We start from the raw sequence: 57,671 nt of genomic DNA, 5'->3' as shown, positions 1-57,671 counted from the left end.
CCGGCAGATGATAGCTAAGAGAATAACTTGCATAAGTTGGACTTGGTAAAAGTTTCGTCTGAATTCCGTGAACTTGCAGCGCATTGAGCGCTTCTCGCAACATCTGAATCAATTCGGGTGCTGAAAATTTACGGATTCGAGAAATTTTTTCCTGAGTTTTGTTAAATTCCTTGAGCCACACTAATTGAAACGCTGCAAACGGATCTATCGGCGTACTATTGACATCTAAATCAAATTCAGTTGATCCATCAAACCCTTCAATTTTTGCTTCTTGAAATAGCTGCCGACCTAACATTAAAACATAGCGTGGGCGAGTTTTTCCCCCAGGAAATTTATCTTCTAAATGTTGACGATTTAACGGATAAATTGACGAAGAAAGTAGAGAATTTGCTTGCCGATGTAGTGAATACAGCCGACTCGCCCATAACGTTTCCGCTTGATCTAAAGTAATTGGTTGCAAGCGAATTGGTAAATCAATTCGAGCTTGATCTGCTTGTTGAATCCGTTTAGAATTTTGCTTCCATGTATTTGTAACAATACTAATAATTACTAAAAAATTTTTTAACTTCTGATTGTGAATAATTGAATTCACATTAAACAAAGCTTGTAAATTAATAAATCCATCTAACGCCCGATCAATATTATCTAAATTATCAAAACATAGGACAATGGGCTGAGTTGCTGCAGAAATTTTTCCAAAATTACCCAAAATTTTCAGCGCGATTTCTTCAGTTTCAATTGCACGTTTTACTTTTAAAGCCTTGAGCGTTTCTTCATCCAAATCGTCGCCTTTCAACCACTCACAGGCTAAAGGATACATTTCGGGATTTGTTAAATCATAAAGCACACCAAAAAATTCATTGGCATTGTAAATACCGCTGGGAAAAACTCCCTTTAAATTATGGATAAACAGGTTTCTTTCACCGAGTAGCTGCTTCATTAAACCTTCGTCTCTAAAAGCAGATAAACTCTTCAACCAAAGTAATAGCTGAGATTCTTGCCGGCCCTCTGGTACATACATCAAACTATCAACTGTATTTCTGAGGGTATGACGCCAGATAAAATCACTGTCTGGCCAAGGCCCAATATAGGCAAAAAAAGCTTTTGAGTTGAGTAACTTTTTCAGCCGGCCTAATAGATAACTTTTCCCAGAACCCGAATCGCCGGCAAGCAAAATCGTGCGCGTCCGGTGATCTTGCGCCACTTTATCAAGAAGTTCTTCAATATCACTTACAACTTCTTGATGAATCGAATCAACCGTTAATGCAGGATCTTGTTCCTCCTGCCAAAAATTACCGGGTCTAAAAGTCGTTGAGTCAAAAGGATTCACAGCTTGCCGAATGATTTGATGAATAAATGCCACACCCATACCTCTCGATAGTGAAGAATTTCTCGTTACTAAGCTTTAGTTTAATAACGTCTGGAGAAAGGCTTTGCTTCTCCTTCTTCTTTCCCAATTGCCGCCTTCCTATCTGATTTTCTTCAATCTAGTGGAATCGAGATTTTTTCTCACTCATCTGTTCTGGCCGCATAAACTAATTGATCTTCTAACTTGGCTTGCGGATCAAGAATTTTCACCTTATGATTTTCCTCACACAAATGTTCAATCAAAAGATTAACTTGAACTTCATTAACCTGAACAAACTGATTGAGTGTTTCTTGAATCAGGCGCTGTCGTGCTAAACATTGCTGGTTGAGTACCCGATTCAGCAGAAAATCCTCAACCGGCTGCCACTCCGCCTTATTTTCCTCGCTAATAACGAGAGGCGGAACAATTTCTAAATCTTGCAAAAGGGAACACTGATGTAAAATCTTAGATTCACGAATTAATCCTTCTAATTCTTGCAGATCGGGAGTTTGTTCACCCACCACTAAATCCCCAGAATAAGCATCATTCACCAAACTGTGATACGTTGCAAGATACTGCACTGAAAACAAATCTGGCATAAAGTGATTGTGGTGAGACTCTGTGAAAAGTTGCGTGTAAAGTTTATATCCTAAATTACTGGGAGTCCCAACGCCTTCAAACCGAATGAGGTGCAAGGATTGACACAGCTTCTCATCCACAGCTTCTTGACAAATTTTGATCAAGTTACAAAATTTAGTCATATTTTGGTCTTCACTCCAAACCACCCCAATTCGTTCAGAATGACCGGGAAGTTGATAGCTAAGAGAATAGCTGGCATAGGTTCGACTCGGCAAAAGTCGTGGTTGAATTTCTTCAACCTGCAACGCCGCTAAGGCTTCTGCCAACATTTGAATTAATTCGGGTGAAGAGAATTGACGAATTCGAGAAATTCGCTGCTGAGTTTGATTTAATTTCCGCAACCATACTAATTTAAATGCCGCTAAGGAATCAAAAGACTCCTCAACAACCGGCTGCACTTGAACGGGAGGCGCTACAGTTTCAGGAACTTGAGAATGTGAATTTTCAGGAGGAACAATTGGCGAAACAATTGGCGGATTGTCATAACGAACCAATCCAACTTTACAATCTTGAAATAACTGCCGGCCTAAAATTAGCACATTTCTTGGTCTCGTTTTCCCCCCAGGAAATTTCTCTTCTAGCACTTGCCTGGTTAAGGGATAAATCGCAGACGGAGGCGGGGGAGACGCTTGCCGGTGTAAAATATGCAGCCGGCTTTTCCAAAGTGCTTCCGATTGATCTAAGGTAATTTGTTTGAGTTTAATCACCGCATCAACCCGATCTTTATCTGTCGGTTGAACGCGATGAGAATTTTGCCGCCAAGTATCAGTAATAATGCTGATCATGACGAGAAAATTTTTCAGCTTTTGATTGTGAATCACCGAATTCACGCTAAACAATGTTTGCAGATCGATGCCTCCATCTGGCAAACGCGCAATATTATCTAACTGATCAAAACACAACACAATTGGCTGAGTTTCCGCCGCAATTCTGCCAAAGTTGGCTAAAATTTTCTGTGCGGCATCTTCTGTTTCAATCGAATGTTGTACCCGCAGCAATTTTAAACTATCCTCATCTAAATCATCGCCCCGTAACCACTCACAGGCGAGGCTAGATAATTTAGGATTCGTTAAGTCATATAAAACCCCAAAAAACTCAGCAGCATTGTAGATGCCGGCAGGATAAGCTTCTCTCAGATTGCGAATGAAAATTTGCCGATCACCCCGGATGAGGTCGATAATGCTGCGTTGTTTAAACTCCGATAGCCCTTTCAGCCAAATCAATAATTGAGAGTCTTCTTGCCCTTCAGGAACCTCCAACAAACTATCAACCGTGTAGCGCAGAATATGCCGCCAAATATAATCGCTGGCGGTAAATGGCTCAATATAGACAAAAAAGGCTTTCGGATTCAAAATGCGTTTGATCCGGCCTAATAAATAAGTTTTACCGGAGCCGGTTTCGCCTTCTAACATCATCGTGCGCGTGCGATTATCTCCCGCAACTTGAGCCAAAAGTTGTTCAATTTCAGCAACCGCATCTTGATGAATTGACTCCACCGTGAGGGCGGGATCTTGTTGTTCTTGCCAAAAGTTACCCGACCAAAATGTTTCAGCGTCAAAGGGGTTAGGTTCTCTTTGAATAATCAGATCGATAGATGCCATAGGAGTTGTTAAGAGTAAAGAGTGAAGATTTAGGTTTCTGTCTTTTATTTTTGGCAGTTTATCCTAGATAAAAGACCTCAGATTACTTTAAAGCACGATAATGAAAAACAGTGGCCCTCCCACATCTTGGGGAATACCGGCTTCAATTTGTTCGGGTGTGTAGGCAATCGCTTCTTGCAACGAACTTAATTCTATTTTGTCATTGCGTTGTAACCGATAAAGCATCTGATTTAACTCATTTCCAGACATCTGCGATTGTAACTTTTGCCGCAGTTGAAAAATTGGCAAATAATTTTCTGTAGCAAGTTCCCTATCTAAATCGCGAATCATTTGTAAAATATCCGCATCACTTAACGGGTTTACCACTGCCGGCGGTGCTTCTCTTTTTTCCTCAACTAAAGGGTGGGAACCTGCCTCTTTTTTTAACGGGAGGTGAGGAGGAAGTTCTTGCTCATTTTGTGGCAATGCTGTCGGCTTCTCTCGCAAGGATTTCCGCAAAAAGCGCAAGTAATGAGTGAGCAAATCCAAACTAATCACAGGTGTGGTTCCGCTGGGGTTGCACTCGTCTTGCAGATACTCCAAACCTCGCTGTGTCAGCCAAACTTCATTAATTTGCGTTTTCTCTGCCTTAATTAAACCCCGTTCTGCTAAACCGTGGATGATTGCCTGCCGGCTATCCGCGCTAAGCCCAGTTTGCGCCGGCGTGATGCTAGACTCGGCGCAAGCCTTAAGCACCTGAACTTCTGCCTCGGCGATCGGCAGCCGTGTGGTGTCTAATTTGAGCAGCGACTTCCCAGGCGGGGCGATTGACAGTTGCAGAACCTCACAGCTATAAGCCACTAACTCGCGATCGCACAGGTTGCGGCAGATGCTATCTCGTTCTGCGGCTTTCGTTTGAGGATTGGGCTTAATTTTGCTAATCGGTGCCCGGTAATCGGGAAAACCTAATAACTCTAACAGAAACTTCAGCTCAAGCACGTCCATCAAATCACCCTTGCCTGACTCACAACTACGCCCAAATCCTAGTTTAGATTGCAGCGATCTCCAATTGAGGCTAGTGAGCTTGTCGGCTTAAATAATAAATTTAATTAAATATTTATCAAGATTTCTTAATCAACTGCTATGCCATCTCAGGCAGGAGAAAAACGCTGCCGGTAGAATCCGCAACCAAGTTTGCAAGGCGAGTGCCGGCATCCACCCTCGCGCCTGCAGCTAATTAAAGGCATCTGTTGCAAATAAGTTGATGAATGCGATTCTCCCTAAGACACACTTCGCCAGAGTCACCGGCACATATCGGCAATAATATTTTAGATAAAATCACTATTTGTCTGCTTCGTATCCCCGGCTATTTTAACAAATCCGAAACATATAATATAAAATCCGGATGAATCAACCTCGTTGTAAATACGCTTGCATAAAGCTGAAAGTCTTGCTTTATATAGTTTTCAAGCCTTAAAATTCCAGCCAAAATCTAACAACGAAAATCAATATGACAGGAGTTCTCAACTTAAATATTACAGAAACCCGTGAACACCTTAAAACACTGCTCACCCAACAAAAAACCGCTCAAGGTAAAGAAAGAGTTCAAGCACTGTACCTCTTAAAAATTGGCCAAGTCAAAACGGTTCAAGACTTGGCAGTTGCCTTGGGTAGGAATCGAGTTACCCTGCAACGGTGGTTACAAAAGTACAGATCCGAAGGACTCGACGGCTTGCTAGAGGTAAAAAAAAGCCAAGGTAGAAAGCCGGCTATCCCGAAAGAGGTAATGGAACATCTGCAAAAACGACTACACGAATCCCCAGCATTTCACAGTTATGGAGAAGTCAAAATTTGGTTACAAGAACAATGTGGTGTCGAAGCTTCTTACAAAGTCGTGCATGAAGCCGTTCGTTACAGGCTCAAAGTGAACCTGAAACGCGCGAAACCCAGAAACCTTAGAAAAGCTGTTGGTAATCTGAAGGATTAAATGGGGATGGGGCATGGGGGATGGGGGATGGGGCATGGGGCAAGGCTTCGCCAACCTAAAGGTATGGGCATGGGGCATGGCTTCGCCAACCTAAAGGTAGGGGCATGGTGAATAAATAATAAAGAATGCTCATCCCTCCCCCATTCTCTAACTCTCCCACTCTCCCTCCCAGCGTTCCTCCCCGCCGGCATCGTCCCAAAGGTGGATGGGTGAGCAAGAGGCACAATGGAAAATAGAGGCAATCCTTGGCATTTCACATTACCTCTATGAGTTTTAGTCTATTTGACCTGTTTTGGGTGTTTATCGCCCTTGCCTCCTTACAGCCGGCATTCCAAAAACGTTCTCTAGAATCCCGTCGCGTCCAAGCACTCAGACAATTTGAGCAAGATCGCAACAGTCGCGTTATCTTCCTCATTCACCGGCAAGAATCGATCAGCCTTCTTGGTATTCCCCTGTCGCGCTACATCAGCATCGAAGACTCAGAGCAAGTCTTGCGTGCAATTCGCCTCACGCCGCCTGATGTCCCCATCGATCTGATTCTGCACACCCCAGGCGGCTTAGTCCTAGCCACCGAACAAATTGCAAGAGCTTTAATTCGCCACAAAGCCAAAGTCACTGTCTTTGTGCCCCACTATGCCATGAGCGGCGGCACTATGCTGGCACTTGCTGCCGATGAAATCATCATGGACGAAAACGCCGTTTTAGGGCCGGTTGATCCGCAACTCGGCAACTTCCCCGCCGCCAGTATTCTTAAAGTCGTTGAAGACAAACCCATCGGTGAAATTGACGACCAAACGCTGATCATGGCAGACTTGTCGCGCAAGGCAATTCGGCAAGTGCAGCGGTTCGTGCGGACTTTGCTCGAAGATAGTTTCCCCCAGCAGAAAACTGCCCCAGAAAACATCGACAACATCATCGAAAAACTAACCACCGGCCAAATCACTCACGACTGCCCAATTTCGGTTGAGGAAGCCACCGAACTGGGATTGCCCGTCACCGTTGGTTTACCCACCTCCATTTACTCACTCATGGATCTCTATCCCCAACCCCAAGGTGGCCGGCCAACCGTACAATACATTCCCATGCCTTATCAACCCCGTCCCGCCTTGCCCCAGCCACAAACTCAGCCGGCATCGTCGCTGAAGGGGAGTTCTTAGTCCTGAGTCCTGAGTGCTGAGTCCTGAGTGAGGGAGGAAGAGTGGGAGAGTGGGAGAGTGGGAGAGTATTCTCTACTATTTATTCACGATGCCCCATGCCCCTACCTTTAGGTTGGCGAAGCCTTGCCCCTACCTTTAGGTTGGCGAAGCCTTGACCCATTCCCCATGCCCCATTCCCCAATGAACATTCTGATGCTTTCCTCGACCTTCCCTTACCCGCCTAGCCGGGGAGGCACTGAACTGAGAACGTTTAACCTGCTCAAATACCTCAACCGGCACCATCATGTCACGCTGGTGACACAGCGCCACGCAGACGTTCAGGATGTGGAAGTTGAAGAACTGCGCCGATGGGTGAGCGATCTGGCGATCTTTCCCTTGCCGGCAGCATCCCAGCCGCAACCAGGACTGATCGGCATCTCTGGCAAGGTGGGACGCTTTCTCACTTCAATGGTTAAAGTGACACCGCCTAACGTCCTGTATCGCTACTCGCCGGCAATGCAGGCTTGGGTGGATAATTATCTGCAAACCGGCCACTGTGATGTGATTACTTGCGAGCATAGCGTGAATGAAATCTACATCAAGCCCCAGTTTCGCAACTCGGTTCGCACCGTCGTCAATATTCACAGTTCTGTCTCTGGCTGGATTCGCAGCCATCTGGAAATGGGAGCTTCTCCCAATCCTCTGCGGGATCGCCTTTATCTGAATTTGTTATTAGAACGCTACGAAAAACGCTATTGCTCTAAATTTACTCAAATAGTTGTTACTACAGAAGACGATAAAAGTCAAGTTAAAAAATTCTGCGCCGGCACTTCCATTGAAGTAATCCCCAACGGCGTAGATTTAGAGCTATTTCCCTATCGTTCTCACGATCCGGGTAATCATCGGCTGGTGTTTGTCGGGGCGATGGACGCCTCGCACAATATTGATGCGGCGCGATTCTTTGCGCTAGACGTGCTGCCGGTGTTGCAACAGCGCTATCCTGACGCCACCTTTAGCATCGTGGGGACAAGACCAACTCCGGAGGTTTTGGCACTCGCCAGCCGGCCTGGAGTGACCGTCACAGGGAGTGTCCCTTCCATCGCCGAACAATTGCATCAAGCCAGCATTTGCGTGATCCCCCTGCGAACCGGCTACGGGATCAAGAACAAAACCCTAGAAGCGATGGCAGCCGGAGTGCCGGTGGTGAGCGGAGATCGCGGCTTGGAAGGGTTAGATGTAAAGATGAATGAACCCGTCAAGGCATTGCGTGCAAACCGGGTAGAGGAGTATATTGCTGCCATCAGCCGGCTGTTTGAAGATGGCCGACTTAGAGAGCAGCTGTCTCGCAATGCGCGAGCACTGATCGAAACGGAATATACTTGGGAAGCTGTCGGTCAACGCTATGAAAAAGTTTTGAGTGTTGTTAAGTGCTAGTTGCTCAGTGCCGGTTGTGAATTGCCAGTCAATCACAAGCCCCTAGCTCCAGCGCCCAAATGCCCCTAGCCATTCGCCATTCGCCGATGAAGAACAACCTGCGCCACATGACTGCTAAGCTGCCACAGACATCAGAACTTCAAAAGCCCAGCAAAAAAGCGAGGCGAACTCGCAGCCAGCCGGTTTCTGTGAGAGGTTCCTTACCGGCACGCCTCGCCAAGCGTCGCAGATCGCCGGCAAAGCCGTGGAATTGGCCACCCGTGTTGGTGGCGCTAACCGCCTTTAGTAGTGGCATCAGCTTACTCGCTGGTGGGGCGTGGGTAAGCGTCCAGTTTATGATGAATCCCAATGCCTTTGCCGGCTTGAACGCCCAGTTGTTAGAGCCAACAGAATCCGCCCCGGCTGATGGCCAACCGATTGAAAGTTTAACGGCAATCCGGGCGCAACTTCAGCAAGAAGGCGTGCAGCCGGCACCCACCATTCCCCTCAAGGTTCCAGGTGCTGGGGCAAACGCACCGGCAGATTTGCTGATGCGACTCATGGTGGAAACTGCGCCGCCAAAGTCTTTAATTTGTCAGTCTCCTTGCCAGCAGCTATCAGAACTGAGAGTTTATCAGCCGGTGCCGGTTGCTGAGGCGAAAGATGCAAAAAACCGGCAAACCGAGCAATTTGTTCGCCTTGTTAGCCAAGTATCGTTAGAAGGGCCGGCAGAATCTTTTGTCATTGCTCCTCTTGTCCAATCTAAATCGAATCGGCAAGGTTCAAATCGCCCACAAGCACTGACTGCGTTAGAAGGGTTTAGGGGTGAACCGCCGGCAACCAAGGGGGTTTGGCTAAATTTAACGGGCTATCGGCGCGAAGGGGAAGCCACCATTGCTTACGGACAAGTTTTTCACTACAACCCAGAGCGCACCAACCTCAGCTTTATGGCGCAGTGGACTTCGACTGCCGGCAAACTTCCCGCTTGGCAAGAAGTCACCGGCGATGGCAACCCAGAATTGGTGGTGGATCAAAGCAATGGAATAGAACCGAAATTCGTGGTTTACCAGCTACAGTCACGAAATTTTCTGCCAAATCCCATTCAACTAGAAGAAATTTCCCTTAAAGAGGCGGTTTTAGATAAAAGCGAGCCGGCAGGTCTATCTTACAACCAAGCTCTACAGTTGGCGAGAATTGGCTTGTGGTCGCCGGCATTGAAGCAGATGGAAGCGGTGAAGCAGCGACGCATCCAGAGTAAACAAGAGTGGCCAGAAGCAGCGCAATCCCAGCTAGATGTTATTCAACTTCACGCCCAGATTGCCCAAACACAAGCAGACGCAGCCGAGACTGACCCTGCTCAAAAAGCATACAACGCCCTGTTAGATGGCCGATGGGAAGAAGCGCTCAAGATATTTGAGGCGGATTTAGATAACGCTAACTCGATTGCCATTGCCCTGAAAGCCGATAAAGGCCGGCTTTGGAAACGGGTGGAAGGGGCAATGAAAATCAATCCAGAAACAGCGGTGCGAGGTTGGGGGGCGCTGATTCTGGCGGCGCAACAAGGTAAACCGCAAGCCCAGGCATGGCTCAAACAGCAAACAGTGCCGGTTGGAGGCAGCCAAGACGCCTCTGGGGTACAAAGTGCTGAAATGTTGTTAGAACGCTTAGAGGTGGCGCTGTCTGAGTCAACGCTGATCAATCATCCCAGTCAAATTGTGGGTTCAGCAACACCCACGTTTGAGATTAATGGGGCAGATTGGCTGAAACCAAAACAGGACACCTCTCTGCAATTAAGTAAGGGTCAAGTTTGGTATCAGGTGCAAGTAGCCGGTTTTCATGACGGACAGCGCTGGTTGCGCGGGCTGTTTTCTAATTTACAAGTGCCTCGAATTGAGCCAGGGAGACGCTTGTGGCGGATTTTGGGGTTAAATTTAAATTCTCAAATCCAGGTTGCGGCTTGGATGCCAGATGGCACCCAAAAAACGGCGATGGCGACAGTGAAAGCGGTTTCCTTCAACAACGGGACGTTGCAGTTGTTGGCGGCAGGTGAGCCAATTCCGGGTGCGACACCGGCAGATAATTTAGGTGCCGGTGGGACGGTGCCTCGTCCTGTGGCTTTCACCGCCGACAAATTCCGCTGGTTAGAACCGGCCTCTATCACAATGACTGAGTTGAACCAGCAGCAGTCGAGTTGGGTGAGTGCTATTCTCAGCAACCTCTGGCGCGAATTACAGGCGGCAGGAAGCTTACCTGGAGGTTCGGTTCCCAGTTCTGAGGAAATGTTGCTAGAAAGTGGGAATTGGCAGGTGCAGTCAATCGATCTTAATGGCAATCAGGTGCCGGATGCTGTCCTAACGCTGCGCCCGGATCTTTATGCAAATTGGAACCAGTCAGGGGCATCAGTTGCCGGCAGCGACAATTCTTCTCGGACTCGGACGCTAATTTTTGATGACGCCGGCAAGCTGCTTTACAGTGAATTTACATCAGGTGCCGGTCAATCTCTCACCGGCTTCGCGGATCTCGAAGATGGAGGGCCGGTTGCTTTGGTGGTGGATGGCGCGAATGGTTACAGCTTGAAGCGTTGGGTGAGTGAAAAAAGCCGGTTTGAATAACATTTACCCTACTGCCGGCGACCCAACAATTGCTGTTGCCACACCCTTAAAAAGGCAAAAACTGGAAATTGATAATATTCAATAATCAGCCAGACAACACAAGTAAGATGGGTAAAAAAAGTTAACCCCGTCCAAAAAATGGGAAACCAAGAAAAGGGATCGTTGGGTAATGAGGGAAAATAGTAAGCAGCCAATCCGACTAATGTGGGCGGCAGTAGCACAAACGCAATCGCTGCTAACCCTGCACCCCAATCCAACTCAGCGCCGGCACGAGGCAAACCCTGCCAACGCTTGCCATTCCAATACCACGTCAACGGCAAGGAACTATCGGCCATTTTCAGCAACTGTTCTTCCAGGTTAGCGGTGAAAATGTGCCGGCAAAAGTTACAGGCAAAAGCATCCATTAACGCAATTTCTGATATCTCACCATGCCGGCATACAGGACAGCTATACACCCCTTGATAGCTGAGACTGCTTACTTCTGCAGAGGAACTGCCGGTATTTTTCTGATTGATTGGCTTGCTCATGACAACGTGCGCTACTATTCAAGAATTGGACAGGAAGTCAAGCATTCCCATCATTTCAGGATAGCTTAGGTTTTTGCTTCCTACTACCTCCCCAGAGAGAATTTGATTTTAAATTCTAGATTGGGAAAGGGAGAATAACTATAAATTGATAGCATTTCTATTTTTTTGTAGAGTTTAAATAGTATCTTTTAAATTAAGTGAAAATTTTAGAGTTACGCTAAATTATTTATGTAGCTTAAGAGAGCCGATGTTTATTAATCAGATAGGAGTGCTAAGCTGCTATTCATTTAATTTTTATGTCGAGATTGAGGGGGAGAGAGGGCTGTAGCAACGCAAGAGCGTGTGCGTCCTTTTCAACGGGCAGGAAGGGGTGGGATTTCGAGGCGATCCCCTAAAAGAGCGAATTAGATACGCGTTAGCTTATATTCAAGCCCTGAGAATTTATTAGACATCTCTAAAAATTAGTTATCAGCCCAGACAGGGTAAAGGTAGTGCGTTGCATCCGGACAAGCTGAAGCGCCGTTTTTTTAGATGCACAGGCACTTATGGCCCGTGCTGACAACTGGGTCGTTAGATAGCTTAAGTTTCCTGTGAAAACTTGATTGGAAGCCTGTCTGTGTTCCTCATCTCTAAGTGAGATAATATAGTTTTACAGCCAATGTATGGTTTAATATGAAGACAAAGGCTATACTATGCCAACTTAGCCACTGTACTGTTTTGTCCCAGTTTATGCGCTAAAAGAGTGTATATAGTACAGCCCAAATTGAACTTGTCCTACTTACAGAGCTTATAAAATGCTTGAAAATATTTCATTGAAGAACTTTAAAGCATTTAGTTCTTTAGAAGATTTAGACATTAAACCTATAACTATTTTGTCTGGCACAAATAGTTGTGGAAAAAGCTCTCTTTTGCAAAGCATTTTGCTGTTAAAACAAACTTTAGAAAGTCAAAGTTTAAACCAGACTCTCTTACTTAATGGGAGATTTGTGCGCTTGGGAACTTTTGAGAACATAATTTTTCAGAAGAAACCTGAGAACAAAGTAGAGTTGAAGTTCTCTTTTGCTATTCGTAGAGAAGATTTTCCTAAAAATTTAGGGAAGCGAATACTACCATTAACTATTTTTTTGAGAGAGCTATTTCCTTGGGAAAGTTCATCAAAAAATTCTCGTGATAAAGAAATTGAATATTTTATTTCCTACAAAGTAGTTCTAAAGACTATTAAAACTAAGTCTAAAAAATATAAATTAAAACCAGTTTTGATTGATGAAATTGAATTGATCACTAGGACGATAGGTAAAGAGAAAGAAGTGATGTCTGAGTCTTATATAAAAGCTAATCACAAAGATGGCGATTGTTATGATTTGTTTTGGGAAAATGTGAAAAAAAGATTTTATTATAGTAGAGCAAGTGAGGGTGATGCTGAAGAACTAGAAAATAAAGGCCAAAAAACAGTCGAAATTGAATTTTCAAATCTTTTTCCAACAGGCATTTCCTCTCAAGAAGCGGAAGAAGTTCGACCTAAATCATCTTCTTATAGAGACGCTTACATTGTGCTTCGGAGAGCAAATGATTTTTTACAGAGTTTGCTTAGCTCATACAGCTATATTGGACCTTTGAGAGAAGAGCCATCACGGAGATATATTTACGAAAATGAAATTATAGAAATTGGCAATAAAGGAGAAAATGCCGCATATATTTATTTATCAGAAAGTGAGCAATTAATTTCAGGACACTATTATTATAATTCTATAAATGACTCTTTTGAAAAGGAGGAGAAGAAGTTAAAACTTTCTGAAGCAGTTCAGAAGTGGTTAAATTTGATGAATATAAAGAAATTTAGCCCTGAACCACAACAAGAGATCATTTATTTGAATCTAAATGCAAGCCCACTAGATTCTACTCGTGTGAGTATTGCAGATGTTGGTTTTGGTGTTAGTCAAGTATTTCCTATTGTACTTGAAGGGCTACGGATGCCTAGAGGTAGTACCCTTTTACTTGAACAACCAGAAATTCATTTGCATCCAAATCTCCAAATGGATATGGCAGATTACTTCATTTCCCTAGCCCTTTCTGGGAAAAGGGTTATTGTTGAAACGCATAGTGATCACATAATTAATAGATTAGTAAGACGGATAGTTGAAGACGAAACTAGTCAGCTGAGCCAATTGATTAAAATTTATTTTGTTGGACTAACTGAGAATGGATCTTTATGCGAAGAGATATGTATTGATGAGACTCTTGGCATTGTGAACTGGCCTGACAGCTTTTTCGATCAAGTTGCAAAGGAGCAGCAGAAAATAATGCTTGCAGGTCTGAAGAAGAGAAAAGCTGCAAAGCATAAATAATACCTATGCAGATGAACACTATTCTTGAACCCTCCTTTCTATTTATATCAGAGGAGCAATGGAGGGATGTTGAAAAAAGAGATGCGTTTTTAGAGCATTTTCTAGGACATCTAGAGAAGATTAGTAATTACTCCATAACAAAGATTTATTGGACGGATGCTCTTGAAGAGCTTCTAATGAATCATGCATATTCCCCGCCTTGGGTTTCAGATGTTAAATGGCGTAATCAATTTTTTCCGATTCTCTATAACCAATTCAATCCGATTAAACTGATTGTAAGCTCAGAGCTTTCTTGGGATGCTTGTCAATGTAGCCCCGTTCTCTCATCTTTTCAGAGGAACACAGAAATTCTTGAGCGATTTCTGGAGTTAGTTCACATTCTTATTAATAAGAATGAAAAAGTCTATTTTTGCCTAGGTTTTGATAAGCAACGAACTAATTGTCTTAGCTACTGTTTCTCCTGCAAGTGTCATGAAAATCATTTAGAGCCAATCGTCATAGTTGCTCCAGACAGCTGGTTTGACCATATTGATATTGTATCAGTGTGTTGGCCCCAAAATAGTCAAGATGCCTTTAAACTGCAATTAGCACTAAAAATAATCTTAAAGAAAAAGCTTTTCAAGCAAATATCCGATCTTCGCTATAACTATGAAACTTCTGAATCTTTTATAAAAGATATTGCTAAAGAATCAATCTATAGAGAAAATATTTTATATAGTCTTGCAAAAAGATTAACTCTTACTCAAGGAGAAGCTGTCTCAGATGAGGGCTTAAGTGATGAACCTGTGAGAGGAAAGAAGGGAGAAAGACGGTTTAGAGTCTCAGGAGTTTGTAGAATCCACTACAAATACTCAGAAACAGGTGATTTATTGTTGCTGAACTATTATGGGGAAGGTAAGCACGATAAGGGTTTAAAGTAATACAATCTCAATGCATAAATGCTAGGAAAAAATGCTTTAAATAGATTTTTGCTAGGCAATTACCTATTATTGACTAAAGTGAAGAGTAATTGCAGTTGCCAGCCACCTAATACTGCGTTGCTGTGGACGGAACAAAGGTTATCGGTGAAAATTAAAAGCTGCCTGTCGGCACTCATCTTAGCCCCGGCCTACGGTACAAAAGCAGGGTTGTTTAGTTCGCTCTCTAAGCTTTCAATGTCACGCCGGCAAACAACCGAAACGGTCGGATTTAGTATTAATTAAAAAGCATAGCATTTCAAAGCAAAAATCTGCTGAGCACTCAAAAAAAATAGAGGCGCGGGGAATTGCGTCTCTATGAGGGATTTAAATTTTATTAAATTTGTTCACTCGCTCGGTTAACACCGGCATAGCCGGCCTGGTTGAGCAAAAACATCAACCGACAAGTCACTTGCTAGTGTGAAAATCCTTAAAGCTTCGGTAGTATTCATCCGGATCGTACAAGTGACATTGGTCAGTAATTTCTTTCATTAAAGACCAAGAAAACTGCTTTTCATTGAGATATTCTCCCCAATTTTCCTTAATGCTGCGATAAGCTAACCGCAAATTGTAAGAAGGAATTGCTGTAGAAATATGATGGGGGACGTGAACGTTAATATCGTGACAGAAAAACTCAACCCAACCTGGGTAATCGCAGTGAACTGTCCCGGAAAGCTGAGCTTGCGCTTCATTCCACTCTTCAGCGGCGGTAAACGGAATTTCTGGTGCTGTGTGGTGAACCAGCGTAAACGTACTCATCCAGAAGTGATAAACCAACCAGGGTAATAGCCAAAATTTAACAAATCCCCAGATGCCAGTCGTTGCGATCAGCACAGGAAACCCAATCGCTGCACCGGCAAGCACCACAAACACAGATAGCTTGACCTGGGAACGCTGTTTGCCTTCAAATCTCGTCCAATCAAAGTGCATCGCTGCCCAGTGAATCACTGAGGCTAACCACCAAAGCCGGCCCCGCATCCGCCGATAGATCCACTTGAGGGGGCTTCCTAAGCCGGCATAAACGTCTTGTTGCCAAGGTTGCCAAGCATTATCCTCATTTAACTTGTTGGTGTGCTTGTGGTGGTAATTATGTAGCAGCCGCCAGCTATGGAACGGGTAAATCAACGGCAGAAACATGATATGGCCCACCAAATCGTTCACCCACCGGCGGTTCGCAAAGGAGCGATGGCCACAATCATGCCCCACAACAAAAAAACCAGTTAGGGCTGTGCCGGTGAAAATCCACGCCACCGGCAGGAGGAACCAGGGCGCAATGGCCAAACTCAAGTATCCCAAGCCAACCAATAACACATTAATCGTTAGGGTTAACCAAGCTTTGCGCCGGCTTTTCTGAAAGCATTCACGCGGCAGCGTCTTCAATATGTCTTTCAGTTTTAGATTGGATTCGGCGGGAACAGATAGCAAGTTATCAGGCTTAGCAATCGATGCAGTCATGAATCAATTAATCTTCTCTAGGTGCTAGTCAAGCAAGAAATCAGTCGTTTCATTTTAAAAACCTGCTAGAGATAGCTCAGTAGCAGGCAATGCAACTGTATGGGTTTCACAGTTGAGCAAGTGTTGGACAAACCCAGGCCGTAAAAACAGCACTGCCGGTTCCAAAACCTCAACTTTTATACCATAATCTTGCGGCTTACCAGAGAATTTAACACTTGAGGCGATTTTTTGCCTAACTTTTGAGATCAGACTTTCCTACTTTTCAGCCGGCCTCCACCATAATCTATTAGGAATTTAGAGTGCCGGCTTTAAATGAAACCCCATTATTAAGCGCAGGTTTACGCTTAAATTCTCTAAATCTTCTAAGCCAACGGTATGCCAGATAACAGCAAAGCCTTTGCCGTTTCACTATCCACCGGCCTAGAAAAAAAGTATCCTTGGGCGTATTCGCATTCCAAAGTTTGCAGTTGAGCCAGTTGTTGCGCTGTTTCCACCCCCTCTGCAATCGCATCCATGCCCAGCGAGTGGGCCAGGGTAATAATCGTCTGAACGATCTCACAATGCTCTCCATTGGCTGCGATCTCGTTCACAAACGAGCGATCAATCTTCAACGTATCAATTGGCAACTGATGCAGACGCGCCAAAGAAGAGTAGCCGGTGCCAAAGTCATCAATTGAAAGTTGAATTCCCAAAGCTTTTAGTTGATCTAGCATTGCCAGTTCAGCAGTGGTATTTTTCATGATCGCACTTTCAGTCAGCTCTAGCTTCAAATTGCGCCCATCAACACCGCTGTGCCGCAGAATCCAGTCAAGCCGCTCAATCATTCCCAACTGCCCCAACTGAATCACCGATAAATTCACACTCATTGTCAGTGGCATTGCGTTGGGTAATTCCTGCTGCCAAATGCCTAGTTGCCGGCACGCTTCTAGCAGCACCCACCGATCAATCAGGCCGATCAGTCCGGTTTCTTCTGCCAGGGGAATAAACGTACAGGGCGAAATCATGCCGCGTTTGGGGTGAAACCACCGTACCAGCGCCTCAAAACCCGTAATCTTGCCGGTGGAGAGGGAAACAATCGGCTGATAGTAGACGCGCAGTTGCCGGCGTTCAATGGCGCGTTGCAAATCTGTCTCTAATAGCAAGCGTTCTAAAGCCGTGGCTTGCATAGTGGGGTCGAAGACGACATAATGCGCCTGATTCTGCATTTTGGCTTGGTGCATGGCGGTGTCGGCGTCGCGCAGGACATCCTCTGGCCGGCTATAACCGGCTTCGCTAACCGCCACACCAATACTGGTGGTTGTGAACACCTCATGGCCATCAACGTTAAACGGCAAACTTAAGTGCTGATAAATCTTTTCAGCAATGCGTGTGGCATCGTTAACGTCTTGAATATTTTCTAACAAAATGGCAAACTCATCTGTTCCCAGTCGCGCCATCATATCTGTGGAGGACAGGCAAGCTTTCAGCCGGCGAGACATTATAATCAGTAACTGTTCGGCAACTCCGTGTCCTAGGCTATATTTAACAAACTTAAAGCGATTCAAGTCTAAATACAGCACTGCAAAAAAGCCGGTATCACCGTCGCTTCTTTGTCCAACTAACTGTTCCAAACGCTGTAAAAATAAAGTCCGGTTCGGTAAGTTTGTTAGTGGATCGTAAAACGCATGGTGCCGCAGTTCTTCCTCCGCCTGCACCCGGTTGGTCACATCTATGCCAATGGCCCACGTTGCCCAACCAGGAACCGGGAATTGCTGGGAAATGTTATACCAAGCAACCGTTCTCACACTGCCATCTTTGCAATGAAGTTGCCATTCCCAATCTCGGCAATTGTTCCAGTGAATATTTCGCCGGCTTAGCATCTGTTTGCGATAAGCTGCATCAGGAAGGATGAGTTCAATCGCTTGGGGATTACCCACCATTTCCTGTGCCCCAAAGCCGGTGACTCTCTCACACTCTTGGTTCCAAACGATAACGTTTTTTTCTGCGTCTAAGGCGCACATCATCACCGGCATATTTTCAATCACGCTACGCAAGCGCTCTTGCAGTTGTTTGGTTTGTTCATACAACTGAGCGTTGAAAATCGCCATCGCGCAACGTTCGCCGGTGACTTCTAGCAGATAAATATCACGATCATTGTAGGGATGAATTTTCAACCAATCTATATGCAGAACGCCCACCAGAGTGTCGTTGCGCTTCAGTGGGACGCCTAACATGGTGCGAATGCCCCTGTCTTTGAGAAACTGACTGCTCACACGGGGATCAGTTTGCGCGTCTTCTATATAAAGCGGCTGCATGGTTGCGGCAATGGTGCCGGCAAACCCCTGTCCGATGGCAACACTGAAGCCGGCGCTGACTTCTTCTTCAATTCCGATGCTGGCGCGAACGTAGAGGTGAGCATTTTCTTTTAAAAGAATTACGGCTGTATCAGCCTGCATTACCTCCACAATGCGCCTGAGCAATACATCTAGCAGTTCTTCAAGATTTAAGGTGCTGATCCCATTGGCGGTGACAGCGCTCAGCGCGGCTAACTCTTGGGTTTCTCGTTGGAGTTGCGCGATTAACTGTTCGTGCTGCCGTTCCAGACGCTTACGCTCGGTGATATCCGTAATCATGCTGATCGTCCCGGTAAAATTACCCGTAGGATCACGCAGGGGCGACATAAAGATACTGATGTCAATATCCGTACCATCTTGCCGGCTCCACTGTGTTTCCACCCCCGTAAATACACCTCCGTATCTCCAGATATTAACAAATTTTTGGACTTCTACAGGCTTGTTGTCAGCAAGCTTACCGAGAAACTGTCCCTTCACTTGTTGTTCACTCCAGCCAAACATTTTTTCGGCAGCGGGATTCCACCGTTGAACATTGCCATCAGGATCAATGATATTGATAGCAACCGGCGCGGATTGAATGAATGTCTGTAGAGTTTGTTCGGTTCGGTGTAAAGTTTTCTCTAGGTGTTTGCGCTCAGTGATGTCTTGCCAGATCCCAATCAAACCGATCACGTTGCCTTGCGGATTGCGATAAACCTCTTTTCTAACCAAATAGGTATGACTACTGCCCTTTGTGGTGATCGTTTCTTCGCTCGTTTGAGCTTGGCCGGCACTGATGATGTTGCGTTCAATCTCTTGATTTTTCTGAGCGATTGCCGGCGAAAGTAGCGCTGTGTCATCTTGTCCAATAATTTTCTCTGCCGGTTTTCCCAAAATGCGAGCGGCAGCAGCGTTAACGATGGCATAGTGTCCTTGCAGATTTTTTACAAAAATAGCATCGGTTGAGCCTTCCACAAGTGCCTCTAAAAGACTTTGGTTTTCTTGCATTAATTGCCAGCTTTGACATATTAAGACGTACAAAATTCCACTGCTGATCGGGATAAATGCCCAGTCTTTAATAGTTTGCAAATGTGTGGCAGTGCTTGAGTCTTTTGTCAAAAGCTTCAGCAGCAGCTCGGAAAAAAGCAGCCAAACACTGCTTAAGAAGGCGTAGCTCAATACTATCCGAGCCAAATGTTGTGGGGGGGTGCGTTCGCGTTTCATAATTGATCCATCTAATTCGCGTCGCGTTTTTGTATCTGCCATTTGCCGTTTATTTGCCCCAGAATTTCTATTCTCTCTGCCATCAAATCCTTGTTAAAACCCAATATTTATTGAGCTAATTTACCAAAATAGAGACAGAGAGAGCCAGAGAGAATCTACAGACTTCTGATCTTTTTTTACTCAGTAAAACTACGAATAGCCACAAAATCTAATAAAAATATGGCCAACATTATTTTATTTTGATTTCTTGTGTTATGTGATGCCATAAGAAATAACCAAGTCCAGTCAAGTGTCGCTTATGCTCGTGTGCTGAAGAAAATTGCTGCCATAATAATTAAGCCCAAAAGTGCCACTGGCACCCATAGCTCAAATAAATCAATCATTTCATTGATTTTCCTCTGTCAAAAGGTTTTTACTTTTAAAATTTAATTTTATCTTTATCAATTGTCAACAATAATTTATAAAAAATCAAATCAAGAGCTAAAATACAAATGAGAAATATTACTTATTCTCCTGGTTGCAAAAAGCTGAAATCCTCTCATATTATGGGTTTGAGCAGTAAACGCTCTATTCAAACTCACAACGGTATAATCCAAAACTGATTATGACACATCTAGACACGGTGACCTGGCTGCAAGAACGAACGGCGCTCAGCATTTTATCGGCACCGGCATTAAGCGCAATCTCACAAGTTATCGAAGAAAAAATCGTGCCGGCGAATGAACGTTTTGTAGTGGAGGATACACTGCCGGCAGGATTGTACATTCTGAAACAAGGACGCTTAGAAGCCAACCGCAATAATCAAAGCGCTCAAGTTTGGGCCTTAAGTTTATTACCGGGAGCGACGTTGCACTTACAAGAATTGCTTTTAGATCAGCCGGCTCAGCGAACCGTCGTGACGCTTAGCGAATGCAAATTATGGTTTGTTCCTGCCGGCCTTTTTCGGGAATTAATGACTCAATACCCGGAAATTAGCAAGGCATTTTCCCAGCAGTTGGCACAAGAACTCGCCCAGTTATCGTCCCAGCTCAACTACGAACAAGAGCGTCAAACCGCCTTGCGTCCCTATCTTGTCCCCAAGGCAAAACGCGGCGTTGTCGGCAAAAGCCGCTATGCAGTGCGTCTGAGACAGCAAATTAAACAAGCAACCGAAGATCGGCGTTCAGTTGTGATTTTTGGGGAACCGGGACTGGAAAAAGATAATATTGCGGCGCTGATTCATTTCGGTTCTGCGTGCCGGCGTGAACCCATGATTAAAGTCAACTGTGGCGTACTGCAAACCAGCGGTGCAGAATTATTTGGACGTGCCGGCGGCAAACCCGGACTACTGGAATGGCTGGGAGAAGGCACTTTATTGTTCAATAACATCCAAGAACTTCCCTCAGAATTGATGCCTCAGATCAAGGAATTGTTGGAAACCGGCACTTACAAATTAGTTGGGGGAGAATCCCTGTCAGCACTCAATTGTCGGGCGCGAATTATTATGATTTCCGAGAAAAACTTGCCCGATATCGAGCGTTTAACCGGCCATTTAATCAAAGTTCCACCCTTGCGGGTGCGTAAAGCGGATATTAGCGCCCAAGTAGACTATTACATTAGCCTTTTTTGTCAGAAAAAACACATTGCTAAACCGCAATTAACCCCGGAAGCCTTGCGCCGGCTGCAAGCTTATGACTTTCCTAGTAATTTGAGGGAGTTAGAAAATCTCGTGGAACGGGCGCTTGTTCAGTCTGCCGGCGCGAATGAACTCACGGAAGAAATTGTTTGGCCGGCACAGACAAAGAAAAAGCAATTTCGTGTCAACCTTTTAAATGCCTATCCCCGCCTGCGCCATTTCTTGCGAAGTTCCTGGTGGCCAGACCGGCTTAACAACTGGGTGATCTTGCCGGCGTATACTTTGGTCGTCGCCGTTTTATTTCTCGGCCCTCAAAATCGCGCCCAGAATTTTGGTTTAAATTTATTCTGGGCGTGGTGGTGGCCGTTAATATTGCTGGGATTTCCCTTTGTAGGCCGGCTGTGGTGCGCGGTTTGCCCGTTTATGATTTATGGGGAAATCACGCAAAAGCTTTCCTTGTGGCTGTTTCCCCGCAAGCTCAAAACCTGGCCACGACACGAAGCTGAGCAGTGGGGCGGATGGTTTTTGTTTGGCTTATTCGCCTTAATTTTCTTGTGGGAAGAACTGTGGAATTTAGAAAACACCGCTTATCTTTCCGCGTGCTTGTTGCTATTAATTACTGCCGGCGCAATGATTTTTTCAGCGATTTTCGAGCGCCGGTTTTGGTGCCGGTATCTCTGCCCGATTGGGGGAATGAACGGTTTATTTGCCAAACTATCGATGACGGAATTACGAGCGCAGCAAGGCACTTGTTCTGCTGAATGTACAACTTATCAGTGTTATAAAGGCGGGCCGCAAAAAGGAGAAGGATTGGAAACCGGCGGCTGTCCGTTATACTCGCATCCAGCCCAGCTAGAAGATAACCGGGATTGTGTGTTATGTATGACCTGTCTCAAAGCCTGCCCACACCGTTCGGTAGAGTTTAATTTGCGGCCACCAGGCATTGAATTATGGACAACGCATACGCCGCGTATTTATGAAGTGGCGTTGTTAATGTTACTCTTGGGCGGCGTCTTTCTGCATCGGCTGCCGGAATTACAATCTTGGCTGAATTTGTCGTTAAATGGTAGTGAGTTTTGGGTGCATTTAGGATTATCAGTTGCGGCTTTAACATTGCCTGCCGGCATCCCGTTTCTCGCTTATGGCTTGATGCAGCTTATTCATCTTTTCTTTCCAAAAAATCCCAAACCTAAGCCATTTGTCGAGTTAGCTTATGGATATTTGCCTCTCGTATTGGGGGCGAATTTGGCTCACTATTTGCGCCTGGGGTTAGGAGAAGCCGGACGTATTCTGCCGGTGAGTTTTGCAACATTTGGCTTAAACACGCAAGCGGTGCCGGTGGTGGTTGCACACCCCGCAGTGATTGCCTTTTTGCAGGGAACAACCCTAATAGCCGCAGTGTTGCTAAGCGTAGTGTTAACACAAAAAATCGCTCGGCAGCCGATGCGAGCGACTTTTCCCCAACATATCGCAGCCGTTGTTTTAGCTGCCGGCTTGTGGGTGCTGATTGTTAGTTACTAAGTGTCGTGAGTAGGTTAGAGAATGCCCTGTGGCCGTTTCTAGGTAATGTTACGGAGACGCTTCACTTAATAGCTGTTACCCATCTGATCAACTTGTACTTGTTGCCACTGAGCACTGAGGACTGGGCACTGAGCACTTAGAAGAGAACACGTAGCAAAAGTCCGCCGAGGACATTCAGCAAATTGCCACCACCCCCGCCGCCTTCGCCTCTAGCTCTTTTTTGATAAACTTCAATCTGTTTAATCAATAGCTGAGAGGTTTGGTAGCCATTGGGATCGCCTTGGGCTGAATAAAGCGTTTCCGCTTGTTGGGCATCTTGAAGCCCCCCTGTATAGTTTCCCATTTCTGCCTTCGCCGCTGCGCGACCGAGGAAAGCGGGAGCAAAGTCCGGTTTAATGGTTAGTGCTTGATTGAAATACTCAATCGCGCCCGGATAATTTTTCCGCTGCCCTTCTTCCATTGCCCACTGATACAGGTTCTCCAACCTGCCGACGTATTCACCCAGCCCAATCGTACCCTTCACATTCGCGCCGGCTAGATTCACGCCCGTGAGATCCGCACCGGCAAGGTTGGCATCTCTCAAATCCGCGCCGGCCAAATTTGCTCCTTTCAGGTTTGCCTGTCCCAAATTCGCACCAAACAAACCTGCACTGCTCAAATCAGCCCCACTTAAATTGGCACGCGTCAGATCCGCGCGGCTGAGATTCGCCCGATTCAAATTAGCACCCCCAAGATTGGCACCCATGAGGTTAGCGAGAACCAAGCCAGCGCCGCTGAGTTCGCACTTGGGACATTGTTTAGAAGCAAGTAGCTGTCTGGTATGTTCTAAGTTTTCCGATCGGGCAGCAGTGGGCAGACTTAAAACCGTGAGTAGTGCTGCGGTGGCGAGTGTTCTTGATATCATGGTGGCGTCATAGCAGAGCATCCAGACAGTCGATCAATCAGGCTAGCGGAATTTTTTGCACAGCCCCTGCGGGGCAATCCGTGGCCATCCAGTTTATCTTAAGACGTGCCGGCAACGTTACTGCGGCTTTTGCAGCTCAGTGAGTCGGTTCATCGCGTCTTCGTAATCCTGGGTTTTTCCTTGTTTTTTGTAAAGGTCTGCAGCTTTCTGAAAATCGGTTAAGGCACTTTGGGGATTTCCTAAAGCAGAGTTCGCTAATCCTCGGTTGTAATAAGCATTTGCATTATCAACATCAATCTGCAAAGCGCGATCGTAATCTTGAATGGCCTTTTGATAATCTTTGAGTTCAGCGTAAACAGTGCCCCGGTTGTTGTAAGCATAGGTATTATCCGGAGCTAAACGGATGGCTTCGCTGTAATCCTCTAGCGCTTTATCATTTTGTTCCAGAAGATCCTGCGCCAGTCCTCGATAATAGAAGGTTTCAGCATTATTCGGCTTGATTTGCAAACTCTTAGAAAAGTCATCAATCGCGCCTTTAAAGTCTCCTTTCTCCATCTTTTCCAACCCTTGGCTGAATAAATCTTCAGCATTTTGAGTCATGAAGATTGGTTGTGGAGTCTGCGCCTGAACTGAAATCGCTCCTCCACCGAGTACGGCGGCGATTCCTAAGATAGCAACAGTTTTGTGAATGTGGTTCATAAGTTTACCTTAAACGTGGCAATCTAGCGGGGTCGTTTTTCAAACTAACTATAATGGTCGCCATTCTCAGGGATCTAGTTCCTTTCAAAGCCAGAGAATTAAGCGCCACACTAAGAACTCTAGCGCCTAAATGTTATGCCGGTGAGCGCTGGATCTTGCCTGTAATGGTGTGCCTTTGTTTTCCATGAGGTGTGCCGGCAACTGTTCACCGAGTTATTTCAATTTCTTATACAAAATCATCACTTTGGCCGCCTGAACTAGCAGTTTATCCTAACACAAACGTGAGTTGGGCGAAGCCAGAGTCCAGAAGACAACTGGATTAGCGCCCTTGAGGCCGTCACGAATACACCGGCAAAATTTCAATCGTACTGTTCTGACTGCCCCCGATCAGGTATTGACCGTCTGGACTAAAAACGACAGAAAAAATGCCGGCAGAACCGAGAGAAATGGTTCGCAGCAATTCGCCGGTCGATAGATTCCAAATTTTAATCGTTTTGTCGCGGCTGCTACTGGCAAGCAGCTGACCATCCGGGCTGATCGCCACAGCCCAAACCGGCCCAGCATGACCTCCCAACAGATGCACGGGCGAACCGGCAGCGCGATCAGAATCACCCGAACCCATCTGCCAAACGGTAATTGTTTGGTCATCGCTGCCACTGACGAGTAATTGCCCGTTGCGAGCAATCGTCAGCGTCCGCACATAGCCAGAATGACCCTCAAGCGTTAGTACCGGCGACTCACTCGGCTGTCCGCCGGCCATGTGCCAGATATTAATTGTCTTGTCATCGCTGCCGCTGGCCAGGAATTGACCATCGGGACTGAAAGCCAGACAGCGAACATAGTCTGAATGACCCGATAAATTAGCCAGCATTTGGCCGGTTCGCAAATACCAGATATTAATCGTCTTGTCGTCACCGCAACTGGCGAGGAGTTGACCGTCTGGACTGAAGGCAACCGAACGCACCCAGTTAGAATGGCCGGCCAACGTCAGTACCGGCGTTCCCTGGGAAATTCCAGAGGAATCGGCACCCAAATGCCAAATTTTGATGGTTTTGTCATTGCTACCACTGGCGAGGAGTTGACCATCTGGACTAATTGCCACGGTGCGAACGTAGCCGGAATGCCCGGTGAGGGTGCGTAGAGGTCGCACGCCGGGGCGTCCATCCTGACGGGCAATCCGCTGCCACAGCTTGATCGTTTTGTCATCACTGCCGCTAACAACGAGCCGGCCATCGGGACTGATGGCAACGGCTTGAACGTAATCGGAATGACCGGCAACGGTTTTAACCAATTGCCCAGAGGAACGCCGCAGGACGATCTCGCCGAGTGCCGGTGCAGCCAAATGGGTTCGCAGCAACTCGTGGGGAAAGCGGTAACGCCCGCCGATTTGCTGTACAAAGCCGAGAGAATTGGCGTATTGCAGGAAACGGGCGTAGTTCCACGGCGCGTAGCCATGCGCCCAGAGGATGAGGCGCAGGGTGAAATGCTGCAGGCAAGCAATGCCGCCACAAGCAAGACCGGCCAGGATGCCAAAACCCAGACCACCTAAGCCGGTGATGAACCCACCCATGAGGCCAAAACTCACCCCAAAGCTGACCGCGCTCATTAAGGTAAACAAACCGGCGGTAGAGACAGAATGCCAAATTCCCTGGTTCGGCATTGTTTTGGGCTTGATTTCCAGGTCATTGAGTCCTTGAGAACTGCCGAAAATCAGCCCTCCAATTAGCCCGCCAATAATGGCTCGCACTGCGCCGAAAAAGCCTCCCACTAATTCACCCAGGATGGCTAAAAATAGGCCGCCGGCTAGCCCCGCCAGTAGCCCCAAAATCATCCCGATGAGTAGCCCCTTCCTGGCTTTTTCCCACGACCAGTTCAGGGGTTCTGCCGGCGCAATTTTGAAACTAAGTCCTCCCAATAGCCCAAAAAACAGGCTCCCGAGCAGGCCGGCAAGTGGCCCAAAACTCAGGCCGCAACTGATCCCGCCAATCAGCCCCACAATCAGCCCCACCCCAAGCCGGTAACTCCATTGGTGAATCGCCGTTGGCAACCATGCCGGTTGCATATTTTCGATGGCAAACTCGTCGTTTGTCGAGCGTTTCAGCCATTTTGCCAGCCAACTCAGCCAATGTCTGGTTTGTTCTGGGGTGGGGGGTTTACCGGCACTTCCCTGCGGATCGTTGATTTCTTGTTTGAGCTGCCGGCGAATATAGGCATCGAGCAAATACCGACAGCGAGATTCATCAGAAGGACGCGCCTGCCACTCATCCAGCCAGATTTCTTCCGCTGCCAGGGCGATCAGGTTCAAAAACACAGGGGTTTTTGCCCACTTCAACAAATTCGGGTCATTTTGAACGCTCTGCCACAACTGGTGCGATCCTAAACTCCACAGGTAATTCTGAACTTGCGCCTCAGTTAGGGGTAACAAATAAATTGCGCCGTTCACTTGTAGCAGAGTTTTGCAGTTGGCGTATTCTGCTAGTCCACTGCACACAACTAAACGATCCGGTTGATAGTCAACGAGAAATCGGTTTATTGCTAGCACACAGGGCTTTTGCCACTCTGAGCGCAGTTCATCTAGCCCATCGAGCAGAGGCAACAGTTGGCCGGTTGCCAGCCACTGTTTAACGAGTTCGGCTTGAATGCCATATTTTGCCTGCAGTTCTTCCACCAGCCACTCAGCCAAAGTTCGCCGATCTTCTTTCCAAGAGCAAAGGTTGAGCAACACCGGCATCGGTTCACGGGGATCGTTGAGGGCGCGATTGACGAGTTCTGTTGCCAGTTCTAACAGGGTCGTGGTTTTGCCCGATCCGGGTGATCCTAAAATTAATAACTTGCCGGCGACGGATGGCAAGTCAAACAGTTCAATAATTTCCTTTCCTGGCAACAGCCGCACACTAGGCTGAGTGCCGATTTTCACTTCCACATCCCAAAGCCGGGGACTTGGCTGCTGTTGTTCTTGCTGTGACTTGAGCAGCAGTGTGTGATGCAATGACTGTTTAAGCCGGCTTTCAACTTCGTTCTTAACTTCAACGAGCAATTTGTAGCGAGTTGTAACACTCTGCCGCGCAGAAGCCACTGCTGGGGCTTGGATAATCTGTTGCATTTTCAGCCTCATCATCACTGCCCTCGGTAATCATTCAGCATAGATAAACTCACGGCTCTAAATCCGATGTGGAAGGTTGCAATTGTCACAAAAAGTTTAATCGTATTTTGCCCTCAAATGATTAGGTGTCGGTTTAATGTTGCCAAAATAGGGAATTCAAGTTGATTTTATAAGGCCGGCAGCCGGTGTTGGAAGCAGCCAGTCTGAGAGTTGTCATAGCTGCCGGTTCTTCAAGCGAGCCGCCCCTTCGCCCAGGATTTTGATGGAGCAAGGGTTTGCACCCCTCAATGGCAACCCAGCCCTGAAGTTGCCGGCTTGCACTTCGCAGTCAGCCGGCAGAAGTGCCACAGGATTTTCACTGCGGCTTATTAATCCTTTTTAAATTAAACACATAGATTTCAAGCAAACATGATGCAATTTGAATTTTTCTTCAGTGCTCCCCCCGTTTCTTTATCCAGTTCGTCTACTCGCTGCAAAGCCAAGAAGAGGCTACTTCAGAATTTGGAACCTCTGACCCTGGCTTTTTTTCAAGATTCCCTGCCCGAATTTGATATCCTAGCCATAGAAATTCTGATGAAGCCGGCTTAAGATTTTTTTTGTCGCTTAACAACTTTTGAAACCTATTAAGCATTTCGGTTGATTTCGCTACAACCGACTTTAAATCAGGGCGATCCATTCAAAACATGAGCGAGCGTGTTGGATTAAATTTTGCAACTATTGCCCTACCCATTAACAGCCATGAATTCCCCCACTCAAGCCCAAATTAATTGTATTATCACTGATTTAGAACTCCTGATTACCGAAATTGAAAACAACCCTGATCTCTCTAAATGGGTTGTGCGGATGGCTCTCAAGTCGATTCAGGATAAAGCTAAGAAAACGGCCACGCAGGCAGCGCAAACAACTCTGTATCTAGAACAGCGAGCTTTATTAAACTGATCGATTTGCGGCACCGCAGAAACCATGCCTATGCCTTAAGCAGCTAGATCCTGTCAAAGCTAGGAGCTGTAGTGATGTAAATCACCTAAAGCGATGGGTAAGATCACAAGTGTTGACTGATTTCAATCGCGCACTCAATAGATGAGGATCACACTCCAGAGCGCATTACATCACTGGAATGAATCGAAAAATAGTTGATATTAGGATTGTCGAGTTCAGGTTACCAATATGCCAGCTCAAGCACTTTTCCCCAAACCCAGCATCGCCGACCTTTTTGGTCAAGCCTGGAACTCTGGCTGGCTAACCTTAACAGCTCGGCAGACTTTAAGAGCAGCTCTACTCGACTGTTCCCTCACGGAAGACGATCAAGCGGCGATTGATCGCTTGCTGCACGCCGTTCGTCGGGGTTGGCTGAAGATTTTAGATTAATGCTTGTGATTTTCGACAGCTACCCGATTAAGTGACAATTTGAGTCAACCGCCTATTAAGTTTGAGCTGATAGAGATTTTCCTAAAGCAATTATTGAATTGATTTAGCACAATATATTTTAATCAAGTTTGATTAACAAGTTTCGAGATACGTCATGGAGACATTTGGAATTAAGCCGCACATGGGAAGTGCGGTTTTTTTATCTTTAAAAAGAAGGCGTTGGGGCGTTCAGTAAAGCACCCCAACCGGCTTTCACAAACATCGTTGTAGCGAAATACTAACGCCACTGCGTTTTAGGTTAAATCCGTGAGCCTCCAGACACCATCCCAGTTGGCCGGTGGGGGTGTGTGAAGCCAATGCTGGCAACGCTCTATTTGGATGGCAGCCGGTTTATCCCAACTGGAAATTTCCAGAACTTTTGTAAAGGCAGCAATTGCTTTAACAAATTGGTGAGAGCGATAATACTCACGTCCCTGGCAATAGTATTCAAGTACCTGCAACTTTTCTTCTGGAATTTCTTCAGAGCGCAAGCCGGCAACTTGATAAATAGCCATTGGCTTGTCTGTACCCTCAATGCCAATCAAGTCAAGTTCTCTTGCCCAAATTTGCTCCGCACAGGGTTGGTAAGTTGTTTCGCTAATAATAATGTCGCAGCCATATTCTTTACTAGCTTTTTCCAATTGGGAGCCGAGATTGACTCCGTCTCCAATACTCGAAAATTCGAGGCGGTTTGTTGCGCCAATGTTGTTTGCTTGAAGACTGTCGGAGTTGATGCCAATGCCGATGCGGATTGCCGGCTTGCCATCTTCAACACGGCGGACATTTAATTCCACGAGCCGGTAGCGCATTTCCACTGCTGTTTGCACAGCACACCAGGCATGATCTTCTAGGGGTAAAGACCAACCAAAAAGAGCGATTATCGCATCACCAACATATTTATCGATGGTGCCTTTATTCTTGAATACAGCCTCAGTCATTGACTCAAAATATTCTTTGAGTAGCTGGTTAACTTCCTGATCTTCTAAGTTTTCCAGCAAAGGCGTGAAACTGCGAATTCCTGAGAACAAAACTGAGATATCCTTGCGTTCGCGGATCGTTTGTAGTGTTAGGAGATTATCTGCTACCGTGATCTGCGTTAAAGGTATGGGGGAGAGGGGACTACCGCTAGCGAGCCGATTCTGGGGATTGTCTAGCAGTTGTTCGACTAATTCAGGGGTCATGTACTGATAGAGTTGGCTTTTGAGGTGTTTTTCATCGCTCATGTTATCCATCACCACCAAAACCCCATAAATATTAGCGGGTTCGCCGGCATCGACGATTGAGCTGATTGATAAGTTAATCATGTGCTGCTCATCGCCGGCTAGTAAAATTTGATTGGGGTAGAATTGCTGACAATCTCGTTCATACTTTGCTTCAAGGGCTGCTTGAAACAATTTGGTAAAATTGCTATTCTGAAACTGAATTAAATCGCAAGCAAGGCGGCCTTCTAGTTCCTCTTCTTTTCTAAAGCCCAATAAATTTTTTGCACTTTCATTAATCGCGATGATGGTGCCGGCTTGATCTGTGGAAACTACCCCATAAGCAAGGGTGCGAATAATATCGCGCTGGATCTGTTCCTGCCGCTTGAGCGCTGAAAATTTCATCGCATTTTGCAGAACGATGCCGGCTTTAATGTTAAATGCCTGCAATACCTCTTGGTCGCTGCGATTATAACTTGCTTTCCAACAATCGGGGGCGTTAGGCCATTCATCTGGATCGTAGTCTGGGAAATCACCTTGTTGCTGTTTATTGACTAATTGCGTTACACCAATTAAACCCCCATCCCCGTTAAAAATTGGCACGCACAATAAGCTACAAGTGCGATAACCAACTTTGCGATCTGTTTGTTTGACAGTTTCGGTATCTGGATGCTCATACAAGTCAAAACCAATCACCAAAGGTTCGCCAGATTGAGCAACTTGACCAACAAATCCTACCCACATCGGGATGCGAATTTCTTTTAAAGTCCCGCCCATCGGGATTTTTGTCCATAGCTCATTTTTCTCGCGATCAATTAGCCACACGGTTCCCCGATCTGCACGCATTATCTGTTTTGCTTCATTCATTACCGCCTGAATTGTTTCATCTAAATCTAAACTACTTTGAGAGAGGGAGCGAATAGCAGACATGAGTACGGTAGAAATCTGCTGTTGTTCAAGAATTGATTCTAAACCTAGCAAATTGTTTTGAGGGTTCAGAATCAGTTGATTAGAATCTGAACTTTCCCCAGCATCTTCTCCTAAGTCTTTAACAATTTTTTCCTGTTTTTCTTGATTTAAATCGGCGGTTGTGGGTGAGAGATTTTCATTGGCAGTGGCTAATCCTATTGCCTGTGCGGAAGCCGTTTGACATTTTTCTAAAATCGGTCGCATTAAGGGGACAAAGTCTGTAAACAAATCTTCATCTGATTGCGTGAAACCGGCAGTGTCAACTTTTTTAGGCAAAGGTGCTGCTAGATCATGAGTTGCTTTCAGTTTGTTAAAAAGCTGAACAACGGCCATAAGAGCGCCTTCCTCATTAAATAGCGGTAAAGCCATCAGGGTATAAGTGCGGTAGCCGGTTTTTAAATCTTGCTCTTTGGTGGCACTAGAACGCGGATCGTCATAGAAATCAAAGGGAATATTCACAATTCTGTTGGAAGCGACGACTTCACCCAGAATTTCCACACCGGCAGGCATCCGAATTTCTACAAATCCCCCACGCTCAGCACTGGCGGCAATTGACCAAAGTTCGTTATTTTTTTGATCTAATAAAAATACGCTCGCCCGATCTGCGTTGAGTAACTTTCCGGTTTTTAGGGTAACTTCATGCCACATCTCATAAAGAATGGCTTCAAACCCTAGGCTGTTCGCCATATTTTTATCTCCTCTAAATTGATAGCCGGCTGTGAGTTTGAGCATTTTTTCGATTCCCCTTCAAGATCGCGCCTGCTTGCTTCCCTGATTTGACGCGGATGAGAGGAGGAATTTTACTAAGGTTGATTGATTCCAAGGATAATCTAACAAAAAGTTTAAAATCCTACAGTTAGCAGGGAGTCTAGGCTGTCTCTCGATTTTCCTTAAGTAAATGCTGTGGGGGAAGTCACGGCAATTGCCTCAAGCAGAGAAATTCTAACCTCTTGTAGGGAATATCATCTGTTATGAGCGCCTTTACGATGAAGACTCCCCAATTTCTGAAAAACTTATTTGTCTAGCAATACTTCCCCACAGGCACTATTCTAGTGGTCTGGTTTACTAAATGGCAGTGGGGCAAAGAAGGTGCCGGTGATGGCACAAGCGGTTGGTTATGCCTTGGCGGGTGTGTTTGTTTGCCGGCTTCGCCATCTTGCTTTACAGAGGCGTTGGGTGGGTTTTCCTGCGATACTATGCCGGCATCTGGGTGGAGGTGTGCGGTGAGTTGGCGTCATCTCCCTTGGCAATGCCGGTTTTGTTGGGGTTGGGGGTGGATGAGTTGAGTGTGAGTGTGCCGGTGATCTCTACTGTGAAGGTATCGATTTCACATTTAACGATGGGGAAGCGCAAGTGATTGCCGGTGAGGTGTTGCGGTTGAATTCTGCGCCGGCAGTTAGAGATTAGGTTGCCGATCAGTTGGGATAAAGTGTCGGGAAGCGTTTGGCTTTCTTTAGGTATTCGTTCTCTTGAATATGCTTTCTAAATCACCTTATTATCCGGGTTGAATTTGAGTTTCTTTGAATCAAAGCTTGATGAAAAAAATGAGAATTTGTTGGGCGAAGTGCAACGGAGGGTTCGTTCCCTCAACCTAACCTACGAAATCGAATCAATTGACTTTTGATAGCTTTGATGTGTTTCAAAAAGCTTGGTTGATACAGTGTATTTACTCTTTCTCAAGCTCTGCTAGTGCTTGCGGAGTTTCGCCTTTGACTTCCATCATGGCACGGATTAACCCCTCATCCTCAATGGCTTCGAGAAGAGGCTGATATCCGAATATGACCTTCAAGCTTCACAATCAATTCTTTAGCAAATGGATAGTTGACTAAGATAATTACCCCTTTTGTCTTATTTTTCGTCTATTTTATTAACAAAAAAAGCCCGCACCAGCGGGCTTGGTTGCTATAACCCCAGAGATCAAAATCTGGGCTTAGATTTATGGTTATCGCGTAGCCGCCGGCATCCCCAAAATATCCTCAATTCGGGGCATATCTTCCAGCGCAATCACGCGCCCTTCATCCTCAAATCCAGCAATTTGATCGAAATTCAAATAGCGATACAAATCGCCGGCAAAAGGATGAATCTTTTTCGCCACAATATCCATGTATTCCTGTACAGTGGGAACCCGCCCTAACAGGGAACAAACTGCTGCTAATTCAGCCGAACCGAGATAAACTCGCGCATCTTTGCCCATGCGATTGTTGAAGTTGCGAGTCGAAGTGGAAAACACTGTTGTCGCATCCGCAACCCGCGCCTGATTCCCCATACATAAACTGCATCCCGGCATCTCAGTTCGCGCGCCGGCAGCCCCAAATGTGCCGTAAACGCCTTCTTCTTTCAACTGATACTCATCCATGCGAGTTGGTGGGCAAATCCACAAGCGTGTTTTTACCGCTCCCTCCCCTTCCAAAACTTTTGCACTTGCCCGATAATGACCGATATTAGTCATGCAAGAACCGATAAACACTTCCTGCACCGGATCATTCGCCACCTCAGACAGTAATTTCACATTATCTGGGTCATTGGGAGCGGCAACAATGGGTTCTGTGATTTCATTCAAATCAATCTCAATAATGGCTGCATATTCCGCATCCGGATCGGCTTCCATCAAGACTGGATTTGCTAACCATTCCTCCATTTTTGCTACGCGGCGCATAATCGTGCGAGCATCTTGATAACCCCGCGCCGCCATATTTTTCAACAGCGCCACATTAGATCGCAAATACTCAGAAACCGTTTCCACACTCAACTTAATCGTGGAACCGGCACAGGAACGCTCAGCCGTGGCATCTGTCAATTCAAACGCTTGCTCAACCTTCAAATCTGGCAAGCCTTCAATCTCCATAATCCGCCCAGAAAAGATATTTTTCTTATTCTGTTTATCGGCAGTCAGCAAGCCTTTTTGAATCGCCACATAAGGAATTGCATTCACAATATCCCGCAAGGTAATACCGGGTTGCAATTCACCTTTGAAGCGCACTAAAACCGATTCCGGCATATCCAAAGGCATTAAACCTAAAGCCGCCGCAAATGCCACCAAACCTGAACCGGCAGGGAAGGAAATTCCCAGCGGAAAACGCGTGTGAGAATCACCGCCGGTGCCCACAGTATCCGGCAATAACATCCGGTTTAACCAAGAGTGAATAATGCCATCACCGGGACGCAAAGCAACACCGGCACGCTGGGCAAAAAAGTCTGGCAAGTCCTTGTGAGTCTTCACATCCACCGGCTTGGGATAAGCCGCCGTGTGACAGAAACTTTGCATCACCAAATCAGCAGAAAACCCTAAACAGGCAAGTTCTTTCAACTCATCCCGCGTCATCGGCCCTGTGGTATCTTGGGAACCAACGGTTGTCATCATTGGCTCACAAGAAGTGCCGGGACGCACGCCTTTTAAACCGCAGGCTTTGCCCACCATTTTTTGCGCGAGGGTGTAACCTTTGCCGGTATCGAGTGGGGGGCGAGGACGAACAAAAATTGGGCTAGGATCTAAACCGAGAGAAATTCGCGTTTTATCAGTAAGTGCTCGCCCAATTAACAGGGGAATTCGACCACCGGCACGCACTTCATCTAAAATTGTGTCAGGCTTGAGGGTAAATGTTGAAATCACTTCCCCCGCTTCATTGGTGATTTCACCTTTGTAAGGATGAATTGTAATCACCATGCCGGTTTCCATCTTCGTGACATCGCACTCGATGGGCAAGGCACCCGAATCTTCTGCTGTGTTGAAGAAGATGGGGGCGATCGCACTGCCTAAAATATATCCCCCAGCCCGTTTATTGGGCACGTAGGGAATATCATTGCCAATGTGCCACAGCACTGAATTGATGGCAGATTTGCGGGAGGAACCTGTGCCCACAACATCCCCGACATACGCCACGGGATGCCCTTTCTGCTTCAATTGAGCAATGGTTTGCACCGCTCCTGGCATCCGCGATTCCAGCATCACTGTCGCGTGTAAGGGAATATCTGGGCGTGTGGTAGCGTGGGGTGCCGGTGAAAGATCGTCGGTATTCGTTTCTCCCGGCACCTTAAACACGGTGAGAGTGATGGCTTCTGGCAGTTTTGGACGCCCGATGAACCAATCTGCTGTTGCCCAAGAGTCGATGACTTGCTTGGCATAGGGATTGATATCAGACAAAGTTAAAACGTCGTGAAACGCATCAAATACCAACAACGTCTTGCTTAGCGCTGCAGCGGCGGAGGCAGCGATTGCCGGCTCACTTGACTCTAGCAAGCTCACCAACGATTGCACGTTATATCCACCCATCATGGTGCCGAGAAGTTTCACTGCACCTTGGGGCACAATCAGGGGGCATTCAATCTCTCCTTTCGCAACTGCTGTTAAAAAGCCGGCTTTGACATAAGCGGCTTGATCAACACCGGGCGGGACGCGATCTTGCAATAACTCCAGAAGCGTCTCTTCTTCCCCTGCCGGCGGGTTTTTCAACAACTCGCACAACTCAGAGGTTTGTGGGGCATCCAACGGCAGTGGCGGAATTCCCAAAGCCGCCCGCTCAGCAACGTGTTTCCGATAAGATTCCAGCATTTTGGCACTCTCCAAAGATGGCATCAGCACAAGGATTGCAGTGATAGTCGGTGCGTATTGTAATACGCCCCTGTTGTTGAGGTTACTGCCACCTCAAAGCTCGTTACAGTTGGCAGTGAACGAAATTATCAATTCTCGTAAAGTTTTTGACTGTCTTTTTCTCTCCTGTTCTTACGGTTAATTAATATAGAAAAATTTATAATATAAGGATTGATCAGCAAGCTTTCCAGCTTATTAGGCAATTTATATAAATTAAGTAATCAAACAGAATTAATCAAAACCAACCCTCTCTGGCCCTACTGTCTTCCCACTGTCAGATTACCGATATCGGTTGTTCTTTTTCTTCCTCTGTTCCCCTAGTCCCTAGCTTTTTTCCCTATTTTGCGGAATCGTTGCATTCTTTTCACCTTCAAAACTTTCTTTCTAGATAAATCTACAAGGGCAAGACCGAGACTTTTTAAGCTGTTTTCCGGGATGTTGAATTCAATCTCACGAACTGATCGGCTTAGTTAGCTGTTACCACCATGATATCATTCCCTAGGTTATTCCATCTATAGATGAGTATATAGATTTTAAATAATACATAAAAATTTAATTAATGTTTAAGATTAATTAAATATCTTTTCAGATTCATACTCACGGTGTCAAAGTTGTCAGCAAAATGTTAATAGATAGCGTTTATCATAGATAAGCATTTTGTTCAGCCCCAAAGACCCGTTTGAAATCAAGCCCAACAGTTGGTTCCCGCAATCGAGGCAGGTAGAACAAGTCAACCCAAAACTGGCAAAACTGATGAGCGACAGCCATGAAGGGGGTATTTCGCCAGCTATAGCGCAGGCATCGTTGCCGCCCGCCCAGGAAACTCGGCGGGAATATTACGGCAAACAATCGGATCTACCGACTGAATTTCGGGCATTTGTCGAGTTGATACCGATGCCGGTGGCGATCAGCCGTCTTAGCACCGGCACCATTTTGGATAGTAATGAACTTTTCTGCCAAATTATAGGAATTTCGTCTCAGCAATTAATTGGACGCTGCAAAACAGACTTTTATTACGATCACAGTGATCGTCAAATTCTGCTAGAGGCACTGAAGCGAGACGGATCGGTTCAGAATTACGAAGTGCGCTTCAAAAAAGCAGACGGCACCCCCTTTTGGGCTACGGTGTCATTGCAGTCGATAACCTTCAACGACGAACCGGCGATTCTGAGTACCTTGTGCGACATTACCGAATACAAGCGTTCGCAAGCATTGCAGCGTGAAACTGAAGAACGCTATCACCGGCTTTGCGAACTTTCTTCCGATGCGATCATTATCCAGGTTCAAGGCAAATTGGTGAATATCAATGCTGCCGCGATGAAATTAATGGGGGCGACGGAACCCCAACAACTCATTGGAAAACCGATTTTAGATTTTATTCATCCAAACTCACAAGACAATTTTAAATCTTCACTTTTGCAGTTTCCGTTGCCGGCTTCAACTCAAAAGATAAAATGCCAAATTCAAAAAATATCAGATAGACAAATTATTGATGTTGAAGTGGTGGGTGTGGCCGTCACTTATCACAACCAACCGGCAACCCAGCTTATTCTCACAGACACCACAGAACAATGCCAGATTCAACAGGCACTCGCTCAAGCAAATGAGCAACTCCAAACAATTCTAGAAACTGTGCCGGGAATTGTTTCTTCCATTAGCTCAGATTTGCGCTATTTGGGAGTTAACCGGCATTTAGCTAAACTTTACAGCTTGACCCCAGAAGCTTTTGTTGGTCGAGACATTGGGTTTCTCGGCTCCAGCCCAGAGTTTAATGAATTTGTGCGCCAGTTTTTTGCAAGTTCTGCAACAGAATCTCTCCAAGAACTGCCGGCAGAAATTCATGGGCAATTGCGAAATTATTTGATTGTGACTCAAAAATACAATCAGGGAAAAGCCGCATTTTTAGTCGGAATTGATATCACAAACCGCAAACAAGCGCAGTCAGCACTGCAACAAAGCGAAGCGCGGTTAAAGTTTGCCCTGAAAGCAGCCCGCATGGGGGTTTGGGATTGGGATATACCAACCGACACTATCAGATGGTCCGATGAAGTTGCAGCGATTTTTGGAATTCAGGATAGTTCATTTGCCGGCACATATAAAGACTACTTGCAATTTATTCATCCTGAAGATTTTGATCGGGTGAGGAATGCCGTCGCTCAAACCCTACATGAGGGGGCAGACTATGCCATTGAGCATCGCATTATTAGGTCAGATGGGACTATCCGCTGGGTGGGTTGTAAGGGTGAAGTTTGGCGAGACGATGCCGGTGAAGCGATCCGCCAGATCGGGACAGTCATTGACATTACCGAACGCGCCTCCACAGAAGCCGCTTTAAAAGAATCGGAAGCCAACTTAAAAGCAGTTTTTAACAGTAGCTTACAGTCGATCATCCTGATTGACCGCAATTATAAAATTTTGGCCTTTAACAAAACCGCGAATGAAGGAGCCAAAGCGATTTGGCGGCGAGAAATTCAAGCCGGTGATTCCATTCATGACTACGTTTCCCCTGAAGATTTAGACGATTTTAATCACCATTTTCAAGAAGCGATGCAGGGACGCTCGGTACAGGTAGAGCGTAATGTCAAAGGAATGACAGACACCGATAATTGGTTTGAAGCCAATTATAATCCTGTGTTTAATGACCAAGGTGAAGTTAACAGCGTTTGTTTTAGTGCGGTTAATATTAATGATCGGAAACAAGCGTTAGAGGCTCTCGCGAAAAGCGAAGAAGGTTTTCGTTCGCTGGTTCAAAACTCTTCGGATTTAATTACCATTCTAGAAGCTGACGGAACCATCCGTTATGAAAGTCCTTCACTTGAAAGAATTTTAGGTTATCAACCTGAACAATTAATCGGTCAAAAAGCCTTTGATTACATTCATCCCGAAGATAAGCTAACCGTTCAAAATTTATTTGCTGCAGCCATTCAACAAGTTGGTATCGTTGTAAAAATTGAGTTTCGCTTCCGCCATGCAGACGGTTCTTGGGTGTATTTAGAAGCGATTGGCAGTAACCGGCAGGACAACTGCGCGATTGACGGTTTTGTTGTCAACTCTCGCGACATCACACAGCGCAAGCAACAGGAAGAACGGCTGTGCCTGCTAGAGCGTGCCATACATAGCAGCAGCAACGGCATTGTCATCACCGATGCCCAGCAACCAGATAACCCAGCCGTATATGTCAATGCTAGTTTTGAAACTATGACGGGTTATACGGCAGCAGAAGTGATCGGGCACAACTTGCGGTTTTTGCAAAGTGATGACATCACTCAGCCGGCCTTAAATAAATTGCGAACTGCAATTCAGGAGGGAAAAGATTGTAGGGTCATTTTACGAAACTATCTCAAAAATGGCAATCAGATGTGGTTGGAACTGCACGTTGCCCCCGTCTATAACACTCAAGGTCAGCTAACTCATTTTATCGGTATACAAACCGACATCACCGAGCGTAAAATGGCTGAGGAACAATTAATTTATAATGCGTTCCACGATGCGCTGACAGGGCTGCCCAACCGAGCATTGTTGATGGATCGGCTAGGGCAAGCAATGGCGCGAGCCAAACGATCTCCCGATTATTTGTGTGCCGTCCTTTTCCTCGATCTTGATCGGTTTAAAGTCATTAATGATAGCCTGGGGCATACCGTTGGAGATCGGTTGCTCAGAGCAATTGCTAGCAGACTGGAAAGCTGTCTCAGTGACTTTAATTCCTCGATTTTTAATTCAGTATTCACTCCAACTTTAAACTCTGAAATTCAAAATTCTCAAAATTCTCTCATAGCACGTTTAGCGGGAGATCATTTCGTCATCTTGTTAGAAGGTATCCAGCAAGTCGGCGATGCGATTGCTTTGGCTGAGCAAATTCATAAGGAGATGCTCGCTCCTTTCAGCCTCAACCGGCATGAAGTCTTTATCACAACCAGCATTGGCATCGCTCTTAGTTCCAGTGATTATGGCTGGCAGGGCGATGTGCTGCGCGATGCCGACATAGCGATGTACCACGCTAAGGCGCGAGGCAAAGCACGCTATGCAGTGTTTGATAAAGCCATGCACGATCGGGCTGTGGCATTGCTGCATTTAGAAAATGACCTGCGGCGGGCTTTAGATCGCCAGGAGTTTGTGCTTTACTACCAGCCAATTATCTGCTTAAGCACCGGCAGGATTGCCGGCTTTGAGGCGCTGGTGCGCTGGCTACACCCAACTCGCGGCATGGTTCCCCCAAGCGAGTTTATCCCAGTGGCAGAAGAAACAGGTCTTATCCTCCCCTTGGGTGCCTGGGTGCTGCGGGAAGCTTGCCGGCAGATGGCTTGCTGGATCGAGCAATTTTCTCAGAAAGCCGGTGAACGTGGAACCGCAAATGGGGGGGAAATAAATAATCTCAATCCCTTACCCCTAACTATTAGCGTGAATCTCTCTGGAAAACAGTTTTTGCAACCCAATTTGGTAGAACAAATTGACCAAATTTTAACAGAAACAAATTTAAATGCTGACTGTTTAAAGCTAGAAATTACTGAAAGTGCGATTGTCGATAATACTGAGTCTGCAACCGACACCTTGTTGCAACTTAGAAGCAGGAATATTCAATTATGCCTTGATGATTTTGGCACCGGCTATTCATCCTTGAGCTATTTGCATCACTTTCCCATCAATACCTTAAAAATTGACCGATCCTTTGTCAGTCGAATCGGCCTTGAGGGTGAGCATACAGAGATTGTCCGGGCAATTGTGATGCTGGCTCATAGTATGGGAATGGATGTCATCGCTGAAGGGGCAGAAACTCTAGAACATATGTTACAAATTAGAGCTTTGGGCTGCGAATACAGTCAGGGATTCTTTATTTCCAAACCGCTGACTTCTGAAGCAGCCGAGGCGTTGCTGATCGCCGAGTTGCAATGGTGATATTGATGCGTAGAGGCGAAGCATTGGGAGAGAAATTGATCATTGCCCCTCGCCTTTCGCTTTAACCGGCAATTCCACAATAAACTCTGCACCCTCACCAGATGAACTAATGCAGCGCAGCCGGCCCCCATGACCTTTGACAATCACTTGATAGCACATCGACAACCCCAAACCCGTACCTTGTCCCACGGGCTTTGTGGTGAAGAATGGGTCAAAAATTTTCTCTTGAATACCGGCAGAAATGCCGGCACCGTTATCACGAATAGAAATTGCCACCCAGTCGGGTGTACTTTGCCAAGTGCGAATTGTTAATTCACCCAACTGATCCGTTGCTTCAATCGCATCTAACGCGTTGTTGAGTAGGTTAAAAAATACTTGATTAATCTGGCCGGCGCAACATTCCACCTGCGGCAGATTCCCATATTTTTTATGAATAGTCACACGCTCTTTGAGCCGGTGTTGCAGCATTGCCAAACTGCTTTCCATTCCCTCATTTAAATTCACCACTTTAGATTCGGCTTCATCTAAGCGAGAAAAATTCCGCAACGTCAACACAATTCCGCGAATTCGCTCACTTCCTTGCTGCATAGACTTGAGCAGTTGGGGAAAGTCTTGTTGAATGTAATCTAACTCTAATTCCGTATTCAGCCGGTCAACCATTGCTGAGGAATCAGGACACACATCTGCAACAACATTAATTGCCTGACTCAACACACCTGCATACTCTTGAGCATGATGTAGATTGGCAAGAATAACATTGTTGGCATTGTTCATTTCGTGGGCAATGCCGGCCACCATTTGCCCCAAACTGGATAACTTAACACTTTGAATGAGCTGCATCTGAGCTGCTCGCAATTCTTCTAATGCCGCTTGCAATTGTTGAGCTTGAGCTTGAGATTTGGCAGCCGTGTCTTGAACTTGCGCGTAGAGTTCAGCTTGCTGAATTGAAATTGCCATTTGATCAGCCAGATCGGACAGCAACTCTATTTCTGAGGGTTGCCAGTTCCGGGGAGTGCTGCATTCATGGGCGATCAACAGCCCCCACAAACGATTGGGGATGGGAGGTTTTTCTGAGTTGTTCAAGTCTTGTGCCGGCTCGGAATTTGCAGATTTCTCGCAAGTCTGCCCACTGCGACCCATAACAATCGGCACAATTAAATTCGCTTTAACTTGCAAGCTTTCTAAATATTTAACATGACACGGATTTAAACCGGCTTTGTGAATATCCGGAATGCTTCGCACACGCCCTTGCTGATACAGATGCGCGTACTCTTCGGAAAAGCAATTATCCGCTACCATGTCCCTAAAAATCGACGGCCAAGGGACAATTAAATCCTCAACTACAATCTCCCCGTGCCAGTTTTCTTTGAACTGGTAAATGACCACCCGATCTGAGTTGAGGATCTGACGCACGCCTCGCACCGCTGTTTGCAAAATCGTGTTTAAATCCAGGGTGCTGCGAATTTGATTTGTGACTAAGCGCAACAAAGATTCTCGCTCAGCTTGACGCCGGCTTTCACTGTAAAGCTGCGCTTGGTTAATCGCAATCGCCAGTTGACTTGCAACGCCTTCTAAAAGTTGCTCTTCCCACTCTGTCCACGCACGTTCGCGATCGCACTGCTGCAAACCAATCGCCCCATTGACTCGTCCTTGACAGCGAGTTGCAATCGCCAACATCGACCGAATGCCCAAGGTTCTCACCAGTCCTCGCGCCCGCTTACCCAACCCCGGAAACTCCTGAAAGTTTTTCACAGCCAGCGGCCCTGGTTGTGACAGTAAAATCTTTAGGTGAGGATTATCTGCAATGGGCACCTTTAGCCCCAATTGCACGGGATAGCCACCTTGGTTATACTCCCCTCGTGTGATAAACGTTTCTGCCTCTTCTAACTCATTAACCAGAATGCTCACGCGACTGCACTTGAGGGCTTGACCCAGTAGCCGGCACGCAGAGGTGAGGATTTCTTCAAGATCCAGGGTACTGCGGACAGAGTTGTTAATTTCGTTGAGTAAAGCAGACATCTGAACTTGCTGTTTTAGGTGCAAGGTTTGAATGTCTTGATCTTCAGTATTTTCTGTCAGTGAAGGTGAGTCTTGGGATACTGACTTGTTTCCCTCTGGTAGATATGAAGCTGAAAGAGGCCAGGGACATGAAGGTGCGTATCTTTTGAAAGACATAGGACTTTCCACGAGGAAGTTGGCAATTTGAACCCGTGAAGTAGCTGCGACTTTATTTAAAACCTGAATCTTAAATCTTTATTAAAATTATATAATATTGTTTATATTTTTGATAAAGAAACTTAATTTTAAAAAGTCGGGAACCCGATAAAATACTGAGCGTCAAATAATCACAAACAATTAAGATAGCGGTTCGTACTTGCATTCATCCGGAAAGTAAAGGGCATAATGCTTAGATGCCTTACGTTGCTCCCCAAAAGATGTCTAGTCCAGAATTTAAAATCGCTATGTAAAATTGCATATAATATCAATCTAAATTATCAAAATGCTAACGTCAAATGTTTCCCCTCCTCATGGGGTTGCCCCCCCAAGCGGGGAGATTCGGGTGTATAACAAAATATTCCTTGCATGAATCAAGCAAAGCGAGATAGCAAAAGCTGGTTGGCATTGGCGATCGGCAATTCTCGGCTGCACTGGGCGCGGTTCACCGGCAGCACCCTTGAGGGATTTTGGGATACACCCCACCTGCCGGCATCTGTAGTCAAGCAGTTGATAGAACGCAATTTTGAGGCGAATGTCTGGTTGCAACAAATGCCCAATTTTGTAGAGACAAAGATATTCCCATCAGACACAAAACCCCCGCCACTTTGGATCGCTTCTGTTGTTCCAGATCAGCTCAAACTTTGGCAAATTTATCCCAAGGCGCAGATCATTACTCTGGATAATTTACCTTTATTGGGTGTGTATGCCACCTTGGGAATTGACCGTGCTTTGGCTTTGTGGGGTGCCGGCAACCAGTTAAATTGGCCGGTTTTAGTGATTGATGCCGGCACAGCTTTAACCTTTACCGGCGCAGATCAACGTCGGCAGCTTGTCGGTGGTGCAATCTTGCCGGGTTTAGGCTTACAGTTGCAGTCTCTTTCACAAAAAACCGCTGCGTTGCCGCTTGTCAATACCTCCTCTGAAGCATCTCTTCCCTCACGCTGGGCGTTGAATACCCAAGATGCCATTCAAAGCGGAATTATTTACAGTCTTTTAGCCGGCATCTGCAATTTTATTGAGGATTGGTGCCGGCAATTCCCAGACAGTTCTGTTGCCCTCACCGGCGGCGATAGTCAGGTTTTATTTACCTATCTTCAAGTTTTTTCTCATGAAATTGCAGCTAAAATAATAGTTGATCCTCACCTAATCTTTTGGGGAATTCGTGAGCGAGTTTTGGCGGGAAATCAATCACGTTAAAATTAAGCCAAGATTAGGGGCTAAAGAGGAAAAAGATAAACAGCGTTTGTTTCCCACTTAAATCGGTAATTTAGATGCTTAGTGGCTAATTTAGAGTATGATTTGGGCGATGTTAGATTGGTTGGGATAGCAGAAAAATATCCCAAGTGTTGGTTAAGCTAAGGTAGTAAGGCCGTTTAAATAGTCTTGTAATTGTTGGGTGTGATCGTGGGCAAGTTTACCTTCTGGCAAGTCTGCCGGCGAAAATGCCTGAACCTCTCCAATTTCTAGACTATCCTCAATTTGCATATTTCCTTGCACGTCTGCTTCTATCAAAACGCAGATCGAATGAATTCTCGGATCGCGATCTGGTGCAGAATAAACGCCAACTAACCGGCGAATTTTTACTAATTCCAGTCCGGTTTCTTCTGCGAGTTCACGTTTAGCAGCGGTGGGAATATCTTCTCCCCAATTCACAATGCCTCCCGGCAAACCCCACTCACCTGTATCTTGCCGGCGAACTAATACTATCTTGCCATCAGGTAATATGGGGATGATGGTAGTGCCGGTGATCGGATGACGGAAAATAATCCCCAGCACGGTTTGCACGAACTGCCATAAACGACGCATAAGTTAGGAAGCTTTCGCTCTACAAGAAGACATTTTTCAGGACGTTTGGCTAGGGTGGGTTGTGCCACACCGGCATCTTTGAAGGTTTTCTCAGGATAGCTCAAATACAATGGGGCATGGGACTCAAAATTCAAAACTGTCCCAAGTCAGCGAGGATTTGGGCGGCGTGGGATTCCGGTTTCACTTTGCGGTAGATTTTTTCAATCCTACCATCTGCACCGATCACAAACGTTGTGCGGTGAACGCCCATAAATTCTTTCCCCATAAATTTTTTAAGTCCATAGCTTTCATAAGCTGTGGCAACTTTGGCATCGAGATCGCACAGAAGGGGAAAAGGCAGTTGAAATTTCTGAGCAAATTTTGTGTGGGATTTGGCATCATCTGTGCTAATACCCAATACCACGACATCTTGAGCCTGATAATTGGAGTGGGCATCTCTAAAGCCGCAAGCTTCTTTCGTGCAGCCTGGAGTGTTATCGCGGGGGTAGAAGTACAGTACAACTCGCTTTCCCCGCAGATCTGCTAAACGAACTGCGTTGCCACCGGCGTCGGGTAAGCTAAAGTCGGGAGCGACATCACCAGGTTGAAGCGTCATCTGTAAATTTTGTCAAGGACTATAAGATTAAATTTTGATTCGGCAAATTGAGAAAAGAGAAACGAATCTCTGAAGGCTCCGTCACCAAACTGTTATCATATACCTTGCAGATGCGAGTTTGGTAACGTCAGTCGTTGAGCGATCCGGTTGGACAAAAGTTCAACGTTGAGCGGTTGAGAAGTTCACAGAAAGCTTTAGCTGTCAGCCGGCTAAAGTAGTTGAACCTCTCTTACGAGAAAGGAGAACACTCCTAAGTTGGAAAGACCGATTTCTGAGCCAGAAATAGATAACTCTCCACTCAGAACGCTCGTCAAACGCCTGAGTAAGGCACACAGAAAACTCGCACAGCAAAAGTTTAGAAAAGTTCCTGTTTTTTATTTATTGAGGTAAACATGGCAAAACGCCGCAATCCAAAGAAAGAAAAAGCACTGCGTAATCGAGAATATGCACGGCAGTTTCGGAAACAAACAACGACGGGTCGCTTTTCTAGAAGAGAGCGCTCACCCATGAATGCGACGGATCAAGAAGAGTCCACGGGTGGTGAAGAGTAAAGGGTGAAGCATGATGCGCTCATGCTTGTAAAAGCCTAAAGTAGGTTTTTTGTTAGTCCGATTTCTCTTATATTTTGAAATAAAAAAAGCTGCCGTATTTATCGGCAGCTTTTTTTACGAGTTGTCAGAAATAGGTTTACACCAGAGAGAAATCTTGCTGAGTGAGCAAGGTGGAATCAACATTACTCAACGTAGCGAGCAGTTCATTTCCAACATTAATTAACGCCCCATTACTACCTTGGGTGATAGTTAATTGCGCGAAGGTGAGCGTGCTATCTAAAACGAGTAAATCTTGCCCGTCTGTGAAATCAGAGATGGTATCGCCACCGGCACCCAACTTGAGCATAAAGCGGTCAATACCGGCACCGCCTGTCAGGCTATCGCTACCCATGTCGCCACACAGGAGATTGCTACCACTGCCACCGATGAGCGTATCATCATCCTTGCCACCGTAGAGTGAATCATCACCCTCACCGGCATTAAGAGCATCTTTGCCGGCATTGCCATACAGTAGATCGTTGCCGGCACCGCCACTGATAGAATCATCACCGACATCACCCATCAGCAGATCCGCACCTTCATCGCCGGCAAGATTGTCATTATCCTTGCCACCATAAATCGAATCATTGCCGGCACCGCCATCAAGCGAATCCTGGCCCACATTACCGAACAGCAAGTCATTGCCATTACCGCCGCAGAGGGTGTCTTGTTCGGTACCACCGATCACGGTATCGTCCCCATCGTCGGCGCAGAGACTATCATCACCGGCATCACCAGAGAGCAGATCGTTGCCGGCATCACCATGCAACAGATCGTTGTCTTTGCCGCCATACATGATGTCATTACCCTCGCCACCAGAAATGCTGTCCATGCCGGCATTGCCGAACAACATATCATCGCCGATTTGTCCGTAGATTAAATCTTGTTCGCTGCTGCCACAAACCGTGTCGTTCCCCAGATCGCCGCTGAGAGTATCGTCTCCCATGTTGCCGTCGAGCCAGTCGTGATCTTTGCCGGCTAAGGCGAGATCGTTGCCTTGGCCACCGTGGATGCTATCGTTGCCGGTATTGCCGGTCATCATGTCACTGCCGGCATTGCCGAAGAGCAGATCGGCATCGCCGGTGCTCAGTTCGGTGCCATTACCGCCAACGATGATATCGTCGCCTTCCATTCCCATTGCCATGTCATTGCCGGCGTTACCTTGAATGCCGTCTGCCGCTTCAGAACCCATGAGGGCGTCATCTGCTTCGGTGCCGGTCATGGTCATGGCAAGGCTCATATTAGCCGGTGTTAGGGCCGGCATTTCTGGGCAAGTGCAATCTTCTGTAGCGGTGCTGGTTGGGGAATTGTCAGTGGCTGTGCTGGTGCTGGTATTTGGAGAGTTAGAGAACGCCGGTTGAGTTGGTTGAGTTGGCTCAGTTGGTTCAGTCGGTTCAGTCGGTTCAGTTGGGTTATCCTCGACAACGGGGCGAATCGTGGGGTCATTCACCTGCACCTTCGCCATCCGAGAGAGGATTGCTTCCTTGGTGTTATTAGCGAGGAAATCTTCAATTGAGACAGTTCCCGCCGCCAATTCCGGCAGTCCCACCGCAATTTGACCGACGGATACCGCCTGCAGTTTGGTAATTTCCAGGGCAATATCTTTGATGGGGCGACCGCTCAGGACAAGTTCCTTGACCATTTGATTGCCCAAAGCCATGACTTGAGCGGCAGCAGTAGCGGTAGCTGCTAGTGCTGTCGGGTTGATGGTAGCGTCAGACTGTGCTGCCTTGGTAATGGCTTCTTGGAGAATCGCTTGGATAGTTTCTGCTTTATCCAAATCTACAGTCGTGCCGGCCTTGGTTTGGTTGGCGAGCGCAGCAATCCCACTAAATGCCAGCTGTGCAACTTCTGTTGCCGAAACCCCATCGATGAATTTTGCCATCTGGACGATGGTGTTTTGCACCATAATCATCGAGCCAAACACCGATACGCCCTTCGCGTCCCCATTGGCGATCGCTTCTAAGGGGTCGTAGCTGCCCAAATCAACATCAGCCGGCAGTCCTAATGCTGCTTTGACTTGAGTTTGAGCCGTTGCTGGGTCAGTACCTTGCTTCACTAACTCGGCGATCATCGTCGTTAACGGGGTGACAACCGTTGACTCCAAAGTTGAAGTGAGTGGGGTCGCCATTGCTAAGCCGGTTGCTGCATCCACCCCGGAGAGTATATCCATCCCTCCCATCAGGACAAATTGGCCTTCAGTGTAGTCAAGTTCACCATTTTGGTTCGTATCAAACTTCTCGACCTCCACGTTCAGGTCGAAGTCACCATCAGCCTGGGTTATTGTAAAGGATTCTCCCTCATCCAACATCCCGTTTAAGTTGGCATCGAAGAACACCTTGCCGCTAGAAATGTAACCGTCGATGACACGGCTGCTGTAGTATTTCCTGACTTGAGCGCCTGTAAGGCTTGTGGTTGTGGAGGTGTTATTATAGGCAAGCTGATAGTCAAAGGCATCAACTCCCCTCACGATTTTGACATCACCATTGGGACCCTCAATTCGGTATCCCGTCGATGTGTTGGTAATCTTATAGTCTTCCTTCGTGCCGGCCAAGCGTAAGGTATCGTGACCAGAACCCCCATCAATGGTATCGTTACCAATCCCAGGATCGAGGTAGTCGTTGCCATCGCCGCCCAGGAGAGTATCATTCCCCTCTTCACCAATAACTGTGTCGTCCTCAGCACCCCCATCTAGAACATCGTTTCCACGACCCCCAAACAGATAATCCTTATCATTACCGCCGTTCAGGGTATCTTGACCGTCAGAGCCGTGGAGTTCATCTTTGCCATCTTCACCATTGAGCAAATCGTCGCCTGCGTCACCATAGAGACGATCTTCGTCTAGCCCGCCATAGAGAGAGTCATTACCATTCCCACCAGAAAGAACGTCATAACCGTTGTCACCCCGGAGGTCATCATTATCGTCATCGCCATAGAGATAGTCCTGATCGATTCCCCCATAGAGAGAATCGTTACCAGGTCCACCATGTAGCCGGTCAGAACCCGAACCGCCGTAAAGTTTATCGTACTGCTCTTCACCGTAAAGCAGATCGGTGTTATCTCCCCCATGAAGCTCGTCATTGCCGGTATTACCATGAAGCTCGTCATCTCCGCTTTCACCATCGAGATAGTCTGAGTCATCCATCCCGTATAGCAGGTCACCATCAGGCCCACCCCAAATTTTGTCGTCACCTCGTTGACCTACGATCTTGTCATTGCCTCGCTGACCGTACATCGAGTTGCCACGAGCGTCTCCATAAATTTCGTTGTTGCGATCATTACCACTGTGGGGGTTTGAATTATTCAACAAGTCTTGCCAAGAGACGCTAGGTTCATAGACAGTATTTTTAATCGCTTCTTCAGCCTTCTTAAAGAAATCGAGGACATCCTGTGAGAACCGATCCTCAACATTCAAGAAACCAGAAGCATTTTGTAAAGGCTGATACTCAAAATTCTCAACTTCGCTGACAATTTTGACATCACCATTGGCACCAACAATTTCCCATCCGGTCGATGTCTTGGTAAACTGATAGTCTTCCGTCCTCCCGACCAAGCGTAAGGTATCGTTGTTACCTTCTCCTCCATCAATAGTATCGTTACCACTTCCAGGATCGAGGTAGTCATCGCCGTCTTCACCACCAAGAGAGTCATTACCAGATTGACCGAAGAGAGTATTATTTTGAGCGCTCCCAATCAATGTGTCGTTCTGAGCCGAACCAATGATATTTTCAATCGCAGTTAACTGATCTTTATTGCTAGAGAAAGTAGCGTGACCAGAGGCTAAATCCGCGTTAACACCATAACTAGAGAATTGATAGTCGGCAGTATCAGTTCCGCCACCGCCATCAAGGGTATTATTGCCATTCCCACCAGAGAGAGTATCGTTATTTCCTTCACCGTAGAGCGAGTCGTTTCCTTCCTCTCCTTTCAGAAGGTCATCGTTCTCACCACCGTAGAACTTATCGTCGCCATCTCCCCCATAGAGGGTATCGTTATCTCGTTCGCCGTAGAGCAAGTCGTTCCCCGATCCACCATCAAGGAGATCCTTACCCGTTCCACCATAGAGCGTGTCGTTTCCTTCCTCTCCTTTAAGAAAATCATCGTCTTCATTACCGGAGAGCTGATCATTGCCATCTTGACTGTAGAGCGTATCTTTACCGTTACCACCGTTTAGCTCGTCGTTGCCGGTACCCCCATTGAGGAAGTCATTACCTCCTTCACCATTGAGTTTGTCATTCTCAGATCCCCCATCTAGAACGTCGTCATCATCACCACCATTGAGATTATCCTCGCCAATATTCCCAAAGAGATAATCTTTACCATTCTCACCGTAGAGGGTGTCGTTATTCCACGTCCAATTAGTTCCGAAAGGTAGCGCGATTTTTGTCCTGAACGGATCGTCCTCGCCATAGAGAATGTCATCCCCATCTCCGCCTCGAAGTAAATCGTGACCGTCCCCACCGTAGAGAACATCTTTGTCTTTACCGCCCTTCAAGGTATCTTCACCGTGAGAGCCGCTGAGTTGATCTGTCCCATCTTCACCTTCGAGCAAATCATTGCCGGCGTCACCGTAGAGACGATCCTGGTCTGGGCCGCCATATAGAATGTCGTTGCCATGCCCACCAGAAAGAAAGTCATAACCGTTCTGACCACGCAGGTCATCGTCATCGTCATCGCCATAAAGATAGTCTTGATCGATTCCTCCATAGAGAGCATCTTTCCCAGATCCACCGTGGAGGCCGTCATTGCCCGAATCTCCGGAAAGTAGATCGTCTCCCCATTCACCATAAAGCAGATCGGTGTTATCACCCCCATAGAGCGAATCTTTTCCATTTTCACCATGGATCTCGTCATCTCCAGATTCGCCCTCAACCCAATCATTCCCAAACCCTGCCCATACTTGGTCACCATTAGGCCCTCCATAAATGTAGTCGCTTCCCGCCTGACCGAAAAGCTTGTCATGGCCACCATGACCGTGGAGAACGTTATTCCACTTATCTCCAGAAATTTCGTTGTTGCCATTGTTACCACTGTGGGGATTCCCGTCTACCCAATCCAAAACCTCATAGGCAATACCTGCAATATAGCCTCCTACCGCCTTTAAGGTATCAACTATACCTGATGTAAGCTCATTGAATTCTTTAACCATCCCCTTAATGGCATCATTTACAAAACCTATGACCGTATCGAGAGCCTTGTCGGCTGCTTCTTCAAACACATCTTCGATACTTGTCAGATCAGCTAGGTTTAGTTCATAGTTCAGCCCGCCTAGTACCCCACCATTAATGTTTACCTTTACTTTGGAATCACTCGGCTCACTACCTAAAGTAATCGAAAGACTGGCACCTACATTACCAACCACGGGAAGGTCGTAGCCCATTTTACCTGTAATGTTGAGCTGGTTATTCTGGAGGCTAATGTTGGTCTCAGATAGATTTTGACCAAACAGTTTAACCCTGCCTTTTGCCGATCCAGTTTTGTTTTTGAAATTCACATTTAAGTGATCTAGCTCAACTGCCAGAATAGAATCCAAACCCAACTTGAGGTCTTTAATAGAGATGTTCGTTCCATCAACTATTGCATTAACTCCAGCTACAGTTTGACCGAACAGTTCTAAGTTAGCGCTGGCGGCCATAGACACATTGCTTGAAGATGCATCTAAACTCCAACCCAATGTTTCAGCGTTTTTGTCTATATCGTTGGAATGTCCTTTGAGCTTTAAAAATCCTAAATCTATCGCAGGCAGCGTCAAAGATCCCTTGGCATTTGGCTCAAGATTAAAAGGATTAGCTTCCAGAACTAAAGTCGCTGTTTGCCCCCAAGCCTCGACTTGAGCATTAATGGCAAATCCCGGTTGTATGGTTGTTCCACCAATCGTGATTGACTCAGGCACAAACTTGATTAGTGGAGCTTTTGCGCCCAAACTATCGACGGATATGATGTTTACATCAATGATATTTGCCAAGAAGTCCATTGCCTTTTTAACTGGCTGAAGTTGTTGGATATATTCAGCCCCTGGCAAACCTTGCCCCCCTGGCAGAGCTTGCATCTGACTCATAGCCCAAACCTCGAATAAATTAACTCGTTCATTCGCGGTTAAGACGAGAGTCTTGGGAACTCCTTTTGCAACGTCAATGGCTAACCCTGTTAATGTAATATTAAGATTTCCCTGATAGTTAAAATCCCCGGATATTAGAACTTCGCCAATAGACGGATCTGTGAATTTTTTCTTGAACTCTATAGACCCATTTTTCAATTCTGAACCAGGAAATAAGCCAAAGGGGTTGTTCCATACCGGGGCTGGCTCTTGGGGATTAACAGCTTCTACCTTAAACCCACCTGTGAAAGACTCTTTCTCAAAAGTGAAGATTCCAGAAAGCTTTAATGGCGGTTCGTTGTCATTGAGCAAGTCGTAGTTCTTTAGGAGAAGTTTAGGTGTAATGCTTAGAGTCTTCTCTAACTTTTCGTTCCATCCGTAAAAGAGGTCTCCACCTGCAAAATTGATTTGGAAGCCAGCTATATCGACTATATTTTGATTTCTGTCTAACGTAGCTGTTACAAACGGTCCTCCTCCTTTGGTAGCTGTATTAAGCCCTGCTGTTAAGGTGAGCTTGCTAATACCTAGAGTATCTTTGATTAAGCTGAAAACTGGAGATTGGTTGGCAACCTCGATGGGGATTGAAAAATTATAAATCGGAGCCGATCGTAGATCGGTGATAGTCAAGGTGGGTACAGGTATATCTATAGAGAATCCAAATAACTTATCTAGGGTCACCAAGTCCTCTATCTGACTATCAGCGTGACTACTATACCCTTTCAGTGCCTTCAAAGCAGACCCTAACGGGGTGTTAAACGTATTGGTAGGGTTGGGGATTAGTTCAATTTTAGTTCCGTCAAAGGTTCCAGTGGCTGTTAATGTATTGGCGGGATCCTTTTCAAGACTGTCCCAAGCAGCAAAAGTAGACAGTAAGGGTGCCTTGACGTTGTCGAGTAAAGGAGTACTCTGATAAACCTTTTTGAGGTAAGTATCCAGTTGCGAGGCAGAATAAAAACTGGGAATAATTTTAATGTTCTTACTACCACCCAGCGAAGAACTTCCACTAATAGCAGGTAACGTTAGCAACGCATTATTGTTGGCACGATCTTTAATTGTGCCTCCTGCTAAAGATAAAGCGCTGGTACCCGCATAATCTAAATCTACCGAGCCTTGACCCGCCCCCACGTTATAGTTAAAGCTGAGGCTATTTGTACCGGAACCAGAGACATAGATAGCCTTGCCCCCAGAATTTAATGTCAGTTCAGGTTTTCCAGTGACGTTCACCGCTTCCAAGAACTCAAGCTTAATAGGGATAACAGCACCAGCTTTGTACTCGCCATCAGCGCTACTAGAAGTCACAGAAGTGACGAGAGGAGCGATGTTATCGAAAGTGCGGGTTAGCGCTGTAGCAGCAGTATTGTTGTTACCGGCAGCATCAGTCGCACGAGAGGCAGGAATATTGACTGTTACCGCACCGCTTGCGGTGGGGGTGACAGTGAAGTTGTAGTTACTGCCGGTGCCAGTAAAGTTGCTAACTGTACCATTGGTAATACTCAGATCGCTGGCGACAAAGCCAGTCACATTTTCACTGAAAGTCGCGCTGACGTTGAAAGGTGCTCTGACAGCTGCTGCTGCACTGGAAGCGAGGGTGACACTGGGAACGGCAGTATCGAGGGCAATATTTTTATTCGCTCCCAAAGAACCCACGCCACCGGCAGCCGGTAAGGTTAGGGTTGCATTGTTACCCGTTGCATCTTTGATGGTGCCACCGGCTAATGATAATGTCGTGGCGTTTAAGTCAGCCGCATTCTGGCCGGCTCCAACCGTATGGTTAAATGTGAGTGTATTTGTTCCGCTTCCCGCCGCATAATTGGCAATCCCACCACTACTCAAAGTCAGAGTTGGAGTACCGCCAACATTGACAACTTCACTGAATGTAACCGTAAGCGGAATGACGGTTCCTGCTCGATAGGTTCCATTCGCTAGGGTTGAAGTGACGTTCGTGACACGCGCCCCGGTTTTATCAAGGGTATAACTGGGTCCAGAGAAGTTGCCGTTGCCAACTCCTGTGCCTCCCAAAGCCACGTTTAAGTTATTTTTGATGCTGTCGTTATCGGTGAGATTTAACTGAACGGTGCCATCACCCGTGCCGGTGTTGACAGCGACGTTGTAGCTGTTCCCTGAACCTGTGACGCTGCTAACTGTAGCGCCGGTGAGACTGTCGGTTGTTGTTACGCTAAAGTCGCTGGCATCAACGCCGGTAACGCTTTCGCTGAAGTTGACAGTGTAGTTAACAGTCGCGGCGTTATTGGGGTTGCTATTGGTTCGCGTAATGCCGGTGACAGTGGGAGGGGTGTTGTTGTAATTAACGTTGTTATCCGTGCTACTGGAGGCGAGACTGGTGTTACCGGCAGCATCACCGGCAGCATCGGCTTTCACAGAGGCAGTCACAGTACCCGCACCGCTCATACCAGCAACAGCAACGTTATAAGTTGTCCCACTGCCGGTGACAGTGGCAGTCGTGGGGTTGGCTGTGCCTCCTAGGAGGATATCGGTTGCATCAAAGCCAGTCACAGTTTCCGAGAAAACCACGCCATAGTTAACCGTTGTGCCGGCTGTAGGATCGGCTTGACCGGCTGCTTGGTTGATAGTAACGGTGGGAGCCACACTGTCAAAGATCCGGCTCAGTTGGGGCGCGGCGGTGTTATTATTACCGGCAACATCGGTAGCGGCAGCACCGGGAACGGCGACGGTGACTGCACCTTGCGCCGTGGGAGTGACGGTAAAGCTGTAGGTACGAGCATCAATGGCAGTGAAGTTGCTCAGACTGCCATTGCTGAGGGTGACATCAGTGCCGGTGAAGCCGGTGACATTTTCACTAAAGGTGGCAGTAACGTTGAATGCGCCTTTCACGGTTGCCGGTGCGGTGGAAGTCAGGGTGGCGGTGGGAACAGTGGTATCCGTACTCCAACTGCTAGAGGTATTAGCACTTAAAGCATTGCCGGCAGCATCGGTAATGCCTGAACCACTGGCATTTAAGGTGAGGGTATAGTTTCCTTCTGTGCCGGTTAAGCCGGCTAAGTTACCAATTGTATAACTTGTACCGCTTCCACTGAGGGTGGCTCCTGCAAGAGAAACAGCAGCGCCATTACGGGTCAGGGTAAGATCAGCCAGATCCAATCCTGTGACGGCTTCACTAAAGGTAATGGGAACTGAACTGATGCTGCTATTGCTTGGGTTGGGAGTAATGGCTCCGAGGGTGGCGGTGGGAACCACACTGTCAAAGGTGCGGCTCAGTTGAGGAGCGGCGGTGTTATTATTCCCAGCAACATCGGTAGCGGCAGCACCGGGAACGGCGACGGTGACTGCACCTTGCGCCGTGGGAGTGACGGTAAAGCTGTAGGTACGAGCATCAATGGCAGTGAAGTTGCTCAGACTGCCATTGCTGAGGGTGACATCAGTGCCGGTGAAGCCGGTGACATTTTCACTAAAGGTGGCAGTAACGTTGAATGCGCCTTTCACGGTTGCCGGTGCGGTGGAAGTCAGGGTGGCGGTGGGAACAGTGGTATCCGTACTCCAACTGCTAGAGGTATTAGCACTTAAAGCATTGCCGGCAGCATCGGTAATGCCTGAACCACTGGCATTTAAGGTGAGGGTATAGTTTCCTTCTGTGCCGGTTAAGCCGGCTAAGTTACCAATTGTATAACTTGTACCGCTTCCACTGAGGGTGGCTCCTGCAAGAGAAACAGCAGCGCCATTACGGGTCAGGGTAAGATCAGCCAGATCCAATCCTGTGACGGCTTCACTAAAGGTAATGGGAACTGAACTGATGCTGCTATTGCTTGGGTTGGGAGTAATGGCTCCGAGGGTGGCGGTGGGAACCACACTGTCAAAGGTGCGGCTCAGTTGAGGAGCGGCGGTGTTATTATTCCCAGCAACATCGGTAGCGGCAGCACCGGGAACGGCGACGGTGACTGCACCTTGCGCCGTGGGAGTGACTGTGAAACTGTAGGTACGAGCATCAATGGCAGTGAAGTTGCTCAGACTGCCATTGCTGAGGGTGACATCGGTGCCGGTGAAGCCGGTGACGTTTTCGCTGAAGCTGGCGGTGACGTTGAATGCCCCTGTCACGGTTGCCGGTGCTGTGGAAGTGAGGGTGGCGGTGGGAACCGTGGTATCGTAAGTGCGAAGCAATTGAACCGACGCCGTATTCGGGTTAGTTGCAGAATCTTGAGCGACCCCTGACGGCACATTTACCGTAACTGAACCTTCAGCAGTTGGCGTAACATCAAAGGTGTAAGTTGTACCATTGACTGCTGTGAAGTTACTCACAGATCCGTTACCAACCACCAAATCTGTGGCATCAAAGCCGGTAACATCGGTATTAAAGGTGGCGGTTACACTAAAGGCAGTATTGGTATTAGCCGGCGCTGTCGAATTAAGGCTGACAATGGGTCCAGTGCTGTCAAAGGTTCGGCTGAGTTGAGCGGCGGCTGTGTTATTGTTGCCGGCACTATCGTTGGCAACAGCAGCAGCAACATCAACCGTTACTGTTCGGTCTGCGGTAGGAGTGACATCTGCGGTAGGAGTGACATCAAAGGTGTAAGTACGAGCATCAACGGCGACAAAGTTACTGACACTGCCATTGCCGACATTAATATCACCGGCAATAAAGTTGCTGACATCTTCACTAAAGGTTGCTGTGACAGTAAAGGGCGCATTGACAGTGGTGCCGGCAGCAGATGTCAGTGTGACTGCTGGACTTGTTGCATCGTAGGTACGACTGAGTTGGGTGGCTGCCGTATTATTGTTACCCACGGCATCTTGAGCAGCATTTGCCACCACATCAATGGTTACGATGCCGTCAGCAGTTGGAGCGACATCAAAAGTGTAGGTTTGTCCATCAACGGCAGTAAAGTTAGCAACACTGCCATTGGCAACATTCAGATCACTCGCATCAAAGCCAGTGACATTTTCACTAAAGGCAGCAGTGACAGTAAAAGCAGCATTGGTATTGGCAGAGGCAGCCGTGTTGAGGGTGAGAGCCGGTGTTGTGTTGTCGTAGGTACGAGTTAATGAGGTGGCGACAGTGTTACTATTGCCGGCAGTATCGGTAGCCGTTGCCGCCGCTACATCAACCGTTACCGTTCCGTCTGCGCTAGGAGTGACATCAAAGGTGTAAGTACGAGCATCAACTGCGACAAAGTTACTGACACTGCCATTTGCAACATTAATATCACCGACAATGAAGTTGCTGACATCTTCACTAAAGGTTGCTGTGACAGTAAAGGGCGCATTGACAGTGGTGCCGGCAGCAGATGTCAGTGTGACTGCTGGACTTGTTGCATCGTAGGTACGACTGAGTTGGGTGGCTGCCGTATTATTGTTACCCACGGCATCTTGAGCAGCATTTGCCACCACATCAATGGTTACGATGCCGTCAGCAGTTGGAGCGACATCAAAAGTGTAGGTTTGTCCATCAACGGCTATAAAGTTGCTGACACTGCCGTTGCCAACTGTGATATCAGTGGCATTAAAACCCGTTACGTTTTCGCTAAAAGTAGCTGTAACAGTAAAGGGGTTGTTGGTTGTCCCAGAGGCAGTCGTGTTGAGTGTGACTGCCGGGGTTGTGTTATCAAAAGTCCGGCTCAGTTGGGTAGCAGCCGTATTATTATTGCCGGCACTATCGGTGGCAACAGCTCCGGCAATGTCAACGTTTACGCTTCCATCTGCGGTAGGCGTGACATCAAAGGTGTAAGTGCGAGCATCAACTGCGACAAAGTTACTGACACTGCCATTTGCAACATTAATATCACCGGCAATAAAGTTGCTGACATCTTCACTGAAGGTAGCCGTGACAGTAAAAGGAGCATTGACAGTGGTGCCGGCAGCAGAAGTCAAGCTGACACTGGGCGCTAAACTATCAAAAGTCCGAGTTAAAGCAGTCGCGGCGGTGTTATTGTTGCCGGCAGCATCGATGGCAACAGCACCCGG

29 protein-coding genes (1 of these 29 running past the window's edge) are annotated in these 57,671 nt (G+C 46.7%); 13 read left to right on the top strand and 16 right to left on the bottom strand.

Annotated elements, in window-relative coordinates:
- The 3 genes from H6F73_RS04025 to H6F73_RS04015 form a co-directional block, all read right to left on the bottom strand.
- Positions 1-1,369, bottom strand: partial view of an ATP-binding protein gene (locus tag H6F73_RS04025; RefSeq protein ID WP_199330408.1) — the 5' portion only. Its footprint begins 686 nt before the window's first position; 1,369 of the gene's 2,055 nt are visible here — the first part of the coding sequence; its start codon is at positions 1,367-1,369; the stop codon falls past the left edge of the window.
- 140 nt (positions 1,370-1,509) lie between these two features.
- Positions 1,510-3,588 (bottom strand): ATP-binding protein, encoded by a 2,079-nt coding sequence (locus H6F73_RS04020; protein ID WP_190757533.1) that lies wholly within the window; start codon positions 3,586-3,588, stop codon positions 1,510-1,512.
- An 87-nt stretch (positions 3,589-3,675) separates the two neighbouring features.
- Positions 3,676-4,572 carry a hypothetical protein gene (locus tag H6F73_RS04015; protein ID WP_190757532.1) on the bottom strand — a complete coding sequence of 299 codons (897 nt, stop codon included), beginning with the start codon at positions 4,570-4,572 and terminating at the stop codon, positions 3,676-3,678.
- Positions 4,573-5,077: 505 nt separating this feature from the next.
- Between H6F73_RS04015 and H6F73_RS04010 the strand changes: the two genes are divergently transcribed.
- The 4 genes from H6F73_RS04010 (at position 5,078) to H6F73_RS03995 (ending at position 10,715) form a co-directional block, all read left to right on the top strand.
- Positions 5,078-5,554, top strand: coding sequence for a helix-turn-helix domain-containing protein (locus H6F73_RS04010; protein WP_190757531.1), 477 nt, complete (start codon positions 5,078-5,080; stop codon positions 5,552-5,554).
- A 266-nt stretch (positions 5,555-5,820) separates the two neighbouring features.
- Positions 5,821-6,711 (top strand): ATP-dependent Clp protease proteolytic subunit, encoded by an 891-nt coding sequence (locus tag H6F73_RS04005; RefSeq protein ID WP_190757530.1) that lies wholly within the window; start codon positions 5,821-5,823, stop codon positions 6,709-6,711.
- A 180-nt stretch (positions 6,712-6,891) separates the two neighbouring features.
- Positions 6,892-8,124 (top strand): glycosyltransferase family 4 protein, encoded by a 1,233-nt coding sequence (locus tag H6F73_RS04000; protein WP_190757553.1) that lies wholly within the window; start codon positions 6,892-6,894, stop codon positions 8,122-8,124.
- Between the two features lie 59 nt (positions 8,125-8,183).
- Positions 8,184-10,715 (top strand): hypothetical protein, encoded by a 2,532-nt coding sequence (locus H6F73_RS03995; RefSeq protein ID WP_190757529.1) that lies wholly within the window; start codon positions 8,184-8,186, stop codon positions 10,713-10,715.
- Positions 10,716-10,723: 8 nt separating this feature from the next.
- Here the strand turns inward: H6F73_RS03995 and H6F73_RS03990 are convergent, their stop codons facing one another.
- Entirely contained in the window at positions 10,724-11,242 is a 519-nt protein-coding gene (locus H6F73_RS03990; RefSeq protein WP_199330407.1) for a hypothetical protein, read from the bottom strand.
- A 794-nt stretch (positions 11,243-12,036) separates the two neighbouring features.
- Between H6F73_RS03990 and H6F73_RS03985 the strand changes: the two genes are divergently transcribed.
- Both H6F73_RS03985 and H6F73_RS03980 read left to right on the top strand, forming a co-directional pair.
- A complete protein-coding gene (locus tag H6F73_RS03985; protein ID WP_190757528.1) occupies positions 12,037-13,587 on the top strand; it encodes an AAA family ATPase in 1,551 nt (516 codons plus the stop codon).
- A gap of 11 nt (positions 13,588-13,598) precedes the next feature.
- Positions 13,599-14,507 (top strand): hypothetical protein, encoded by a 909-nt coding sequence (locus tag H6F73_RS03980; RefSeq protein WP_190757527.1) that lies wholly within the window; start codon positions 13,599-13,601, stop codon positions 14,505-14,507.
- Between the two features lie 444 nt (positions 14,508-14,951).
- Here H6F73_RS03980 and H6F73_RS03975 read toward each other — a convergent pair whose 3' ends face one another.
- Both H6F73_RS03975 and H6F73_RS03970 read right to left on the bottom strand, forming a co-directional pair.
- Positions 14,952-15,998 (bottom strand): fatty acid desaturase, encoded by a 1,047-nt coding sequence (locus H6F73_RS03975; RefSeq protein WP_190757526.1) that lies wholly within the window; start codon positions 15,996-15,998, stop codon positions 14,952-14,954.
- A gap of 362 nt (positions 15,999-16,360) precedes the next feature.
- Entirely contained in the window at positions 16,361-19,576 is a 3,216-nt protein-coding gene (locus tag H6F73_RS03970; RefSeq protein ID WP_190757525.1) for an EAL domain-containing protein, read from the bottom strand.
- A gap of 562 nt (positions 19,577-20,138) precedes the next feature.
- Between H6F73_RS03970 and H6F73_RS03965 the strand changes: the two genes are divergently transcribed.
- Positions 20,139-22,670: a sigma 54-interacting transcriptional regulator gene (locus H6F73_RS03965; protein WP_190757524.1), complete on the top strand. Its 2,532-nt coding sequence runs from the start codon at positions 20,139-20,141 to the stop codon at positions 22,668-22,670.
- 136 nt (positions 22,671-22,806) lie between these two features.
- Here the strand turns inward: H6F73_RS03965 and H6F73_RS03960 are convergent, their stop codons facing one another.
- The 3 genes from H6F73_RS03960 to H6F73_RS03950 form a co-directional block, all read right to left on the bottom strand.
- Positions 22,807-23,574, bottom strand: a complete 768-nt coding sequence (locus H6F73_RS03960; RefSeq protein ID WP_190757523.1) for a pentapeptide repeat-containing protein — start codon at positions 23,572-23,574, stop codon at positions 22,807-22,809.
- A 117-nt stretch (positions 23,575-23,691) separates the two neighbouring features.
- The gene (locus H6F73_RS03955) at positions 23,692-24,273 is read right to left on the bottom strand and encodes a tetratricopeptide repeat protein (RefSeq protein WP_190757522.1); all 582 of its coding nucleotides are present in this window, start codon (positions 24,271-24,273) and stop codon (positions 23,692-23,694) included.
- A 337-nt stretch (positions 24,274-24,610) separates the two neighbouring features.
- Positions 24,611-27,376 (bottom strand): NACHT domain-containing protein, encoded by a 2,766-nt coding sequence (locus H6F73_RS03950; RefSeq protein ID WP_190757521.1) that lies wholly within the window; start codon positions 27,374-27,376, stop codon positions 24,611-24,613.
- Positions 27,377-28,114: 738 nt separating this feature from the next.
- Between H6F73_RS03950 and H6F73_RS03945 the strand changes: the two genes are divergently transcribed.
- Both H6F73_RS03945 and H6F73_RS03940 read left to right on the top strand, forming a co-directional pair.
- Complete coding sequence (locus H6F73_RS03945) at positions 28,115-28,315, top strand: hypothetical protein (protein WP_190757520.1); 201 nt, start codon at positions 28,115-28,117, stop codon at positions 28,313-28,315.
- A gap of 228 nt (positions 28,316-28,543) precedes the next feature.
- Entirely contained in the window at positions 28,544-28,744 is a 201-nt protein-coding gene (locus H6F73_RS03940; RefSeq protein WP_190757519.1) for a hypothetical protein, read from the top strand.
- A 293-nt stretch (positions 28,745-29,037) separates the two neighbouring features.
- Here H6F73_RS03940 and H6F73_RS03935 read toward each other — a convergent pair whose 3' ends face one another.
- Positions 29,038-31,683, bottom strand: a complete 2,646-nt coding sequence (locus tag H6F73_RS03935) for a GAF domain-containing protein (protein ID WP_190757518.1) — start codon at positions 31,681-31,683, stop codon at positions 29,038-29,040.
- Between the two features lie 385 nt (positions 31,684-32,068).
- Here H6F73_RS03935 and H6F73_RS03930 point away from each other — a divergent pair, with 385 nt between their 5' ends.
- Positions 32,069-32,308, top strand: a complete 240-nt coding sequence (locus H6F73_RS03930; RefSeq protein ID WP_190757517.1) for a putative PEP-binding protein — start codon at positions 32,069-32,071, stop codon at positions 32,306-32,308.
- A gap of 309 nt (positions 32,309-32,617) precedes the next feature.
- Here the strand turns inward: H6F73_RS03930 and H6F73_RS03925 are convergent, their stop codons facing one another.
- Both H6F73_RS03925 and acnB read right to left on the bottom strand, forming a co-directional pair.
- On the bottom strand, positions 32,618-32,740 hold the full coding sequence (locus H6F73_RS03925; protein WP_242072331.1) for a hypothetical protein: 123 nt from the start codon (positions 32,738-32,740) through the stop codon (positions 32,618-32,620).
- 153 nt (positions 32,741-32,893) lie between these two features.
- A complete protein-coding gene (acnB, locus tag H6F73_RS03920; RefSeq protein WP_190757516.1) occupies positions 32,894-35,500 on the bottom strand; it encodes a bifunctional aconitate hydratase 2/2-methylisocitrate dehydratase in 2,607 nt (868 codons plus the stop codon).
- A gap of 696 nt (positions 35,501-36,196) precedes the next feature.
- On the opposite strand from acnB, the gene H6F73_RS03915 reads away from it, so the two are divergent.
- On the top strand, positions 36,197-40,432 hold the full coding sequence (locus H6F73_RS03915; RefSeq protein WP_190757515.1) for a PAS domain S-box protein: 4,236 nt from the start codon (positions 36,197-36,199) through the stop codon (positions 40,430-40,432).
- A 39-nt stretch (positions 40,433-40,471) separates the two neighbouring features.
- On the opposite strand, the gene H6F73_RS03910 is transcribed toward H6F73_RS03915, so the two are convergent.
- The gene (locus H6F73_RS03910; RefSeq protein WP_190757514.1) at positions 40,472-42,607 is read right to left on the bottom strand and encodes a GAF domain-containing protein; all 2,136 of its coding nucleotides are present in this window, start codon (positions 42,605-42,607) and stop codon (positions 40,472-40,474) included.
- A 408-nt stretch (positions 42,608-43,015) separates the two neighbouring features.
- Here H6F73_RS03910 and H6F73_RS03905 point away from each other — a divergent pair, with 408 nt between their 5' ends.
- Positions 43,016-43,846, top strand: coding sequence for a pantothenate kinase (locus H6F73_RS03905; RefSeq protein WP_190757513.1), 831 nt, complete (start codon positions 43,016-43,018; stop codon positions 43,844-43,846).
- 153 nt (positions 43,847-43,999) lie between these two features.
- Here the strand turns inward: H6F73_RS03905 and H6F73_RS03900 are convergent, their stop codons facing one another.
- Together H6F73_RS03900 and bcp are read right to left on the bottom strand one after the other, a co-directional pair.
- Positions 44,000-44,455: an NUDIX hydrolase gene (locus H6F73_RS03900; RefSeq protein WP_190757512.1), complete on the bottom strand. Its 456-nt coding sequence runs from the start codon at positions 44,453-44,455 to the stop codon at positions 44,000-44,002.
- A 130-nt stretch (positions 44,456-44,585) separates the two neighbouring features.
- On the bottom strand, positions 44,586-45,050 hold the full coding sequence (gene bcp / locus H6F73_RS03895) for a thioredoxin-dependent thiol peroxidase (protein ID WP_190757511.1): 465 nt from the start codon (positions 45,048-45,050) through the stop codon (positions 44,586-44,588).
- A gap of 392 nt (positions 45,051-45,442) precedes the next feature.
- Here bcp and H6F73_RS03890 point away from each other — a divergent pair, with 392 nt between their 5' ends.
- Positions 45,443-45,601, top strand: coding sequence for a hypothetical protein (locus tag H6F73_RS03890; RefSeq protein WP_190665782.1), 159 nt, complete (start codon positions 45,443-45,445; stop codon positions 45,599-45,601).
- 136 nt (positions 45,602-45,737) lie between these two features.
- Here H6F73_RS03890 and H6F73_RS03885 read toward each other — a convergent pair whose 3' ends face one another.
- Positions 45,738-57,656: an Ig-like domain-containing protein gene (locus tag H6F73_RS03885; protein WP_347239472.1), complete on the bottom strand. Its 11,919-nt coding sequence runs from the start codon at positions 57,654-57,656 to the stop codon at positions 45,738-45,740.
- Between the last annotated feature and the right edge of the window lie 15 nt (positions 57,657-57,671).

This window comes from Microcoleus sp. FACHB-68, assembly GCF_014695715.1.
Lineage (GTDB): Bacteria > Cyanobacteriota > Cyanobacteriia > Cyanobacteriales > Oscillatoriaceae > FACHB-68.
The sequence above is the reverse complement of the archived record's forward strand: the minus strand, read 5'-3'. Positions and strand labels throughout refer to the sequence as shown.

Bases quoted from the DNA above. Each gene is read 5' to 3' on its own strand.
- H6F73_RS04020 (WP_190757533.1), bottom strand. From the start codon at position 3,588: ATGGCATCTATCGATCTGATTATTCAAAGAGAACCTAACCCCTTTGAC.
- H6F73_RS04015 (WP_190757532.1), bottom strand. From the start codon at position 4,572: ATGGACGTGCTTGAGCTGAAGTTTCTGTTAGAGTTATTAGGTTTTCCC.
- H6F73_RS04010 (WP_190757531.1), top strand. From the start codon at position 5,078: ATGACAGGAGTTCTCAACTTAAATATTACAGAAACCCGTGAACACCTT.
- H6F73_RS04005 (WP_190757530.1), top strand. From the start codon at position 5,821: ATGAGTTTTAGTCTATTTGACCTGTTTTGGGTGTTTATCGCCCTTGCC.
- H6F73_RS04000 (WP_190757553.1), top strand. From the start codon at position 6,892: ATGAACATTCTGATGCTTTCCTCGACCTTCCCTTACCCGCCTAGCCGG.
- H6F73_RS03995 (WP_190757529.1), top strand. From the start codon at position 8,184: ATGCCCCTAGCCATTCGCCATTCGCCGATGAAGAACAACCTGCGCCAC.
- H6F73_RS03990 (WP_199330407.1), bottom strand. From the start codon at position 11,242: ATGAGCAAGCCAATCAATCAGAAAAATACCGGCAGTTCCTCTGCAGAA.
- H6F73_RS03985 (WP_190757528.1), top strand. From the start codon at position 12,037: ATGCTTGAAAATATTTCATTGAAGAACTTTAAAGCATTTAGTTCTTTA.
- H6F73_RS03980 (WP_190757527.1), top strand. From the start codon at position 13,599: ATGAACACTATTCTTGAACCCTCCTTTCTATTTATATCAGAGGAGCAA.
- H6F73_RS03975 (WP_190757526.1), bottom strand. From the start codon at position 15,998: ATGACTGCATCGATTGCTAAGCCTGATAACTTGCTATCTGTTCCCGCC.
- H6F73_RS03970 (WP_190757525.1), bottom strand. From the start codon at position 19,576: ATGGCAGATACAAAAACGCGACGCGAATTAGATGGATCAATTATGAAA.
- H6F73_RS03965 (WP_190757524.1), top strand. From the start codon at position 20,139: ATGACACATCTAGACACGGTGACCTGGCTGCAAGAACGAACGGCGCTC.
- H6F73_RS03960 (WP_190757523.1), bottom strand. From the start codon at position 23,574: ATGATATCAAGAACACTCGCCACCGCAGCACTACTCACGGTTTTAAGT.
- H6F73_RS03955 (WP_190757522.1), bottom strand. From the start codon at position 24,273: ATGAACCACATTCACAAAACTGTTGCTATCTTAGGAATCGCCGCCGTA.
- H6F73_RS03950 (WP_190757521.1), bottom strand. From the start codon at position 27,376: ATGCAACAGATTATCCAAGCCCCAGCAGTGGCTTCTGCGCGGCAGAGT.
- H6F73_RS03945 (WP_190757520.1), top strand. From the start codon at position 28,115: ATGAATTCCCCCACTCAAGCCCAAATTAATTGTATTATCACTGATTTA.
- H6F73_RS03940 (WP_190757519.1), top strand. From the start codon at position 28,544: ATGCCAGCTCAAGCACTTTTCCCCAAACCCAGCATCGCCGACCTTTTT.
- H6F73_RS03935 (WP_190757518.1), bottom strand. From the start codon at position 31,683: ATGCTCAAACTCACAGCCGGCTATCAATTTAGAGGAGATAAAAATATG.
- H6F73_RS03930 (WP_190757517.1), top strand. From the start codon at position 32,069: ATGCCTTGGCGGGTGTGTTTGTTTGCCGGCTTCGCCATCTTGCTTTAC.
- acnB (WP_190757516.1), bottom strand. From the start codon at position 35,500: ATGCTGGAATCTTATCGGAAACACGTTGCTGAGCGGGCGGCTTTGGGA.
- H6F73_RS03910 (WP_190757514.1), bottom strand. From the start codon at position 42,607: ATGTCTTTCAAAAGATACGCACCTTCATGTCCCTGGCCTCTTTCAGCT.
- H6F73_RS03905 (WP_190757513.1), top strand. From the start codon at position 43,016: ATGAATCAAGCAAAGCGAGATAGCAAAAGCTGGTTGGCATTGGCGATC.
- H6F73_RS03900 (WP_190757512.1), bottom strand. From the start codon at position 44,455: ATGCGTCGTTTATGGCAGTTCGTGCAAACCGTGCTGGGGATTATTTTC.
- bcp (WP_190757511.1), bottom strand. From the start codon at position 45,050: ATGACGCTTCAACCTGGTGATGTCGCTCCCGACTTTAGCTTACCCGAC.
- H6F73_RS03890 (WP_190665782.1), top strand. From the start codon at position 45,443: ATGGCAAAACGCCGCAATCCAAAGAAAGAAAAAGCACTGCGTAATCGA.